Consider the following 57,671-nt stretch of genomic DNA (forward strand, 5'->3'; position numbering starts at 1 on the left):
GTGTTGTTGATGATCATCGGCGAAGCCACTCAACAGGCGCTGTTGGGGGATGATTTTTCGATGACCAACGCGCTGATGGTCATCGTGACGCTGATTGCCATCGATGTCGGCTTCTCATTGCTCAAGCTGCGCTCCCAATGGGTGTCGCGACTGATCGACGGTGGCCCGACCATCATCGTCGAGGACGGACGAATACTGCGCGGGCGGATGCGTCATGCGCGGCTGGTGGAGGCAGACATCATGGAAGCGGCACGTTCCAGCCAGGGCATCGAGACCCTCGAGCAGATCAAGTTTGCGATCATCGAGCGCAACGGGAAGATCTCGGTGATTGCCAAGGAGCCGTCCTGAGCACTGTCGCCGGTACCTTGTGTCAAGGGCACTGCTGTTACCGATCGACTGGCTGGGCACAGTCCACTGTGGGAGCGAGCTTGCTCGCGATAGGGCCAGCCCAGGCAACATCAATGGTGACTGGTTCACCGCTATCGCGAGCAAGCTCGCTCCCGCAGGTAAAACACTGCGCCGATGCTTAAAGCATCGGCTTGCCCCCGGTAATCCCATAACGGGCTCCGGAGATGTAGCTGCCTTCGTCCGAGGCCAGCAGCACATAGATCGGCGCCACTTCAACCGGCTGGCCAGGGCGGCCAAGAGGTGTCTGGGAACCGAAATTCTGCACTTCTTCCTCGGGCATGGTCGCTACGATCAGCGGCGTCCAGATCGGTCCCGGCGCCACGCTGTTCACACGGATGCCCTTGGGCCCGAGCATCTGCGCCAGGCCACCGGTGAAGTTGGCGATGGCGCCTTTGGTGGTAGCGTAGGCCAGCAGCGTCGGCTTGGGCATGTCGGAGTTGACCGAGCTGGTGTTGATGATCGAGCCACCAGGCTTCATGTGCGGCACGGCGGCCTGGCAGATCCTGAACATCGCCGTGATGTTGATATCGAAGGTGCGCACCCATTCTTCGTCGGGAATGTCCTCCAGGTTTTCGTGGGTCATCTGGAACGCGGCGTTGTTGACCAGGATGTCGATATGGCCGAAGCGGGCGACGGTTTCATCGACGATCTTGCGGCACAGGCCCTTGTCCGCCAGATCACCGGGCAACAACAGGCACTGGCGTCCGGCCTGCTCGACCCAGCGTGCGGTTTCTTTGGCGTCTTCATGCTCGTCCAGGTAGGCAATCGCCACATCCGCACCTTCACGGGCGAAGGCAATGGCGACGGCGCGACCGATGCCGCTGTCGGCGCCGGTGATCAGGGCGATCTTGTTCGCCAAGCGTCCGGAGCCGGTGTAGCTCTGTTCGCCGCAGTCCGGATAAGGGTCCATGTTGCGCTGGGTGCCGGGCACCGGCTGGCTTTGTTTAGGGAAAGGCGGGAAAGGGTAGTCGACCATCGTCGTTCTCCTGGTGGGTTGCGATGGAGGGTGGACTTTGGGTTTTCAGGCAGAGTTCGGTCGGATTGTCCGGCCAGTCGATGAGCGTGATAAGGAGCGTTTCGTCGGCGAATAGAGGGGCCTGGCGAACATTGGACGAGCCTGTATTCTTCAATGTCAGTACAGGTGTCGTCTAAGGAGCAGGGCAATGTTCAGCCACATACAGATCGGCGCGCGGGACCTGCCGACAATGGTCGCTTTTTATGATGCAGTCCTCGGCTGCCTGGGGCTGGAGCGCATCGAGGGCGAAAACGATTCGGGCCCGCCGGGAGAAGGCTGGCGTCAGCCCGGCAAGCATTGGCCGCAGGTTTTTGTCCAGTTGCCTTTCAATGGCCTGCCCGCGACCTGGGGCAATGGCATGCAAGTGAGCTTCGCCGCCGATTCCCCGCAAACTGTCCGCGCTGCCTGGGAGCAGGCGATGGCCATGGGCGGTACCGACGAAGGTCCACCGGGTCCGAGGCCGCAGTATTGCGAAGGCTATTTCGGAGCCTATTGCCGCGATCCGGAGGGGAACAAGCTGTGCTTTGTCCATGCACCGGATATGCATGAATAAAACGATCGTGGCAGATGACTATTGTGGCGAGGGGATTTATCCCCTCGCCACAGGGGGCATTGGCAGTTGAATCAGCCCCTGGCTTTCAGGCTGCGCTCCATCCGCGCGATGCCTTCCTCCAGCAACGCCCGCGGGCAGCCGAAGTTCAGGCGCACGAATTGCCCGGCATCGTCAGCAAAATCCAGCCCGGCACTCAGCCCGACCTTCGCTTCATTCAAGAAGAATCCTTGCGGGTTATCCAGCCCCAGCCCGGAGCAATCCAGCCAGGCCAGGTACGTGCCCTGGGGCACGGTCATGGTGATGCCCGGCAGACGGGTGCTCACCGCCTCGACCAGGTAATCGCGGTTGGCTTGCAGATAAGCTTTCAAGGCCTCAAGCCATGGGCCGGCTTCGCTGTAGGCCGCGCGGGTCGCTTCCAGGCCCAGGGCATTGACGCTGTCGACCATGCCGGCCCGCGCGTTGTTGACCCGCTCGCGCAGCTTGGCGTTCTGGATAATGGCGAACGATGTTTTCAGTCCGGCGATGTTGTAGGCCTTGCTGGCGGACATCAGGGTGATGGTGCGCTCGGCAATTTCCGGGCTGAGGGAGGCGGTCGGAATGTGCACCCGGCCGTCGAAGCACAATTGGGCATGGATTTCGTCGGAGATGATCCAGGCGTCCTGCGCCAGGCAAATGTCGGCCACGGCCTTGAGTTCTTCGCGGCCAAACACCTTGCCCAGCGGGTTGTGGGGGTTGCTCAGCAACAGCGCGCCGCCGCCCTGCAATGCTTCGCGCAACGCGGCCAACGGCGTATGGAATTCACCCTTGACCGGGGTGAACGGCAATTCCACTTTGTTCAACTGCCAGTGACCGGGGGCGTGGCGCAGCGGAGGGTAGTTGGGCACCTGCACCACGACATTCTGTCGGGGTTCCACCAGGGCATGCAGCGCCATGTTGAAACCCGGCTCGACGCCAGGCAGGAACACGATCTGCTGAGGCTCGACGCGCCAGGCGTACTTGCTCCACAGGTCCGCCACGATGGCCGCGCGCAGATTGTCCTGGGCGACGCTGTAGCCCAGCATCGGATGTTCGAGGCGCTTGTGCAGCGCGTCGATGACCACCGGTGGGGCGGGGAAATCCATGTCGGCCACCCACATTGGCAACACATCGGCCGGATAGCGGCTCCATTTGGTACTGCCGGTGCCGTGGCGCTCCAATACGGTGTCGAAATCGAAAGTCATGGGGGCTCCATCAGTCAGTCATGAGATGGCGCACATCATAAAGCAAAGGTCGCTGAGAAAAGCCTGGTGGCGTAGTGCCTCTAATTGATGGTAATCAGTTAAAGTTCTCTCTCGAAACGCCGCTAAGCCGTTAATGGCCTTCGGTAACGGACTTCCAAGTCTTTGAAAAGGACGACCCCCATGACATCGCCCGTGCGCTTTAACGATCACCACCGTAAAGCCGACCGCATCATGCTGGGGCTGCTTTGGCTCACGTTGCTGTATTCCCTGGGCCTGGCGTTCCTGCACTCGACGTTCAGCCAGGCGCTGTTGGTGGGGGCGACCACCTGCGTGGCGAGCACCGCGCTTTATCGCATCCTGGCCGGCACCCGGGCCATGCGCTGCGTCATCGCGGTGGCGCTGATGGTCATGGCGGCATTGCACATCAACCAGACCCACGGCGTGATCGAGTTCCACTTCGGAATCTTCGTGCTGCTGGCCGTGCTGACGTTCTACCGTGACTGGCTGCCGATTGTCGTTGCCGCCGCAACCATCGCGGTTCATCACCTTGGTTTTCACTGGCTTCAACATCAGGGTTATCCGGTATTCGTCATGGACACCCACGGTGGCTGGTCGATGATCTTTCTTCATGCGTTCTACGTGGTGGTGGAAAGCGTGATCCTGATTTACCTGGCGAACCAGAGCCTGGTCGACGCCACGGAAAACCAGAAGGTGCTCGACAAGGTACTGGCGGCGGCCGCGCAGTTGAGCAACGACGCTGACAGGCAGGGCAGCGATGGCCTCAAGGTCTCTTCGAGCGAGCGTTTCGATCATTTCCTCCAGCAGGTCACCCAACTGGTGGACGGCGTGGTGCGCGACACCCGCAACCTGGCCGACCTGGGCCAGGACCTGTCCCAGGTCGGCCAGACCCTGGAATCCGGTGCCCGTCACCAACTCGACGAAGTGGCCCAGATGAGTGGTGCGATCAGCCATCTGGTGACGGCCATGGAGAACATCGCCGGCCATGTCGACCAGACCCTGCAGCGCGCCGGCCAGGCCAACGAGCAGGTCAACCGCGGGCGCAGCACGGTTGACCAGACCCGGGAAGAGATTGTCGAGCTGGCAGGGCGCATCAACCTGACCAACGAAACCGTGCAGGTCCTGGCCGACCAGGCACAGCAGATCGGCCAGGTGCTGGATGTGATTAATGGCATTGCCGAGCAGACCAACCTGTTGGCCCTCAACGCCGCCATCGAGGCGGCCCGGGCTGGCGAGCAGGGCCGCGGGTTCGCGGTGGTGGCCGACGAGGTCCGCACCCTGTCACAAAAGACCTCGACGTCCACCACCGAGATCCAACAGATCATCGCCAAGCTGCAGCAAGGCAGCCGCCAGGCCGCCGTCGCGATGCAAGACAGCCGCGATGGGGTGGAGCGCTGCGTGTCCGCCAGCCAACAGGCTTCGCAACTGTTGCACGCCGTCGTCGAAGACATCGCGGTAATCAATCATTTCAACGACCTGATCGCCAGCACCACCCAGGAACAATCCAAGGCGTCGATGGGCATCAACCAGCGCCTGCAAAGCGTGCAGGCCGTGGCTGAGCGCAATGCCGACAACATCGGCATCCTGACCCGCAGCAGCCAATGCTTGCCACCGTTGGCGGAGCGGTTGGCGGTGTTGGGACAGGCGTTTCATGGGAAGCCACTTTAAGCGACTGGCTGCCTCCCCGACCAAACCCGCAGCAAGCGCGTAACACGAATGTAGCTCTGTGTATCCAGGGACATGGCCGATACGAGCCGTTGCATTCAAGCCCGTCGCTGACACATTCGCGATACCTGGCCAACGTCAAATGGGGCCCATCGAGACAGCTCAAGCCGTCTCACTGGCCCACCCCACGTCGTTCGCAAGGAGCTTCACATGGACATAAACCCTACTTCCGCTCCCCGGCATCGCCGCCTGCTCGCGCCAACCCTACTGGCGTTGGCGATGATGCAGCTTGGCGCCTTGGGATTGACCTCGTCCCAGGCAAGCGCGGCCGATGTGCCGGCGAGCACTGTCGGCGCGATTACCCCCGGCAGCCACACGTCGTTCGGCCCGCTCAAGCACGTCAAGGCCGGGCTGCTGGACGTTGCCTATGCCGAGGTCGGTCCCGCCGATGGGCCGGTGGTGATCCTGTTGCACGGTTGGCCCTACGACATCCATAGCTATGCAGATGTGGCGCCAGCGCTGGCGGAGAAGGGCTATCGCGTGTTGATTCCCTATGCCCGCGGTTATGGCGATACGCGCTTTCTGTCTGCCAAGACCCTGCGCAACGGCCAACCTTCCGCGCTGGCAAGCGATCTCATCGATTTCATGGACGCGCTGAGCATCAGGCAGGCCGTGCTGGGCGGTTATGACTGGGGCGCACGCACCGCTGACATTGTCGCGGCCCTTTGGCCTGAGCGGGTGAAGGCGCTGGTGGCGGTCAGTGGCTACCTGATCGGCAGCCAGGAGGCCGGCAAGGCGCCGTTGCCGCCGGCCGCGGAGTTGCAGTGGTGGTATCAGTTCTACTTTGCGACAGAGCGTGGCCGCCTCGGTTACGAGAACAACACCCACGACTTCGCCAAGCTGATCTGGAAGCTGGCGTCGCCGCAGTGGAACTTCGATGACGCGACGTACGACCGAAGCGCCGCCGCCTTGCAGAACCCCGATCATGTCGCGGTTTCAATCTTCAACTATCGCTGGCGCCTGGGCCTGGTCAAGGGCGAAGCCAAGTACGATGGGTTGGAAAAGAAACTGGCAACGTTCCCCTCGATCGGCGTACCGACCATCACCTTGGAAGGCGACGCCAACGGCGCTCCCCATCCGCCCGCCGAAGCCTATGCCAAGCGCTTCACCGGCAAATATGAGCATCGCCTGATCGACGGCGGCATCGGTCACAACCTGCCGCAAGAAGCGCCGCAGGCGTTCGCCCAGGCAGTGATTGACGCCGATCATCTTCAATGATGCCGCGTTCCCGGCATCTGCAGTGAAGGGTTGCCTGAAGCAACGGTTTTCCCTGCCAAGGGCCGCCCCCTGAAAACACCTTGGATCAGGCAACTATGTCGGCGGATCCGGCAAGCGGATTGGCGTTTCGCTCCACATACTCTCGCGGCCCGGAGGCCCTGCCACAGCTGTATCGCAGTGGCGGAGCTTGCCGAAGGCGGTCGAAAACATGTGTGCGAGTGCTTGATATGGAAAACAACACGGTCCGTTTTGCCTGCAATGGCTGTGGGATTTGCTGCAAAGGTCGGCTGATTCCACTGACATTGGACGAGACGAGGCAATGGTTGCAACGCGGACATGAGGTGGCGGTCGTGCTGGAGGCGTTCGATGAGTCGACCTGGCCTTCGGAGCCCCGACAATTCGCCCACAGCGCCCAAAGAGCCGTGGAAGTCACCAGTGGCGATGCCCGGATCCGAGTCGTTGCGGTGTTGGCCGGCAATGCCCTGACCCAGTGCCACAATCTCGGCGACGACGGTCGTTGCGGCATCTATGAAGAGCGGCCGTTGGTCTGTCGAATCTACCCGATGGAAATCAATCCGCTCATTACCTTGCGTCCAGCCGACAAGGTCTGTCCTCCCGAGGTCTGGGAGACGGGGGATGTCTTGTTTACCGACCGCGTCGTCGATCCGATCCTGGCCGATCAAATCGAACGTTCCCGCCAGACGGACAGGGACGATGCCCAGGCCAAGATTGCGCTGTGTGAAGCGCTGGGTATGACCGTCGCCGCCTGGAAGGGCAATGCGTTGGCCGTTTACTTGCCTGATCGTGCGCAGTTGGCTGAAGCAATCGTTCGCTACGACCGCGCCCCGGAGGCACCGACTGGCCTGAACTGGAAAGTGCGGGTCGAAACGCCGGCCCTGGCCCAACGACTGCTCCAAGCAGGTGTCGCGTTGGATGATCAACGGTCAACCGGCTATATCTTCCAGGGACTTTAGTTTCGAGCCCAGCCGTCACTTTGTGCATTTTCAGTCAACGAAACATCTTGCAATACATAGGCTTGGATGACCTGCGCCGGTTTCGGCTCGTTGAATCGTGCAAGAATTTGCGCCAATCAGGCAAGCGATCCGAACCGCCGACCCAGCATACTGCGTCCATATTGATCAACGATTTGCGGTGATGCCGAGCAGTGTTCGGCATCACCGCAAGTCGTGGGCCCGATCTTTCAAGGAGTGAAGTGTGCACACCGATTTCAAAAGCGACACGGCCGCCCGAGACCTCAGTCGCCTGGCCGGCTCGGTCAGCCAGCTTGTGCCCGGCGAGGGTGACCAGATGACCGCCATCGCCGGTTTGAGCCTGCATCGGCGCAAGGCAATCACAGCGCCCATGCACTGCATCTACGGCCTGGGCATTGGCGTGACCTTGCAAGGCCGCAAGCAGGCCATGATCGGGGACGAGATACTGACCTATGCTCCCGGCCAGTCCATGGTGACTTGCGTGGACCTGCCGGTCATTTCCCACGTATCCCAGGCCAGCGTCGCCAAACCGTTCCTGGGCCTGATGTTGAGATTCGACAGCACGATGGTGATGCAAGTGGCCGAGCGCATGCAGCTGTCACAACGCATGAAAGATGACGCGTTTCGACCGATTACCGTACAGGCGCTGGATGCCGGGGTGCTGGATGCCTTGAGGCGTTTGATAGACCTGCTGGACGAGCCGCAGTTGCTTGAGACCGTGGCCCCGCTGATCAAGGAAGAGGTTGTCGCTCGCCTGTTGAACGGTGCCCATGCGCCGCAGTTGCTGCATGTCATCGCCGCCGGTTCACCCAGCCAACACATTGCCAAGACGGTCGCCTGGCTGAAACTGAATTTTCGCCAGGCGTTGCGCATGGACGACCTGGCGGCGCAAGCGCACATGAGTCCTTCCACTTTCCGCCAGCATTTTCGGACCGTGACCGGGATGAGCCCGTTGCAATACCAGAAGCAACTGCGGCTGCAAGCTGCTCGGCAATTGATGTTGAGCCAGAAGGTCGACGCGAGCAGTGCAGGGGGGCTGGTTGGCTACGAAAGTGCCTCGCAATTCAGCCGTGAATACAGCCGCCTGTTTGGAGAGCCCCCGCAGCGGGATATCAAGCGGATTCGTTTGTGATCGTGAGGCTGGCCTGGCATTGCGGCCAGGCAGCCTCACGCGCCGGTCACGCCAACTTGAACGGCAACTCACGCAACGGTTTGCCTGTCAGGCTCGCCACGGCATTGGCAAACGCCGGGGCCAACGCTGGCAGGCCGGGTTCGCCCATACCCGTGGGAGGCTCGGCGCTGGGCACGATGTGGACGGCGAACTCCGGCATGTCGGTAATGCGCGGCACGCTGAAGTCAGCGAAATTGCTCTGCTGCACGACACCGTCTTTCAGGGTGATGGCGCCCCCGGGCAGGCACATCGACAAGCCCATCAGCGCCGCGCCCTGGACCTGGGCTTCGACACTGCGCGGGTTGACGGCCAGGTTGCAGTGCACGCCAGCGGTCACGTTGTGCAGCACCGGACGGCCATCCTGCACCGAGGCCTCGACCACATAAGCCACCACCGAACTGAACGACTCGTGGACCGCCACGCCCCAGGCATGGCCCGCCGGTAGCTGGCGCTTGCCGTACTCGCTCTTGTCCACGGCCAATTGCAGCGCCGCGCTATGGCGTGGGCTCTGGTCGCCAAACAACTTCATCCGGTACGCCACCGGATCCTGTTTGGTGGTGCGGGCGATCTCGTCGATCAGTGTTTCCATTACAAAAGCCGTATGGGTGGAACCGACGCTGCGCCACCACAGTACGGGGACGTTGAGTTTCGGGTGATGCACCGTCAGCCGCATGGGCAGCGGATACGGGTTGCGCAGGCCCTCGGTAGCGGTCGGGTCGATGCCATTTTTCACCCGCCCGCCAAACACGGTGCCGGTGATGATCGATTGGCCAACCAAGGCGTGGTCCCAGGCGAGAACCTTGCCACTGTCATCAAAACCGATGCGCGCACGGTGCAGATGCATGGGGCGGTAGTAGCCGCCCTTGATGTCGTCTTCCCGGCTCCAGAGTGTGCGGATAGGCGCATCGACGCCGGCGGTGCGGGCGGCCTTGGCCACTTCGCAAGCCAGCACCACGAAATCGTTAGTGGGTACGCCGCGCCGGCCAAAACCTCCGCCAGCGGTTTGCACGTTCACCTGGATCTGCTCGGGCTTGAGGTCCAGCACCTTGGCGGCGGCCGCCGCATCGCCGCCGGGGAATTGCGTGCCGACCCACAACTGAGCGCCATTGCCGGCAAGCTGCACGGTGCAATTGAGCGGTTCCATGGGGGCATGGGCGAGGTAGGGGAACACAAACTCGGCGTCCAGTTGATGCGGCGCGCTGGCAAGCGGCGTCATGTCGGCATCGAAGTGTAACGGGCCGGGCTGGCTGGCCAGCTCGCGGTATTGAGCCAATTGCTTTTCGCTGTCCACCTTTTCCACGGCGGACGTGTTCCATTGCACCTTCAGCGCATCGCGTGCCAGCTTTGCCTGCCAGTAGCTGTCGGCGACCACCGCGACGCCTTCAGCGCCGCCATCCAGCGGTACGCGCAACACGGCCTTTACGCCTTTGGCGGCCCGCGCCGCGCTGTCGTCCAGGGCAGCGATTCTGGCGCCGAACACCGGTGGTCGGGCGACGACCGCCGTCAGTTGCCCCGGCAGGTGCATGTCGATGCCGAAATCCTGCTGGCCGCTGCTCTTGGCCTTGGCATCGATGCGTGTGGTGGCCTGGCCGATGATGCGGAAATCCTTGGGATCCTTGAGGGTGATCTGCTCGGGTACAGGCATCGCCATCGCGGCTTGCGCCAGTTCGCCGTAGCTCGCTTTACGGCCCTCCGGGCCGAGCACCATGCCGGCCTGGGTGGTCAGGCTCGCCACGTCCACGTTCCAGCGCGCGGCGGCCGCACTCAGCAGCATGGCGCGCGCTCGCGCGCCGAGTTCGCGGTACTGGGTGTAGCTGTTCTTGATCGTGTTGGAACCCCCCGTGAGATGGATGCCGAACGCCGGGTCCATGTAGGCCGCGTCGTTGCTGCCGTTGCGACTGCGCACCAGGCTCCAGTCGGCATCCAGTTCTTCGGCGAGAATCATGGGCAGGCCGGTCTGCACGCCCTGGCCGAACTCCAATCGATTGATGGTTACCGTGACCTCGCCATTGGGCGCGATCTGCACGAAGGCGGAGGGTTGCTGGGTCGGTTTGAGCGGCGCTGCGACGGCGCCATGGGCTTCCTGCGCCAGGGCCAGGTGTGGAAACGCCCCCAAGGCCAGCCCGCCGATGCCGACGATCTTGAGGAAGCTGCGCCGGGGCAGGGCAGCAAGGCCGTCATCCTCGCCGCGTTCAAGCATATGTTGCAAAGCGCGAGGGAGCTCGTTTGGGAAGATTTCGTTCAGCATGGTCAGCTCCGATCAGGCAAGGGCTTTGGCGGCATCTGCCACCGCGGCGCGGATTCGGGCGTAGGTGCCACAGCGGCAGATATTGCCGGCCATGGCCGAGTCTATCTCGGCCGCCGTAGGCTGCTTGCCCTTGGGCTGGGCCTTTAGAAAAGCTGTTGCGCTCATGATCTGGCCACTCTGGCAGTAGCCGCATTGCGCCACGTCGTGTTTGACCCACGCCTCGTGCACGGCGCTGCCCACCGGATCGCTGCCGTTGGTTGCCGCTTCGATGGTGGTGATCTTCTTGCCTTCAGCGGCGGAGATGGGCGTCACGCAGGAACGAATGGCCTGGCCATCCAGGTGCACGGTGCAGGCGCCACACAGCGCCGCGCCGCAGCCGAACTTGGTGCCGGTCATGCCCAGCGTGTCGCGCAGGGTCCAGAGAATAGGGGTGCCAGGGTCGACGTCGACCGTGTACTCACGGCCGTTTATGTTCAGGGCGCTCATAGGGGACCAGCTCCAGATGGTTTGGCTCTGGTTAACTATAGGAAGGAATGGTTGGGGGGGATTGCACGATCCGGGCTGATTATTGCCTGATCATGCGAATCAGCGTGCCCCGTGAAGGTGCACGCTGTTGTTGTCAGTGACTGATGTCTATCGTTGATGGCTATTCATGAACGCATGCATGTTCAGCGCAGGTTTGCTGTAAACCCGTACTGCCTGGCCGACCACACCACCGCCAATGTCAGCAGCAGGAGAACGACCAGGACCGGCGCAAACGCCACGACCCCCAGGTGGTCGAGCAGGATGCCGCCGACGATTCCGCCGCCGGCAATGGCGAGGTTCCAGGCCGTGACCAGCATTGACTGGGCCAGATCCGCCGCGTCTCCGGCAGTCTTGGCGATGGCCGTCTGGAACAGCGTCCCAGCCCCTCCGAAAGCAACCCCCCAAGCGGCCACCGCGATATACACCGCCGCTGGCCTGTCGCTCATTGCCCCGAGCATCATTGCCGAAAGGGCGAACAGCACCGTACCTGCGAGCGTCAGCGCCCGCAGGTGGCGGTCGATCAGCACGCCGACGACCCAGATCCCCAGTAACGACGCGACGCCAAAGACCAGCAGGACCAGATCCGTTCGATCGCCCAGGCCCGCCGCCGTCAAAAACGGAGCGATATAGGTAAAGAGAATGTTGTGCGCCAGGACAAAAGCCAGTACCACGAACAACACCGAACGAACGCCCGGCAGGGTGAAGACCTGGCCCAAGGCAAGACGTTTGTTGGAGGCCTGCCCGGGAAAGTCAGGCACCTTGAGTCGTACCCAGACCATCAAGGCCACGGCGAACAGGCTCATGAGGGCGAAGCTCATTCGCCAACCGACTAGATTGCCGAGCAGCGTGCCAGCCGGTACGCCCAGGGATAACGCCAAGGGCGCGCCCACCATGGCGATTGCAATCGCTCGGCCTTTCTGGCTTTCGGGCACCATGCGGGCGGCATAACCGGCCAACAAGGCCCACAGCAGGCCGGCCGATACGCCACCCAGCAAGCGCGCGACAAGGGTCAAACCATAATGGGTAGAAAACGTCGTGACGGTATTGGCAACGGCGAAACCGGCGATGGCCGTTAGCAACAGCGATCTGCGTCGCATGCTTTGGGTCGCGGCGGTCAATGGAATGGCCGCCAGCAAGGAACCGACCGCGTAGACCGTGACCAACTGGCCGGCGAGGGCTTCGGAGATCGCCAGCCCTTCGCTGATCTGTGAGAGAAGACCGGCGGGCAAGGCTTCGGTGAGGATGGTCACGAACGCCGCCAGTGCGAGTGCAAACAGTGATCCGATGGGGAGCGGCGCAGGGTCTTGAACAACCTCGGCATCGGCCTCGATATGGGTGTTGGCAATCGTCATGTGTCACCTGTTTGGAGCGCTCCTGACCCGCCGGGACGACGCGGTCAATCGCAGATTAATAAGTTCGACTACGGTAGGTGCCCCTCTTTGTCGAGACAAGAATGCTAGAGTGCACAACACATCGGAAAAAATATCCGCAATGGGAGCCTGGCGTGGAATCACTGAGCGGTATTGATTTTTTTGTGCGCGCGGCCGAAACCCGCAGCTTTTCAGAGGCGAGCAGGGCGCTGGGCATTTCGTCTTCGGCGGTGGGCAAAAGCGTCGCCCGGCTCGAGGAGCGGCTGGGTGTGCGACTGTTTCACCGCAGCACGCGAAGTATCACGCTGACGGCGGAAGGGACGCTGTTCCTCGAACGTTGCCGGCGCATTCTCTGCGAAGTCGAAGCGGCCGAACAGGAACTGTCGCAAACTCGCCAAGCGCCACGGGGCAAACTGCGCGTGAGCCTGCCCCTCGTTGCGGACCTGGTCATGCCGACGCTGATCGCCTTCATGCGGCGCTACCCCAGTATTGAACTGGACCTGGATTTTTCCGACAGGCTAGTGGACATCATCGAGGAGGGTTTCGATGCGGTCATTCGGACCGGAGAGCCGAACGACTCCCGGCTGATGTCCCGTCCGTTGGGCCCGTTCAAGCTCGTTGTGGTCGGTTCGCCCCGGTACTTCGCCGAACACGGCACACCGCATGTACCGACGGATCTTCTGCGCCATGCCTGCCTGTTATACAAGTTTCCCAGTACTGGCAAGATGCAAGTCTGGCCGGTAAACGGGGACGGGGAGCCGGAACTCAACCTGCCGGCGACCCTGGTCTGCAACACTACCGAGGCGTTGCTGCACGTGGTGCATGATGCGCTGGGGGTTGCCTGCGTGCCGGATTTCACTGTGCGTAAGGCCATCGCGGCCGGTGAGCTGGTCACCGTCCTGGACGACTTCAACAGGCATCAGAGCACCTTCCGCATGCTCTGGCCCTCAAGCAAACACCTGGCGCCGAAATTGCGGGTGTTCATTGATTTCATGAGCAGTGAACTATTTAAATGACTGGCCCAGCCCTCTGTGGGAGCGAGCTTGCTCGCGATCGCGGTGATTCAGTGGCAGGGATGCTGGATTGGCTGCCCTCATCGCGAGCAAGCTCGCTCCCGCAGGGAAAAGGTACTGCCATGGATTCAGGTCAAGGGGCCTTGTTCTCCACCAGGCAGTTGCCGCCATCCACCACGATGACTTCGCCCGTGATGTAGCTCGCCTCTGAAGACGCCAGAAAAGCCACCAGTGCCGCCACCTCTTCGGGACGTCCCGCCCGGCCCATCGGCGTGTAGCCTGCCGCGGTGGCTTCCTCGGCAGTGGTCGACCCTGTGGCGATCCAGCCGGGAGCCACGCTGTTTACAGTGACCCCTTGCTGGGCGACTTCCAGTGCCAGGCTCATGCTCATTCCGACCATCGCGGCCTTTGCGGCGCTGTAAGCCGCTTCACCAGGGTTACTGCAGCGTGTGCCGGTCGTGGAACTGATGTTGACGATGCGCCCGTATCGGCGTGCCCGCATACCGGGCAGAACAGCCCGTGTCAGCAGAAAAGCCGTGGTGAGATTTCGCGCCAATGTCAGGTTCCAAGTGTGCAGGTCCATGACCGCCAACTCGGAAAAGCTTTCTGGACTGTCTTGCATGGCCATGCCCGCATTGTTCACCAGAATGTCGACCTGCCCCCAGACGGACTCGGCCCACACCATAAACTCACGCACCTGGTTTTCATCGGTAAGGTCGATGGCCCGCCCTTCGACTTCGAACCCTTCGGCACGCAACTGCGCGACGCGTTCAAGGATGCGAGCACTGCTCGCGGTGACGAGCAATCGGGCGCCGGCGGCGCCCAGCCTGCGCGCGATCGCCATGCCGATTCCGATCTCACTGCCAACCCCACTGATGAGTGCCACAGGGTTCTGTCCAGTTGCGTTTGGCATGGTGCCTCCAGAGAGGATAAGTGATTGCGCTATATAAACATCTTGATCAACGCCCGAACACCGCTGTCATCCCCAACAACCGCTTTTGCCGCCAAGCCGGTGCGCTGGCAGGGAAAAGCACCTCGTCTGGCCGGAAGCGGGCGAGACCGCAGGCCGCGGCGATGCGCTGGCGTTGCTGACCGCGGACAAGGGCTTGCTGAAAGCTGTGTTCGCTATGGGCCAATCCCAGCATGTAACGAGTCCCCGCCTGAAAGTGTCCGCCGTTGGCTTGCCACCATCGTTCGATTGCCTGCGGGTCGGGCCAGGGCAGGTTTTCATCGGGGTCCATGGCGACATTGGGATCTTCAGGGTTGTCGTTCGGGCCTGCATCGAAATCCGGCAGGGCCTGCAGTTCCAGATCGAGCAACGCCAGGTCAGCGCCGGTGATCAGGCTGAAGGCTTCACCGGCGCCGCGGGCATAGGGCAGGTCGCTCATCTGCTGGATCAACCAAGGCACGCTGACCGGATCGCCCAGCAGCCCAAGGGCCTGGATGCCGATGCGCCGATCTCGGGGATCCTGTACCAACTGCCGTATCCAGGCGATGCTGGGTTCGCGTTCTTGCCAAGCCAGCAGTACGCAGAGCGCGCGGTATTGGAACTCGCCCGGTTGCTCGGCGAATGAGCGCAGAGGCTCCAAGGCCTGCTGATCGCCCATTTGGACAGTGGCCCAATTAGCCCAGAAGCGCGTGGCGGCGTCTGCATGCTGGCGGTGGGCACGAATCGTCGGGAACAGGTCACGCCGGCGCAGTTCGCCCGCCGTGCGGGCGGCACGTGCCAGCACGCTTGGGTCGGCATCGGAAAGGCCGGCCAGCAGGGCGGGGCCGGGGTCGTGGCGATGCATGCCGCAGGCGGCCAGGCCGAGGCGGCGGAACAGGGGCTCGGAGGAGGCGAGCATGCGGTCGATCCAGGGCGACACCCGTTCCCAGTCGAGCCACCCCAGGGCCATCAGATAACCGCGCTCCGTTTCCACGGCGCTTCCCATGGTACTTCGCATGTGCTCGCTGAGTCGCGACAACACCTGCGCGTTACCCGCCTCGAAAGCCAGCACCACACTGGCAAACATCTCGCCGATAGCGTGGGGACCGAGCTGGGCCAGCAGGATTTGCAAGCCCGTGGGGCCGGCGATCCGCAGGCCGTCGAGATGTGCGTCGATGCGCTCGTCGAGTGTGCGGAGATCGTCCAGGTCGTAGTGGGGTGCGCGTAATGCATCATCGCGCAGGACGGCCAGGAAACTCGCTTCCTCGACATGCAGATCAAGGACGATGGGCAGTGTTTTCATCAGCCATCGATCCTGATGTACGAGCAGGCAGGGTCAGTCAATTTGCAGGCACCGTTTCCAGTTCGCACCATCGAACTCCATGACGTCCTTGGGACCGATGGACCACATGATGCCGTCGGCCGCGCTCAGGTGATAACACGTGCGCGGTGCGTCGTCGCCAAAGTCGATGGGGATCAGCTTGCCGTCCTCCAGGCGATAGACGAAATAGGTGGAAGACACGTATAGCTGTCCATCGAAGTACTCCATGCCCCAGAGGTCTTCCCGGGTGCTGTCATGCTCGATCACTTCCCATTGGTCATCGCGGCCCCGCAGCAGGGTTCCGAGCTGGCCGCAGGCATAGGCAAAACCGTCCGGCGCGCAGCGAATCTTGTAGAGCGCCAAGTTGGTCGGGCTGTTCTGCTGGGTGAAGACGGAACCGTCGTACTTCCAGATTTCGCCTTCCCAACCGACTGTGTAGATTTCCTGTTCGCTGAACCCGTCGATCGATTCGAAGCTGGTGTCGGTGATGGGGGTGTCGCCGACCTGTGCGCTCTGATCGATGCAACGCCACTGGTCCTCGTCATCGCGGACGTAGGCCTGGCGGCAGGTGCCTACGGCGTAGGCGCGGCCTTTGGCGATGCCGCGGATTTCGCGCAGAGGGCCGCGTTTTTTGGGATCTACTGCGCAGCTTGCGATGGGGGCCTCTTCTTTAATCACGCCACCGCCACTGGTACGTACTGATCCATCTGCGCCCAGAACCACGTAACGCTCGGCCGGTACATGGCAGACCGTGCCTGAGCAGGCGAGCCATGGAACGGTGCCTGCCCCCCAATTTCCACCGTCCAGCGTTATCAATATCGAATCTATGTAGCCTTCGCTGGTGGCGGCATCGTGTGTCGCAATCAAATAGCTGAGGTCTGAGTAGCGAACGACTCCAGTACTGATGCTAAGTCCATTGAATCGTGAGTCTTGAGTGTCCATCTGATCTCCTAGCGTAAGTTCATTAACGGGAAGACTCGCTTCCGATCATCTCGGCCGCAGCCTTGGCGCGCTGAGCTGGATCACTCGTCATGGACGCTCGGGCATTGATCGGCTTCTCATCGCCTGGGTCCTTTGCTTTGTCGTGGTACTTGTTCAACTGGGCTTCCAGGCACTCCTGGGAGCAGTCGGAATCCGGAAAGGTTTTCTTGGCGGCTTTGGCCCCTGTCGCCGTGGCCTTGGACCTTGGCCATTCGCCTTTTGCATCGGCCTCATGCAAGGCCACCACCCCACGTCGGGTATGCATCTGGCCGTGGGTGGCGGTGGTCTGGTTGGGGCCCTCCACGCACATGACCGGGGCCTTGTCGGTCTGGTATTTGCTCCAGCCGGCTTTCGTCGGGTGCTGGTTTCTGGGCTGACCCGGGAAGGCCGGTCCTTCGGTAAAGGATGCCGAATCGATCAGGTGGTCTCCGGTTTGTCCTGGGCAACACCTGTTGGGCTTGTACGGCGCGAGAAAACAGCGCAGGGCCTTTTGGCAAGGGTCGGCGTTGATGGTTTTGGCCAACGACGAATACTCGCTTTGTACTCCGGTGTGTGCCGCTAGATAAGCCGGATCAGTCTGAAACCCGTCGCCTGCCGTTTTCTTTGCGGCGTTGCGGTCTTTGAGGACGTTTTTCAGCTTGTCTATATCTGGGCAGACCACTTTCTTACTGGTGTCGCAAGCATCGTTCACCCGTTTTTTTTCACCTTCGCATTGGCCCAGGTCCTCGGCGAGGGCCATGCGGTCGGAATAAGGCCAAGGCACGGTATTGCCCGGCTGGGAAGCATGGTTATGGGTGGTCAGGTCCATGTGCCGGACAACATTCTTGCCTTCATACTTCACATCCATCGACCAGGAAGTGAAATACACCTTCCCCTTGTTCCGGGTCGTGACGATCCCCTTTTTCGGCGCATTCCCAGCCTCGTCCCCATAGCTGGTCTTGAAGTGGCTCTTGTCCTTGAGCATCACTTCCTTGCCGCTGATCTTCACCGTCCGACTGCCCTTGGTGGTGTCCTTGGCCATACCGGTATTGGGGTAGGGGATGGGCACGCCGAGCGGGGTGGGCGGGGCCTGGGGTGGGGTGAAACAGACATCCGGGAAGCAGGCGATCGACTTGCCGTCAGCCGCCTTGCAGGACACTTCCATATTATTGGCGAAAACTTCGTTGGCCATCAGGCGGCCCTCACAATCTGGTAGCTGAGCAGCGCGGCGGCACGTTGGCCGGCGTCGTTGCCCAGGTGGCAGAAAATGTTCGGTCCTTCGCCGTAACCCTTGCGACTGGCAGCCAGGGCTACGGCGAGCATCACCGGGCCGATGGCGGCGCCGACTTCGCCGATGCAGTCGGCAGGGTGCCAAAGATGGAAGAACTCCTTGCGCACCCGCAAGCTGCGGCTCAGGGCCAGGGAGGCTTCCTTGAAGTAGTACTGTTCGCCGGAGATATCCGTCAGGCGATAATCCATCTGCTCCAACCCGCAGCCGGCTTCGGCCAGGGCGGCCCGTATGGCCTGGGTCAGGCCTTCGGCGCGCAGGGGCAGGTCTTCGGATTCTACCGTGGCCTGTTCCACACCGAAACCCAGACCGATGCAGATCAATTGCGGCTGTTCATTGGCAACGGGAGCGGCCAGCACCACCGCTGCGGCACCTTCGCCGGGGATAAAGCCATTGGAATTCTCGCTGGTAAGCAGGCGTTCGCGTTGTTCGAAAGCGGTCAGGGTCGCTCCATTAAGGAGGGAGTCGACCCCGGCAATGATCACGTGACGATGGCCATCCTTATGTATCAACGCACGCGCGTTGAGCAGGGCCACGGCGGCACTGACCCGGCCCCGCGCGATGACGTAGGAACCAGGATGAAAACGGATGCCCAGTTCGGCTTCGATGGCCTGCAACAGTCCCTGATCGAGACCGGCGAGGCGACCGGGACGTTCAGCTTCCGCCAGCCCCAGCAACAGCGGGGTCTTTTCCGGGTCAAGCCCCGGGGTAGTCTGCAGTGCTTCGGCAATGGCGCGGGCCGCCATCTTGATCAGCTTGGTGCGACCGCGCCAGGGTTGCTCCAAAGGCACGCTCGCGGCAATCAGCCATTCACCGGCGCGGTCGATAAAGCGGGTTTCCTGGAAGTTGTCGATGGCACAGCGGATCGCCGCGCAGCTCGCCGGCGCGCTGAGGCCGACAGCGCTGATCATTCCCGATCCAATGATGCAAAGCGCGCTCATCAGCCCGTCTCCTCGGGAGATCGCTTGGCTTTCACCAAGGCGCCAAGTGACGGGTAGTAATCCTTGCCCAGCTCACGGGCACGCCACCACGCTGTGGACATCGTGCCGACCAGCACCTGGGCAATCTCGAAAATATTACGCCGTAGCGGGCGAGCGACACGCCACGTTAACTGCACCTGGCGAGCGTCGGTGTCGATCAGCAAGGTGTCGATCACCGCCGACACCGTTTCATGACCACCTTTTTTCAGGAAGAAAGTCACCGGCACGTCCATTTCGGGGATGCGAAAACTCGCGCGCTCCCGGGGCGTGAGGTTGAGCAGCAGAACGTCCTCGCCGCCACGCAGGTAAGGAACCTGCTGGTCGTCAGGGGCCGCCTGGAAGTAGCGACTGTCGAAATCCCCGGGCAGAAACGGAAAACAGTCGGCCAACCAGGCATCGTCGTAAGTACCGGCAAAACGGACGCGTTGCGGCCAGCTTCGGCCAATGGGACCGAGCGCCATGGGGCGAAAGTCGCCGGAGGGGCTGTCGATCGGCTTGCCCAGTTCCTCGGTATTCGGCATGGACTTGCCCGCGATTTCAGCACTGCCGGTGCTGCCTGGAAACCAACCGCAACCACTCGGATTGTCCGGATACTCATGCAGCATGTCCGGCTTGTTGGCCATGGGATGGGACCCTCCGTAGGCCTGGGCATAAGAGATGTCCTGCTCGGTAAAGGGCTGCGGCAAACCGGGAGAAACACCCAGTAGCCCCGGTTGCCATCGCCGGGGCCCGAGGACGGAAAAGGCTTTACTCATCTGACCAACCCGAATGCCTGCGGTCAGCTGTGTCACGGGCCGGCCGCCTGGTGCGTAGGCTTTGCCACACACCAGTACATCGCAAAATGGCTTGACCGGGGCGAAGTCCATTTCCTGCCGAGGAGCGCTGAGGCCCGGTTCGCCAAGAAAAGTGTCGGCCATCAGCAACGGTTGCTGGGTGTCAGCGAGGGTCGCGGCGCGGCCGTCCAACGGAAGATCGAAAGTACCCTTGGCCACCACAACCAGGGACTCGCGGCCGTCGCTTGCCATGCCCAGGGTGTAGGCAGCCACCAATTTGCTGGCGTTGAGCAGTTCCATGGATCGCCTACCTTCTAATTAATCTGCACCGAACCGCCCTTGATACGGTTCACGCCGGATGACCGGTTCGAAAGATAGGTCCCACGGATCAGCACCTTGCCCTCACGGGTGAGGGTAATGCTCGCCTTGCCGCAGCGCAGGACGATTTCCCGCTCTGCCGTGAACTCCAGGCGCTCGCCATCCAGGTGGGCGGCGGTTGGCGTCGTGGTTTGCGGCAGGCGCTGGATGCGACCGATCACCAGCGGCCGGGTCAGGTCGCCGGCCTCGAACATCAGCGCGACCTGGGCGCCGATGTCTTCGCGGGAGAGCGGGGTGGTGGTGCGCGCGGCGAGGCCCGTTTCGCCGGGGCAGCCCGGGAAGGCCACCACCGGGGCGTCCGCCCCGGGCACATCCAGCAGCACGCCAATCACGACGCCATCCACGCGCGCGGGCGTGGCGGTAGAGGAGACGGGGAAATGATATTCAACGGTCATGGCGCCCACTCCGTGGCTAGTTCTGCAGGATTTTCTGGCCTTTGACGACCACGTTCTTGTTCGCCTTGATGTTGATGGCGCCGGAGCCGTCGATGGTGATGTTCTTGCCGCTGATCACAATGGTGCCGTCCTTCTTCATGGTGATGCTGGCCGCGCCCGTGGTCAGGCTGATGGAGTCGCCAGCGTTGAGGGAGAAGTGCTTGCCCACGTCCAGGCTGTCGTTCTGCTTGATGCCCGTGCTGCGGTTCTGGGCGACGTCGCGGGACTCGTTCTGGCCGATCTGGGTACTCTGGTTGCCGTTGATCTCGATGCCTTCATTGCCCTGGACCGTTTCGTTACGGTTGCCGCTGATGCCGATGGTCTCGTTGCCACCCACGTCCTCGGTCCGGTTGCTGGCGATGGAGATTTTTTCGTTCGCACCGACTTTTTCCGTGCGGTCGGCACCGATGGTGATGGTCTCGTTACTGCCCACGCTCTCGGTGCGATTGGCGCCAATGGTAATTTTCTCGTTGCTGCCGACATCCTCGGTGCGGTTCACACCAATGGAAATGGTTTCGTTATTGCCGACCTTTTCCTTGCGATCCACACCAATGGTGATGGTTTCGTTGTTATCGACGGTTTCGGTACGGTCGTGTTTAACGTGCACGGTCTCGTCGTTGTCGATGGTCTTGCGGCGGTCATGGCCAACCCAGTGGGTCTCGTCGTTCTCGACCTCGATGTCCTGGTTTTTCTCGGCGTGGATAAACAGCTGCTCGGCGCCTTTCTTGTCCTCCATGCGGATTTCATTGAAGTTGGCCGGCGAGCCGCCCTTGCTTGAACGGCTTTTCACCCCGCTCTGGGTGGCATTGGCGGGCAACCCGTAGGGCACGGTCTGTTCGGCGTTGTAGACGCGGCCGGTGATGATCGGCCGATCCGGATCGCCCTCGAGGAAACTGACGATCACTTCCTGACCGATCCGCGGGAGCTGCACGGATCCCCAGTTCTTGCCGGCCCAGGCCTGGGAGACGCGAATCCAGCAGGAGCTGTTTTCATTGGACTGGTCATGGCGGTCCCAATGGAAATGCACTTTGACCCGGCCATATTGGTCGGTCCAAATCTCCTCGCCACTGGGGCCCACCACCACGGCAGTCTGCGGTCCGCGGACGATGGGCATCGGCGTGAGGGGCAGAGGGCGGAAGGCCTGGTTGGCATCCATGCAGTCCAGCTCGCTGACGAACTGTTCGGCGACGTCCGACTGCCCGCTTTCATAGGCATCCTGACGAATCTGATAACGGGCGGCCACCACCAGATACTCGCGGTTCTGGTCCGCACGGTCGTATCCCGTGAGCGTGAACACGTGACCGCAACCGATTCCGCGGGCGCGTCCGCGTAACTGCACACGCTCGAACTGACTGTGAATGGCTTCGATACGAGTACGCGCATAGTGATCGCCATCATTGCTCTGGACGTACTCACCGGGGTAGTCGTAGAGCGGGTAGTCGGCGTTGGTGTGGTTGCGCGGTACGCTGGAACGCACCTCAAGGCTGGCGCGCGGGCGCAGGAAGTCGTAGTCGTTCAGCGCCAGCGAGCCAGGTTGGACTTCCCGTGCCAGTTGCCAGTCGTAGAAATGATCGCGCTCGCGCATTTGCCGATCGGGCGGGTAGAAGGGCACCGAGGCATAGTCCGCCGCCGTGGAGTGGGCACCATAGGCATCGGCAAGTACCAGAACATGACGGTTTTTTTCATGGCGAAAGTAGTAATAGATGCCTTCCTGCTCCATCAGTCGACTGACGAAGTCGAAGCTGGTTTCACGGTACTGCACGCAATATTCCCACTCACGGTAGCTGCCGCTCAGGCTGTCTTCGAAATCGGAGAAGCCGAGGTCACGGAACACCTGCTTGATGATGTCCGGCACCGTCTTGTTCTGGAAAATCCGGCAGTCGGAGGTGCGCGTGAGCAGCCAGAACCAGGGTCGCAGGCTGACGCGGTAACCGGCGAACTGGCCGTGTCCGGTCAACTGCCGGCAACTGCAGACGATGCCGTGGAAATAGCGTTTGCCGCCGTCGTACAGCTCCAGGGTCAGGCCCATCGGTTTGCCCAGCAGCTGGTCGAACGTGATCGCCCGGTCTTCGGAGGTCAGGTCCAATTCGTAGTGGAACAACCGCCCCAACTCTTCGCTGCCTTCCATGCTTTGCAGCAACAGGACGTCGCCGCCAAGAGGACTGTCGACCTGCACCAAACGGTTGTTTTGCGTGATTGCCATGAGCGGCTTCCTTGGCTCGGGTTCGGGCGTCAGTTGGCCGTCGTAAGAAAGGTGGCGCCGTAGGCAAGGGCGCCGCCAAAGGGAATGCGAAGGGAAATCGAGTCCAACGTTTGCTGCACATCCACCACAGAGGTGATCTCCTTATCGGTCTGGCGGTCTTTAGCATGTGGCCAGATTGGCAGATGCTGAGGTCAAGATAGGTGACTGAAAGGTCGTTTGCTTAGTTTCATTAGCTATATAGATGATTCTTTAATCGAATAACGAGAAAAGTGAATGCTGACTCGCCCCCCCTGCCCATAGGGGGTGAAACTACGTACCCACTACTGCTCTTCTAGGGTTTCGCCGGGTTCAATAGCTCCGCTTCCATGGCTGGGCGTCTATCGATGCGCGCCACGGTGTAGGCGCACACGCCCAGCACCGCAGGACACAGGGCCAATACCGCGAAGCTCTTTACGACAGGCATGCCGCTGTTGAGCACATGGGCACCGAGCAGCGGCCCGCATATCGAGCCGAACTTACCCATGGAGGCGGCCCATCCGGCGCCGTTGCCGCGAATGGCACTGGGGTAGAAAATTCCGGCGATGCTGGTGATGCCGTAGTGACTGCCCTTGACGAAGATGGCGCCGATCATGCTCAGCGCAATGAAGGCGTTACCTTGCAGGTCGCCAATGCCCAGCGCCAGCAGGAAGGGTAATGAAAGCAGGGGATAGATCATCACCGCATAGGGCCCTCGGGTATCGACGACTCGCATCAGCACAAGCCCTGCCATGGCACCGCTGAAGGACGCGAAGGAGCTTACCCAGGACGCCGTAGCCCGGTCGAAGCCCGCATACTGATACACCAGCGGGCTCCATGACGCGAGGAAGTACATGGCCATGGAGCTTGCGCCAAAGCCGATCCAGATCATGGGCGTGATCCATTTCAGTTTGCCGATGAACAGCTGGCCGACCCGAAATGGCTGGCGGCCGATGTCGATTTCATCGGTCAGAAAATAGCGGTCCCCGGCGCGCACATCGATGCCCGGATCCAGGCGCTTGAGGATTCGCAGCACGGTTTGCGGTTGCTTCTGCTTGCTCACCAGAAACCGCACCGACTCCGGCAGGGTGAAAAACAACAGGACGCTGGAGAGCAGCGTGGCGATACCGCCCAGCACGAACACACTGGCCCAGCCGTACTGTGGTGCGAGCCATACAGTCAGTGGACCGGCTGCCGCGCCCCCCAGGCTGAAGCCGACCATGATGATGGTGATCACGCTGGCACGGTAGCGCTTGGGCACGAATTCGATATTCAGTGCCCAGCACAGCGGCAGCATGGCGCCCAGGGCAAAACCGTTGAGAAAACGCAGCACCAGCAGCGAGGCGTAGCTGTCGGCAAAGGTGAACAGCAGCGTCAGCACACCAAAGGCGCTGGTGGACAGAATGATGGTCGGACGACGCCCGATCCGGTCGCCGAGATAACCGAAAAAGAACCCGCCCAGCATCATCCCGAACAACCCGATGGAGAAAATGTTGCCCAGTTGCAGTTTGTCCAGGCCGATTTCCTCGGCCATGTAGGCGGCGGTATGGGACAGCATCAACAAGTCGAAACCATCGAGGAAGGTGATCAACACCGACACGCAGATGATCAGATAGTTGAAGCCCGATAGTTTGCGCCCCTCGATCAGGGCGGCGACATCAACGGCGCGAGACGACGTCATGGGTGTTCTCCCGTTAAGACGTATGCGAGCGGGTTCCGGTGGGCAGGGCTCACCACAGTTTCCAGGTGTAAGCCACGATCAAGCGGTTTTCATCGAGTTGCTGGGTCAGGCCGTTTCCGGAGCGGAAGGTGAGGTTGCGCCAACGCACGTTCAGGCCTTCCAGGGCACCGCTTTGGAAAACGTAAGCCAGGTCGGTGTCGCGCTCCCACTCACTGCCGTCGCTGACCGTGCGCGTGTGGATATCGCTGCCTTTTACGTAGCGGGTCATGAACGTCAGGCCGGGTATGCCGAGCGCGGCGAAGTCATACTCGTAGCGCAACTGCCAGGACTTCTCGTTGGCTTTGGTGAACGAGTTGTAGGTGACCAGGTTCGCCACATAGGGCGTGCCGGTATCGATGACTGGAAACACACTTTCACCCGACAGCCGCTGGAACGCCGCGGAGAAGCGCTGGGTCCCGACGGTCAGGGTGAACATGCCGTTGAAGTTGCGGTTGTCGATCTTCCCGGCTTTGCCAACACCCATATCGTCGCTGTCGACGTAGCGCAGGTCGGAGCGCAGGCTCACGCCTTCCCCCAGGGGCAGCACATGGATCAGGCCGGCGAACTGCTGACGGTAGATGTCTTGCAGCTCACCGTAGTGGTAGCGCAGGGTCAGTTGCTTGCCGACGGTGTAATCGCCGCCGAGCAGGTCCAGGTGATCGCTGCTTTGGCCGGCATAGCTGATGTCGTCGTTGCTGGATGAGTCGCGGCCATTGGCCTTGGTCAGTCTTGCCGCGGTGACGGTCAAGTTGTCGAGCTCGCCGGACGTCAGGTAGGCGCCGGTGAAAGTGGAGGGCAGCAATCGCGTATCGCTGTAATACGCCAGCGGATGAATCGGCATCAGCGTTCCGACCTTGAGCTGGGTATTGGACAGGCGCATTTTTGCGGTCAGCCCCAGTTCGCTGTAGTCGTCCACCGGTTGATTGCTGTCGGGGCCATAAGGCAACAGCCCACCGCCACGGCGGCCCGCGCCGGAATCGAGTTTGATCCCCAGTTCACCCAGGGCATCGACTCCGAAGCCAACAGTGCCTTCGGTGTAGCCCGATTGAAGCTCGGCAATGAAGCCTTGGGTCCATTCCTCGGCCTTGGCCTGAGGCGCGTCGTTCTGGCGGAAATCGCGATTCAAGTAAAAGTTGCGCGTCGTCAGCGTCGCGCTGCTGTCTTTGATGAAGTCCGCATGGGCGCCGGTGACTGGGCCACAGAGCGTCAGGGCGGTGGCGAAGAGAAGGTTCCTGTTCATTTTTATTGGTCTCAGGATCAGTAGAATTATTCAGGACGAGTTTTGCCTGACCGCGTCGATAGCGACGCGGTACGGGCTGCTTGGGTCAGGCGCTCTAAGTCGGCAGAAAGGTGCTCAGGTTTGTGACGGGGCGGGCAGTGGGTCTGCCCCACGATGGCGGCGTGTCAGGTGGCCAATGACAAAGGCACAGGCCGCCAGCACGGCGGGGCAGACCGCCAGGACCAGGAAACTCTTGACCACCGGCAGGCCACTATTGAGCACATAGGCGCCCAGCAATGGGCCTAGGATCGAGCCGATCTTGGCGATTGAGGTGGCCCAGCCGGCGCCATTGGCGCGAATGGCACTGGGATAGAACACCCCGGCGATGCTGAGGATTCCATAGTGGGAGCCTTTGACGAACACACCGCCGGCCAGGCTCAACATCAGGAACGCGGTGCCTTGCATGCCGGTGATGCCCAGCACCAGCAGGAAAGGCAAGGCCAGCAACGGATAGATCATCACCATGTACGGTCCACGGGTATCGACGAAGCGCATCATCGCCAGGCCCGCCATCGCACCGCTGAACGATGCAATCGAGCTGACCCACGACGCTGTCGCACGATCGAAGCCAGCGTATTGATAGACCAGCGGGCTCCAGGAGGCGAGGAAATACATGGCCATGGAGCTGGCGGAGTAACCCAGCCAGATCATGGGCGTGATCCATTTCAAGCGACCGATGAACAGTTGGCTGACCCGGAATGCCTGGCGACCGATGTCCGGCTCGTCCAGCAGGACGAATTGGTCAGTAGGAAGCACGTCCAGGTTCGGGTCCATGCGCTTGAGAATCGCCGCGATTTTCTCCGGTGCCTGTCGCTTGCTGGCGAGGAAACGCACCGATTCGGGCAGGGTGAAGAACAACAGCACCCAGGCGAACAGCGTGACCACGCCGCCGAACACGAACACGCCCTGCCAACCGATATGCGGCGCCAGCCACACCGTCAGCGGGCCGGCCATCGCGCTGCCGAGGCTGAACCCGACCATGATAATGGTGACCACCGTGGAGCGATAACGCTTGGGGACGAACTCGATATTCAAGGCCCAGCACAACGGCAACATGGCGCCCAGGGCGAAGCCGTTGAAGAAACGCAGGACCATCAGCGACGCGTAGCTGTCGGCCATGACAAACAGCAATGTCAACAGGCCGAACGCGCAGGTGGAAAACAGAATGGTGGGGCGCCGTCCGATGCGATCCCCCAGGTAACCGAAGAAGAACCCACCCAGCATCATGCCCAGCAGGCCGATGGAGAAGATTTCGCCCAGTTGGATCTTGTCCAGGCCGACCTCATCGGCGATGTAGGAGGCGGTGTGGGAGAGCACCAACAAGTCGAAGCCATCGAGAAAGGTGATCAAGACCGAAACCAGAATCACCACGTAGTTGAAACGTGACAGTTTGCGCGCCTCTATAAGCGCCGCGACATCCAGGGTACGGGACTGTGACATGTGCGTTCTCCACTGCATTTTTTATTGTTGTCGGAGTGGCGCCCCCTGTTCACATGGCGGGCGCATCGAACTGCTTGGAAACCTATTCCAGATTGAACGCCAGCCGTTCGCGCAACACCTGCGCGGGTATATCACTCAGGCGCCCGTCCGGGCCAGCCAGATCCAGTGCATGGGCGGCCGCGGCCCCCATGGCGATACACGGCCCCATCACGCGCACACTCGACAGCGCGGCTGCGTCGGCGTCAATGCAGCGGCCCGCGACCACCAGGTTATCGCTGCCTTCGGGAAGCATGCTGCGCAACGGCACACTGTGGACATGATCGTCGCCAAAGGGCTCCCACTGGTAACCGGTGCTGTCGCCATGCAATTCCACCGGCCAGGAGGTGCGCGCCACTGCATCCGGAAACATCGTAGCGGCTCGCACTTCATCGGTGGTCAGGTGATGTTGGCCGACAATCCAGCGGGTCTGGCGAATGCCTGGCAGTGCATACGCCCGCACCTTGGCCTTGCCGTAGGCCTGGGGATACTCCACTTTGAGGAACTGGATCACCTGGTCCACCTGCTGGCGCCCGGCGAGGGCGACGTGAGACGCGGCGACCGGATCCAGGGGCGTTTCGATGTGCGTCATGTTGAACGCCGCCGTGCCGCGTCCGGGGAACTGGAAGAACAGGCCGTCGTCGCGCTCGATGCCGTAGTGCCTGGCTTTTTCCTTGACCCGTTCGGTGAATTGCGCGCGCGTCGGCAGGTGGGCTTCATCGATATGCTCGAGAACGAACATCTGGGTGCCGTAGATGGGCGTGTCCGGTTCGCGACAGGCGAGCCCGGCATTCCAGACCAGTGCCGCATCGCCGCTGGCATCGATAAAACCGTCGGCCGCCACGCGCACGTCGCCATAACGGGTGGCCAACTCCACTTCCTGGACCCGCGTGCCTTCGCGCACCACCTCACGCAATACCGCACCGAGCACCACGGTGATGCCAGCGTCGAGCACCTTTTGACCAATCCAGCGACCGAGGGCCACTTCGTCGTAGTAAACCACGGTGGTCAAGGGGCCGATGGCCTGATGCAAATCGCCCGAAGCACCCAGGTCGCGAAGGATGCCGTCGGCCATGCCATGGGTCAGCAACTGGCGGTTCGGACCATTGGAGAACAAACCGCAAAAAGTCCCGATGATCGAGCCGACCGCCTGGCCGCCGAGCATGGGCAGGGCATCGAACAGCACGACGCGCTTGCCGAGCGCGGCGGCCTCCAGGGCGGCGGAAATACCGGAAATGCCCGCGCCGGCAATGCAAACATCAGCCTGCAGGCGTTGCGGGGTAGGGGCGCTGGTACGGCGTACCGTGCGAATGACATGAGCCATAAAACTTCCTTTGTGGTGTAAAAAAGGCAGCCGACCCCGAACCCGTTGACCGGTGGTCACGGGGAGCGGTTGTTTTCAGCAGGTTTCTTCGGGTTACGACGGCGCTGGCGTTCGCTGCGGACCGTTGGGCTGTTGCGGTAGGGGCGGGCCACTGCGCGATGGGCGTGGGGTCACCTCGACGATCCCGGCGTCGGCATCGACGCGCACCCAGTCCCCGGTCCGGATCCGCTTCAGCGGGTCCTCGGTAAAGCCGGTCATGGCGGGTGTGTGCACGACCACCGCGCCCAGGCCCATTTTCGCGGTCATTTCATTGAACAGCATGGCGCCAGGGGCCGCGCCGGCGAGACGGGCGATATGGAACTGCGAGGACCAGCCGGACGAGCCCTTGGCACCCGGAAACACCAGGACTTTGCCGGCGAAACTGATGCCCTTGAGTTCGTGGCGGGTCTCAATGACGGTGCCGCTGCGCGGGTCGATGCCGCCCCAGCCAGAGATGCGATCATGGGTCACCAGGGCTTCGCCTTCGAAGCAGCCGCCAACGACCTTGCGGCCTCGGAGGGTAAAGGTTGCGCTCATCTCAATACTCCTTTCCAACGGCCGTCGATGGCCGCCTGGATGCATTCGGCGGTGGTGCCGAACCACGCCTGGATGCCCATGATCGCCGGCAGGTAATGGGCCTGTTTGGCCGAGTCCACGGCCACCACTCGCGTGCCCTTGGGCAGCACCTTGCCGATCGCCGAACAGGTATCGGTCATCACATGCCCGCCGGCCTGCTCAATGATGCGGGTGTAACCGGCCACGTCAGCCAGTTGCTTGATCGACGCTGCGGTAAATATCCAGAGCTCGGTGTTCGCACTCAGGCGCTGGCCTTCCAGCAGTTGGCAGACTTCCCAGATTTGTTCGAGGCTGTAATGCGGACAGCCCAGCATGACGAAGTCGACTTGTGCATCGTGCGCCGTGACGTTGACTTGCTCGTAGGCCCAGCGTCGTTCGGCTTCACCAAAGCGCAAGATGGCTGAAGGCCGGGAGGCGCCGAACGCTTGCTCGCGGGTAAGTGCTTCCGGCGTGACCCCGACCAGGTGATACATCTCCACACCACCGCTGGAAGCTGCCGCCGCGCCGAAGTGCTTGAGGCGAGCCAGATTGGGCTGGTGGCTCACGCCCTCGATGACCGGGATGCAATCCTGCACCTGTTCACCGACCCAGTAACCGAGCAGTCCCCAGTCGGCCGTGGTGCTCACGTCGATGTCCAACTGGATCAGGTGGGAGCCGCGACGGTTCTCGTCCAGGTGCAGGCCCCAATAGGGAATCTTGCCGGTCAGCATCGCCGCGCCGGTGCTTTCCCGGCCCTCGGCATTGGTTCGGGCGCCGAGGACCGAGTTGATGTAGATCACGGCGGAAGACTCCATCCAGGCGCAGTGCTCGCCTTTCACCGGTACGTTGCCGACTTGATAGGGCGTGCAGGTGTTCAACGGTTGTACGCCCAGGCCGCTGCTGTAGGCCTGGCCGGTTTCATAAATGCGCACCACGTCCTCGCCAATCCCCTGGCGCTTGGCGTGCCGAGGGTCGATGCCTTGTTGCAGGTGACTGCTGAATACCTTGACCTTGGGGATCTGGACCACCTCGGCGCTGTCGAGGTTGAACTCGCTGAACACCGCGTCCATGCCACCCTCACGTTCGGCGTACTGACGCAGGAAAGGGGTGGTGGCGCCGATGGTTCCGGCCACATTCCGCGTGTCCACCAGGCATTGCGCATCCAGGGCCTCGCCATAACGCACCAGAAGGTCCATGGCTTTCTGCACGGCCGGGCCTTGATCGCCGGCAAGCATGGCTTTCTCGTCGTCGCGCAACCTCATTGCGGTTGTTCTCCAGCGTGGGTGATGTCCCGCGGCTTGATCAGTACCGCACCGCGCTCCATGGAAGACACGTTATGGCGGTAGATATCCAGCCAGCCGCCGCCGAACTGTGGCGCCAGAGGCTGCCAGCGGGCGCGCCGCGCCTGCATGTCGGTTTCGCTGACATGGGCGTCGAGGCTATTGCGGTCCAGGTCGATGGTGATGATGTCGCCGTCTTCGACCAGCGCCAACGGGCCACCGACGGCCGCTTCAGGCGCGACTTCGGCCACCACAAGCCCCTTGCACACCAACCCCGAAAGATGGCCGTCCGTCAGCATGGCCACGTGGTCGCCGAGCCCGGCACCGTCGATGGCGAACACCACTTTCGAAGCGCCACCGCCCATGGCCGGGCCGCCGCGCACACCGGCACCGCGCATGACCACCACGTGGCCAGGCTGTATGCGGCCATCCTGCAAGGCTTGGATGGCATCGGCGGAGCGTTCGAAACAGATTGCAGGGCCTTCGAAGCGGCGCATCTTGTTCGGGTCGATGCCGTATTTGACGATGCCCGCTTGGGGCGCGATGTTGCCACTGAGCATCACGATGGCCGGCTGGGTGGCGAAGGGGTTGTCCAGCGGGCGGATCACCGCGTCATCGCTGACGGTCACCCCTTGCAGGTTTTGCTTCAGGGTTTTCCCAGTGACCGTCAGTACGTCGCCATGCAGCAGCGGTTCCAGGCGCTTGAGCAGCCCACGCCCGCCGCCCGCAGCCTCCATTTGCTCGATGCTGTGTTCTCCTACCGGCCGCACACCGACCAGCACCGGCACCTTGTTCCCCAGGTCCCTGAAGAGTTGATAGACGTCGACCTCGACGCCGCCTTCGGCGGCCACCGCCTGCATATGTTTGATGGTGTTGACGGAGCCGCCCGCGGCAAGAATGGTCGCGACGGCGTTGGCGAAGGCGTTGGGGGTCAGGATATCCCGAGGCTTGAGGTCTTCCTCGACCATTTCCACAATGCGCTGGCCGGCCTGGCGCACGAAATCGAACATCTGCGGGCTGTTGGCGGCAATCGGCGCGCTGCCAGGCAGGGCCATCCCCAGGGCTTCGCACACCAGGTGCATGGAGTTCGCGGTGCCCATCCCCGAACAAACCCCGGGGCCCTTGATGGCATTGCGGGCCATGCCGGCCAGCTCCTCGACCGGCAGCGTGCCGGTCACCACGTGCATGGAACTGATAAACACGTCTTCGATATCGACATGCTTGCCGTTGTACTCGCCACTCGGCTGGTAGCCGCAGACCACCACCAGAGTCGGGATATTCAGGCGGGCGGCAGCCATCAGTTGGCCGGGTACCGTTTTATCGCAAGAGGCCAGGCAAATCATGCCGTCGAGCTGAGCCCCTTCGACCGCGACTTCGATGTCGTTGGTGATGAGGTCACGGGCGGCGAGCATGTAGGCGCCGCCGGCACCGGCACCGGTGATGAAGTCGCTGGGGGCGGCAGTGCGAATCTCGAAGGGCAGGGCGCCGGCATCGCGTATCGACTGCTTGAGGACATCCGCGATGCCATCCAGGTGACTGAAGCAGATCGCCAGGTTGGACGATGAGTTCACGATGGCGATCTTGGGTTTCTCCAACTCGCTTTCGTCGATGCCCAAGGCACGCCACTGGGCGGCGCGCACAGCCCACAAATAGGAGCCGTAGGGGAAATTGCTGCGCAGCTTCTTGGGCATGGTGTGCTCCGTTATTGTTATGGGAGATGTCAATTCGGTTAATCGAGTTAACGATCTTGTGCCGAGTCTAGGCTTCGACCTAGAATCCGAAAACCTTATTTCACTTATAGATAAAATCCAAAATATGGATATCAAGGACGTCGATCTCAACCTGCTGAAAGTCTTCGATGCGCTGCGCAAAAAGCAAAGCGTGACCCTGGCCGGCGATCTCATGGGGCTCAGCCAACCTGCCATGAGTTTCGCCCTGGGCAAGCTACGCACTCTGTTCGACGATCCTTTGTTCATCCGTACTTCCCGCGGCATGCAGCCTACCGCCAGGGCCCTGCAGATCGCCGAGCCGGTGCAACGGATCCTGGAGATGGTCAGCAGCCAAGTGCTGCCGTCCACGGGCTTCATCCCCGAACACTCCGACCGACAACTGGTGCTGTGCATGTCGGACATTGGCGAAATGGTGTTCCTGCCCCGGCTGATGCGCATGCTCGACAAAGCCGCGCCGAATTTGAGAATTCGTACCCAGGCATTGTCGTCGGAGCAATTGGAGGAGGGCCTGGACGCCGGTGAGGTGGACGCGGCCATCGGCTATTTCCCACGCCTGCTCAACACCTCGATCCGCAATAGGGCGCTGTACAGTCACTCATTCGTGTGCATCGTGCGCAACGATCACCCCACCATCGGCGACAGCATAAGCGCCGAACAGTACCAGCAGGCCGTGCACGTCGCAGTCCAGGCCGAAGAGCGTGGCATGAGCGTGCTGGACCGTGAACTGGCCGCCCATGGCGTCACGCGCCGGGTGCGTTTCAGCCTGCCACGGTTCATGGGCGTGCCGTTTCTGGTGGCCGAGTCCGACATGATCGCCACCGTGCCCCTGGCGGTCGGCCGACGTTTCGCCGAAATCACCAATGTGCGTCTGGTGCCGCTGCCTTGGGCCATCTGCGGCTACGACATTCATCTTTACTGGCATACGCGGTTCCACCATGACCCGGCGAATCGTTGGTTGCGTCAATCCTTCATCGAATTGCTCGCCGATTTCTCTCCTGCGGAAACGGTATCCATCTGAGCCGTGGTTATTGTGCGTCGACGTTGCCCAATGAGCCCTTTCTGACAAGAATGTCAGGAAGCGGTCAGCCTCCAGACACCTTCGCTGTCTAGACTCATTGGGTTGCCCCCGCTGCTGCAGAGGAATCAGCTGATGCGTTTGCTCATTGTCGAGGACGAAGAAAAAACCTCCTCCTACGTCCATCGTGGCTTGACCGAGCTTGGCTATATTGTCGACGTCGCGACCAATGGCATCGACGGGCTGCATTACGCGCTGGAATGGGACTACGACGTGGTGATCCTGGATGTGATGCTGCCGGGCAAGGACGGCTATGACGTGCTGCAAGGCCTGCGCCTGCAAAAGAAAACCCCGGTCATCATGTTGTCGGCCAGGGGGACGGTGGATGATCGCATTCGCGGGCTGCGCGAGGGTGCCGATGACTACTTGGGCAAACCTTTTTCATTTGCCGAGCTCGTCGCGCGTGTCCAGGCCTTGATCCGTCGTCACGCGGGTGACTCCGCCGACCTGACGCATTTGCGCATCGACGATTTGGAGGTCGATCTGCAAGCGCGCAAAGTGACCCGGGGCGGGCTGCGGCTGGACCTGACGGCCAAGGAGTTCTGTCTGTTGAGCCTGTTGGCGCGGCACCAGGGCGAGATCCTTTCCAAGTTGATGATTGCCGAGCAGGTCTGGGACATGAACTTCGACAGTGACGCCAACGTGGTCGAGGTCGCGATCAAGCGCGTCCGCGCCAAGGTGGATGCCCCGTATCCGCGCAAGCTGCTGCATACCGTTCGCGGCATGGGGTATGTACTGGAAAGCCGCGAGGAAAATGGGAGACAACACGGTACGCCTTGATGAAACGATCGATCGCCAAGCGGCTCGCCCTGATGTTCGCCCTCGCTGTCCTGCTGATCATGTCGATCAGCGCGACGCTGTTGCGTTGTTCCTTGAAACAATCGCTCGATGAGCAGATGCAGAACGAGTTGATCCTGCGCCATTCCGTGCTCGACCCCGTGCTGGCGAAGTACGATTCGCCAGCGTTCTGGGTCGGCTTGCGCCAGAAGCTCGACGACCTCACGCCCGCGGATGAACGGGTCCGCTATTGGATCCTGGTTGATAACCCGGCCTTCAGTTATGGCGGGGCGATGCCGGACGGCCAGGATTGGTCGACGCGCTCCGATGGGCTATTTACCCTCAATCTCCCTGAGCGCGAACGTCCTATGATGGTGTTGCTCAAGACCATTGCGGCCATGGGCGACCGTCCGGAACTGCGCTTTATCGTAGGGCTGGATTCAACGCCTTTCAGGAAGACCTTGGACCACTTCACCAAAATACTGATCCTGACCTCGGCGTTGGGCATCGGGCTGGTTGCGCTGCTCGGTTATTGGATCGCGCGTTTCGGCCTGGGGCCGGTGAGGCGCTTGAGCCATCAAGCCAATAGCCTGCCGCCGGGGGATTCGAAACAACGACTGGACACCGAGGCGCTGCCGGGCGAATTGCAGGAACTGGCGGTGTCGTTCAACGGCGCCCTGGCTCGCCAGGAGGCGGCCTGGTGCCAGCTCGAAGGGTTCAATGCCAATGTGGCCCATGAGCTGCGAACGCCCTTGACCAACCTGATCGGACAGACCCAGGTGGCATTGGCCCACGGGCGCGAGGTGAGTGAGCTTCAGGACTTGCTGCAGTCGAACCTCGAAGAGCTGGAGCGGATGGGCACTATCGTCAACGACATGCTGTTCCTGGCTGGGGCCGAGAGCGGCCAACGAGCAACCGAGCTCAGCGATGTCTCGCTGTATGAAGAGGCGGCGAAGACGGTGGAGTATCTGGAGCCGGTGTTGCACGACAAACAGCTGAGCGTGGTGATCCAGGGCGACATGCGCGTGTGCATCGACCGACGTCTTTTTCACCGTTCCCTGGCCAATCTGCTACAGAACGCGGCGCGGTACGCGGTGCCGACCAGCACTATCACGGTAAGCCTGGTCAACCACGGCATGCAGGTCGAGGTGAGCGTTTCCAATGCCGGCGAGCCTATCGACACCGTGCACCTGGAGCGTTTGTTCGAGCGCTTCTACCGCGCCGACGCCGCCCGGACGCGAAGCGATGCGCACCACGGCCTGGGCCTTTCCATCGTGCGTGCGGTGGCGTCCATGCACGGCGGGCGCGTGTTCGCCCACAGCGAGAATGGGCTCAACACCTTCGGATTTTCCTTGATGAACCAGGCGACGTCTTGGTCGTCGCCCCGGGGGTAAAACCCGCCCGCGTTTGACATCTTCCCGTCAGCCAGCAGTCACTTTGACGTCAGTCGCCCCCGCCTAGAGTGCTACGACCGTCCCCCGAGGACACAGTGTCGTGGAGTCCACTATGAACACTCAAAATCTGTCGATTGCCGGCCTGCTGGTCGTCATCGCCCTGAGCGGCTCGCCGCTGCTCGCCAAAGAACAAACGCAGGTCCCGGCCTACGAATATGGCATGCCGCTGGACATCGCCAAGGTCATCCGTATCGAGACACCGACATCGCCGATGTGCGAGGTCGTGCAAGCGAAGATGACCTACTTGAATACCCAAGGGATAAAGAAACACCTCAGCTTTCTGCAATTGGCCGAGGCGTGCTCGAAGCAGTGACCGTCCGGCGATGCCGGTTCATTTTTCAGACAGGGACCATCACCATGTGGAATAGCACAACAACACCCGCCCGTGGCCGCATGAGCCGGCTTGGAAGACTGGCGAAAACCCTTGCCGCTGGCGTCGCGCTGCTCAGTGCGGTGAGTATCGAAGCGGCCACTCGCATTGCACCGAAACCAGACTGGTCGACCGCCGACATGCCGTCCCAGAAAGGTCGGATTGTCCTGATCACCGGGGGCACCAGTGGCATGGGCTACGAGGATGCACTGGCCTTGGCCCGCGCCGGCGCCGAGGTGATCATCGCCGCGCGCAACCCGGAACGCGGCGCGCAGGCCATTGCGCGTATTCGCCAGTCCGTGCCCGACGCCAAGGTACAGTTCGAGGCCGTGGACCTGGCCGATCTATCATCGGTGCGCGGCCTGGCCCAGCGGCTCAATCAGCGACTGCCGCGCCTCGATGTGTTGATCAACAACGCCGCCGTCATGGCGCCTCCCGAGCGGGGTACATCCGCCGATGGCTTTGAACTTCAGTTGGCCACCAACTACCTGGGACACTTCGCGCTGACCGGCCTGCTGGTGCCGCTCTTGCGTCAAAGCGAGGATGCCCGCGTGGTGAGCCTGTCAAGCATTGCCGCGGCGCGTGGCGCGATGAACCTCGACGATCTGCAGAGCGAGCAGAAGTACGACCCCTACGCGGCCTACGCACAATCGAAACTGGCCGTGCTGCACTGGGCCTTTGCCTTGCAGCGGCGCAGTGACGCCGAAAACTGGGGCATTCGCAGCATCGCGGCGCACCCCGGCGTTGCCGTGACCGAGTTGGTCGAACGGGGTCCAGGCCTCGACAGCGAGTTCGGTCGGCGCTGGGCAAAGGACCGCGACGCGTACCACTCAGCGGCACAAGGGGCGCTGCCCACGCTATATGCCGCCACGGCTACCCAAGCCGTAGGCGGGGCTTATTACGGCCCGACCGGCGACGGAGAGAGACGCGGTCCGTTGGGGTTCGCCAAGACGCCGCCCGCCGCCAGCACGGAGGCGGATGCCGAGCGGCTCTGGGCGGTCTCCGAGCGCCTGACCGGCGTGACCTATCGCTGATGCAACCCTGGGCGCGGGCGTCCGTCCGCGCTTGACCTTTGCCTTGTTGCCGTCTTCCCGGAGTTCCTATGAGTACGCCTTCCTATTTGCACCGGCTGAGTCTCGCCCTGAACGCCCGCGATGGTGAGTTGCGTCCGGCGCTGTGCGGGTTCCTGCTGTTTCTTTGCCTCTTCACCGGTTACTTCATGCTGCGTCCGATCCGTGAGTCGATGGGCATCGCAGCGGGGGTGGAGAATTTGCAATGGCTGTTTACCGCGACCTTTCTGGTCATGCTGGCGGCCGTGCCGTTGTTCGCCTGGTTCAGCGCCCGAGTGCCGCGCCTGCGGCTGATCGACTGGGTGTACGGCTTCTTTGGCTTCAACCTGCTGATGTTCGTCGAGCTGTTCCAGTTCCAGCCGGACAGTATCTGGCTGGCCCGAGTCTTTTACGTCTGGATCTCGGTCTATAACCTGTTCGTCGTCTCCGTGGCCTGGAGCCTGATGGCGGATGTATTCGACAGCGAGCAGGCCAAGCGCCTGTTTGCCTTCATCGCCGCGGGCGCCAGCGTTGGTGGCCTGCTGGGGCCGGCCCTGAGCGCGCTGCTCATCGGTCCTCTGGGTGCCTCGGGGTTGATGTTGCTGGCGGCCTTGCTGCTGGGGGCCACGCTGGTGTTGAAACGAGCGTTGATGGGGTGGCGCGAAAAGGGTGGGGCGGGCCGTCCCGGCGCCGCGCCGACGCAAAGCCCTCGGCAGCCTTTGCAGGGCAATCCGTTCAGTGGTTTGACAGCGGTGCTCAGGTCACCTTACCTGTTGGGAATCGCCGGGTTCGTTGTGCTGTTGGCGACGGTCAGCACCTTTCTCTACTTCGAGCAGGCGCGTCTGGTGGCCGAGCTCTATCCGGATCGCGCGGCGCAAGTGCGCATCTTCGGCACCATCGACATCATCGTGCAGGCCGGTGCGTTGCTGTCCCAGCTGTTCATCACCGGTCGTATCGCGCCGAGACTGGGAGTGCGTGCCCTGCTGGCCATCGTGCCGCTGCTCATGTGCATTGGTTTCCTCGGCCTGGCGTTGGCGCCGGGGTTCGCGCTGCTGGCAGCGCTGATGATCGTGCGACGGATCGGCGAGTACGCGTTCGTCCGACCGGGCCGGGAAATGCTGTTCGCACCCTTGGATGCCGAGAGTAAATACAAGGCCAAGAACTTCATCGACACCGTGGTGTACCGCGCGGGTGACGCCATGAGCGGCTGGGCCAAGAGCCTGCTCGACCTGCTAGGGCAGGGCGCCGGTCCGGCCGCGATGATTGGCGCCTGTTGCGCGCTGCTGTGGGGTTACTTGGGCTGGCATCTGGGACGGCGGGCGGACAACGCCGCTTCCCGGGAGCTGCGCTTGGCGGCCATCGCCGCCAGGGCATGAAGCCCCTGCCAACCAAGATCAAACCTACTTTATTGTCCGTCGCATCGTTGCGGCGAGTGAAAGGTGATGCTGATGAGTCTGAAAAACAAGGTATTGACCGTCGGTGCGGTGATTGCCTTCTCGGCATTCTCCAGCGTGTTCGCGAGCAAAGAAAACGCCTTGGTCGGGACATGGCGCATGGTCAGCGCAACCGTTGAGAGCCAGGGCAGCCGATCGGAGGCTTATGGCCCCAATCCCCATGGTTGGCTCGTCTTCACGTCAGAGCTGACGTTTATCGAAGTACTCACTGATCCGCGCGTGCCGGTGTTTCGATCCAATGTGCGTGGCGAAGGCACCGATGAGGAAAACCGGGCAGCGATGGCGGGGAGCATCGGTTTTTTCGGGCGATACACCGTCAACCAGAACGGTGAGTTCACGGGCAATACTGTCCAAGGTTCGACGTTCCCGAACTGGGTGGGTGCCGTGCGTACCCGGGACGACCTGCAGTTGAAGGTCGACGGAGACCAGATGGTGGAAGATTTTCGCCGTCCCGATGGGGCGAAGGTTCACATCGTCTGGGAGCGTGTGAAGTGATGTGCCCGAGGGCACATCTGCCATCGAAGTATGGACAGCTGGCACCGAAGCTCTAGGTACGGGAAGAACCTTCAGGCGATTCGCCAAACCCAACGATCGCCTTGGTTTCCAGGTATTCCTCGAGGCCGAAGACACCGTACTCACGGCCATTGCCCGAGCGCTTGTAGCCCCCGAATGGCGCCATGGGGTTCCAGGCCGGGTAATTCAGGAGCACTTGCCCCGCACGGATACGAGCCGCCACTGCACGCGCCAGTTCAATATCCTGTGACTGAACATGGGCGCCAAGCCCATAGATCGTGTCGTTGGCGATAGCGACCGCCTCGTCGATGCTTTCGTAGGCAATGATGCACAGCACCGGCCCGAAGATTTCTTCCTGGGCGATCCGCATGGCGTTATCCACCTCGGAGAAAACAGTCGGGCGGGTGTAGAAGCCCTTTTCAAACCCCGACACGCGTCCGAGCCCGCCGCACAGCAGCTTTGCTCCCTCTTGCAGGCCGGCCTCGATCATGGCTTGTACGCGATTGAACTGGGCTTCATTGGCAATGGGACCCAGTACCGTCTCCGGTGATTGTGGATCACCCACGATGATCCCGTTGGCGGTGGCGGCCGCCAGCGCTTCGACCGCCGCCAGCCGGTCCTTGGGCACGATCATCCGGGTAGGGGCGCTGCAGGATTGCCCGACGTTGCGCATCGCCGCCATCACCCCCAGTGGGACGGCTTTGGCAAAGTCGGCGTCGGGCAGCAGGATGTTCGGGGATTTGCCGCCCAGTTCCTGCCCGACCCGTTTCGCCGTCGGGGCAGCCGCCTGGGCCACCAGCGCGCCCGCACGGTTTGAGCCGGTAATCGAGATCATGTCGATGTCGGGATGGGCGGCCATCGCAGCGCCGACGACATGGCCGCTGCCGTTCACCAGGTTGAAGACACCCGCTGGAACGCCCGCGTCATGGACCACTTGCGCAAACAGAAGGGCGCTCAGCGGCGACAGTTCACTGGGCTTGAGGACCACCGTGCAGCCGGCCGCCAGCGCTGCGGCGACTTTTGCGGTGATTTGATAAAGCGGCCAGTTCCATGGGGTGATGAGGCCGCAGACGCCGATGGGTTCGCGTCGGATCGCGGTCCCGTTCTCGACGGTCTGGAAACGATAGGTGGACAGCAGGTCGCGGGCGACCCGGACGTGCTCGGCTGCCAGGGGCACTTGCATCGCCCGTGCAGAACCGATGGCTGCGCCCATTTCCAGGGAGATCGCCTGGGCAAAATCTTCTTTGCGCTCAAGGATAAGCTCATGAAGCTTGCCCAACACCTGCGCGCGCGACGCTGTGGAAGTGGCCGACCAACCGGCAAACGCGGCACGCGCCGCCGCGACCGCCCGATCAACATCCTCGGCAGACCCGCTGGCGACCTGGGCAACAACCTCTTCGGTCGCCGGGTTGACCACCGGCAAACTGGCCGGGCTTACCGGTGCAGACCAACCGCCATCGATGTAAAACAGCTGGGCGGTTTGCGGATCAACGCTGTAGCTATTCGAAGATTGAGTCATCATCCAAAGTGTTCCTTTAGAGCGGTATGTCGAGCCTGCTCAATAAGCTAACAAAGCAGCCCAGACGAAAGATGCCGTTGTTCAGGTGCGCAAAGGAGAATCTGCCGTATCTGCCGGGATAACTTGGCATTACGCCGTGGCGAGGGCCATCGCTTCGATTTCGATCAGGTAGCCATGATGCAAGGCCGGAACGGGCACTACCGCTCGTGCGGGCCGATGCTCCCCCAGGTAACGGGCGTAGATTCGATCGAACGCGGGCCAGTGTTCGATACCTGCGACATAGACCGTGACTTTCAGCAGGTCGCGCGTGCTCCGGCCTGCTGCGCCGAGGATTGCCACCAGGTTATCGAGGGCGATGGCGGCCTGGACCTCAAACGGTTGGTCGGCACTGTGGACGCCATCGGCGCGTACGGGCAGTTGTCCGGACACATACAGAACGCCCTGATGCACGACCGCCTGGGCGTAATGTCCACCCGGCGCCGCGGCGTTGGTCGTGCTGATCAAATGGATCGAGCCTGCTTGATTACCAGCCATGCAAGCGACTCCAGGTGTGCACGCCAGCGTCGGCGTCAACCGCGTGATAGTCCGGGAATTGCGCGCCTGTGGCACAGGCATGATTGGGCAGGATGCGCAGGCGGCTACCGATGGGAAAGCACGCGGTGATGTCGACACCCTCGTCCGTTTCAAGCGAGACAATGCCGTGCTCCTGATTGGCTCCCGTGAGTAACGCGCCCTCGATCCAATCGCCGGCTTCGGTGCAAACCTGGCCATAACCAAAGTCCCGCTGTTGGCGCTGCGTGCCGCGGTCACGACTCATGGCCATCCAACCGGCATCGGTGATGATCCAGCCTTTGTCTTTCTGATGACCGATGACAGTGGTCAGCACGCTCAGCGCCAACTCGTCGGCCTGGCAGACACCAATGTTGTGCATCACCAGATCGAAGAACACATAGACCCCGGCGCGCACTTCAGTGACGCCTTCCAGGTTCAGTGCCGACAAGGCTGTAGGCGTCGAGCCGATGCTGACCTCCGGGCAGGTGAACCCGGCTTCGCGGATTCGTTGGGCCGCATTGACGCATAGAGCGCGCTCCTGTTCGGCCAGGGCTTGCAGCGCTCCAGGGGTGTCGAGTTCATAGCTTGACCCGGCGTGGGTCATCACCCCGCGAAGCGGCATACCTCCCTCGCTGAGTATCCGTGCGACTGCAACGAGTGAATCGTCTTCGACGTGCAGGCCGGATCGATGACCGTCGCAGTCGATCTCGATCCAGACGTCGAAACGTTCGTTGTGCTGCTGGCCGAAGGCGACGATGGCCTGGGCTGCGGCAAGGCTGTCCGTGAGGAGGCTCAGCCGGCAGCCTTGGCGCCGCAGCAGCAAGGCCTGGGGCAGTTTGCCTGGGGCGATGGCGACGGCATAGAAAACGTCACGAATGCCTTCAGCGAAACAGTACTTCGCTTCCTTCAAGGTCGAAACCGTGACGCCGCTGGCTCCGGCGGCGAGCTGCGCCTGGATCACGGGGAGGCATTTGCTGGTTTTGATATGCGGGCGCAAACGCACACCCAAGGCATCCATGCGTTGTTGCATGCGCTGGATATTGTGCTGCATGCGCGGCACATCCACGATCGCGGCGGGGGTATCGAGGGTGGCAAAGGAGGCTGACATAAGGAGGACTCGAATGGTTGGGTGCAGGGCCACTCTACAAAGCTGTCGTAAAGATATGGTTCAATGAGATGTCATCAATCATTAAGTAGAATTGAATGATCTCCATCGAGGACCTGCGTCTGGCCGTGACGCTGGCGCGCTGCGAATCGTTGAGCGCCGCCGCCAGAAGCCTGAATGTCTCACCCCCTGCGCTGTCCATGCGTTTGCGCAAATTGGAGACGCTGCTCGGCCTGACACTGGCAAATCGCGATGCCCGACGCCTGAGTCTCACCGCCGATGGCGAGCGTTTCTCCCGTGAAAGCGCGCGTTTGCTGGAGCAGTTGGAAGCGCTCCCGGAATCCTTCAAGCACCGCGACGAGCGGTTGGTTGGCACGCTCAGGCTGGCGGCGCCGTTCGGCTATGGGCGACAACGCATTGCACCGCTGCTGGCGCGTTTCGCCAGGCTGCACCCTCAGTTATGCCTGCACCTGGATTTACGCGAAACGCCATGGCCGGATCGTCACGATAGCGACGCGGTGATTCACATCGGCCACCTCAATGACAGCCTATGGGTCGCCAAACGCCTCACGTCAAATGAACGATGGTTATGCGCAAGCCCTGCCTATCTGGAGCAGCACGGCACGCCGTCGTCGCCTGAGCAACTTGCCGAGCATCGCTGCATCTGCATCCGTGAAAATGATGAAGACGTCACGCTGTGGCATCTGCGTAAGGGGCAGGGGCGCAAAACCCTGCGCATCGAGCCCGCGATGCTCAGCAACGATGGCAGCGTGGCTCGACGCTGGGCCGAGCAAGGCCTGGGGCTGGTGCTGCGTTCGCAATGGGATGTCAGTGACGCCATTGCCGGCAAGCGTCTGGTTCGGGTGCTGGCGGATTGGCAATTCGACAGTGCGCCGATCAACCTGTTGGTGCCTTCACGAAAACTACGTAGCGCGCGTGTGCAGGCCTTGGTGGCGTTTCTGGAGGAGGCATTGAAAGTATGACCAGCGAACTGCTCGCGAAGGTGGTTTCATCGTCAATGAGACGTTGAATGTGCCGGCCTCATCGCGAGCAAGCTCGCTTCCACAGGGTACTAAGCACATATTGTTGTCTGCCAAAAACCAGTGTGGGAGCGAGCTTGCTCGCGATAGCGATGGCCCAGCTAAATGAATGCCGGCATGTGTCCCGCGAAACAGATAATCACCCCCCCATCCGAAGCGCTCCGCAAAGTCTGCTGAACACGTCCGGTAAAACGGTGGTTTGTACCAGGCGACCTATACTTTTAACCGTTTATGCACGGTTTCTTGGTGTTGTAATAACACCATGATTCAGCGTGGCACTGATGCTTCCAGAACGAAGTAGCGGCTTGCCCTGGTCGCCACCCTCAGTGCATGGCCGATGCACCCGCGACCGCCTGAAGACGATGTACCTTCAAATCCCCGGCCTTCATGGACATCCCTAAAATGCCAGCACCGTTAATTTCCGTAGAGACGAATTCTGAGCTTCCGACGCACGCTGACGTTGTCGTGATCGGCGGCGGCATTATCGGAGCCTTCACGGCCTATTACCTGGCCAAGCGCGGCATGAAGGTCGCGCTGGTGGAAAAAGGCCGCGTGGGGGCAGAGCAATCGAGTCGAAACTGGGGTTGGTGCCGTCAGCAGAATCGAGACGCTCGCGAATTGCCGCTGTCGACCAAGAGCCTGGATCTTTGGGAGCAGTTCGCGGCAGAGACCGGTGAGGACACAGGCTTCAGAAGGTGTGGCTTGCTCTATCTGAGCAACAACGAGAAAGAGCTGGCTGGTTGGGCAAAGTGGGGGGAGTTCGCCCGTACCGTCAATGTGAAAACCCACATGCTGACGGCGGAGCAGGCCGCTCAACATGGCCGGGTGACCGGCAAGCCTTGGAAAGGCGGGGTCTTTTCACCTACCGACGGCACGGCAGACCCATCCCGTGCCGCTCCGGCGGTCGCACGGGCCATCATTAAACTGGGTGGCACGGTGCACCAAGGCTGCGCCGCCCGTGGCCTCGAGACCGAGGGCGGCCGGGTGTCTGCCGTCGTCACCGAAAAGGGCACCATTCGCACCAAGATCGCGGTGCTCGCCGGTGGCGCGTGGGCGTCTTCTTTCTGCCGTCAGTACGGCATCCGGTTTCCCCAGGCGTCCATTCGTCAGACGATACTGTCGGTTTCCAAGAGCGCCCAAGAGATACCGGACGCACTCCACACGGATGAAGTGTCCATGACCCGTCGCGCCGATGGCGGTATCACGCTGGCCATCAGTGGCCGAGGGCGTGTTGACCCTACCTTGCAATTGCTGCGTTTCGCCCCCCAGTTCCTGCCGATGTTCCAGCGCCGGTGGCGCAAGCTGGCCCCCGGCGGCCTGGAAGGCTTTCAGTCGGGGCACGAAGGCTTGAGCCGCTGGCGATTGGACCAGCCCACGCCGATGGAGCGCATGCGAATTCTGGATCCGAAGGCAGATGCCTCGACGGTTGAGTTGACTTACAAGCGCGCGGTAGACCTGATCCCCATGCTGAAAACGTCGTCAGTCACCGCAGCCTGGGCAGGTTATGTAGACAGCACGCCTGACGGCGTCCCGGGCATCGGCGAGATGGCGAGCCTGCCTGGCCTGGTGCTGGCGGCGGGGTTCAGCGGTCATGGCTTCGGCATCGGTCCGGGTGCGGGCCATTTGATCGCCGACATTGTCTGTGACATGCCCCCGCTGGTTGATCCGCGTCCCTATCACCCGGACCGTTTTCAATCTTCGGCCTGGGGCAAGGTCGCGGAGTTCTGAGGCACCGGAAACTCATCCGCAAAACAATGAACGGGCGCGTCCTCAGGGGATGCGCCCGTTTTCGTTTGCAGGCGTAGATTCTGCCGCTTGTGGCGTTTCCAGAGGTTTTCCACGCACCATAAACGTCCGCAAATGCCTTGAAAACGGCGCAAATGCCCGTGCATGGCGCATCCCGCACAGTCTGCTGAGCAGGCCCCGAAAAACGGTGGTTTGTGCCAAGGGGCCTATACTTTTAACAGTTTATGCACGGTCTCATGATGCTGTAATAAATCCGTGATGCAGCGTTGCACCCAGGCTTTCGGAACGGCGCAATCGCTTGCCCCTCATGACCTCAACCATCACTCAGGACTTGCACTCATGAGCTTCCTTCGCCCCAAGTTCATTACCTTTGACTGCTACGGCACGTTGACCAACTTTCAGATGGGGACCATGACACGCGAACTGTTCGCCGATCGGGTCCCTGCCGAGCAGATGGACCAGTTCGTCAAGGATTTCTCGGCCTATCGCCTGGACCAGGTGATGGGTGACTGGCGGCCCTATGATGAGATTCTCAAGACTGCTCTGGCACGGGTCTGCAAGCGTTGGGGTGTCGAGTACAAAGGCGAAGGTCAGTTGTACTACGATGCCGTACCGACCTGGGGGCCCCATGCCGACGTACCGGCCGGTCTGTCGAAAATCGCCGACAAGATTCCCCTGGTGATTTTCTCCAACGCGATGGACGAGCAGATCATGTCCAACGTCGACAAGCTCGGCGCACCGTTCCATAAGGTCTTCACGGCTCAACAAGCCCAAGCCTACAAGCCGCGCCTGGCGGCCTTCGAATTCATGCTCGATAACCTCGGCTGCGGGCCGGAAGATGTCCTGCACGTGTCCTCGAGCTTCCGTTATGACCTGATGTCTGCCCACGACATGAAGATCAAGCACAAAGCGTTCGTGGCCCGTGGTCATGAACTACCTGGAAACGCTGGCTACAACTACCACCAGATCCCGGACATCGGCGGATTGGCCGGCCTGGTCGGTCTCTGAGTCGTTGGGCACTCTTCAAGGCATAAGGGGTTAGACATGGGCAGTGAGTCTTATTGGCTCGATACCGCACCGGCATTTACCGGTGCCCAGCTCGGTGCGTTGCCCGGGCAGGTCGATGTGGCCATCGTCGGTGGTGGTTTCACTGGCCTGGCCGCGGCCCGGGCCCTGGCCTTGAAGGGGGCCAATGTGGTGGTGCTGGAAGGCGGGCGGGTCATTGGCGAGGCGTCGGGCCGCAATGGCGGCCAGTGCAATACTGGCGTGGCCCAGGACTACGCGGCCCTGAGTGCCAGCCTCGGCGCCGAGAAAGCGCGCGCCTATTACCAGGCCTATGAAAGCGCCGTGCAGAGCGTCGTCGCGCTGGTGGAGCAGGAGCAGATTGCCTGCAACTTCACGCGCAATGGCAAGCTCAAGCTGGCGGCCAAGCCCACGCATTACGAGGGTTTGGCGCGCACCTGCGAGTTGATTCGGCGGGAGGTCGATGCCGAGGTCGAGTTGCTGTCTGCACAAGAGACCCGCGCTGAGGTCAACTCGGCCCAGTTCCATGGCGGTTTGTTGCAACGCAATGGCGTGCAGATGCACGTCGGGCGCTTCGGGGTCGGGTTGGCCGAGGCCGCCGCCCGTCACGGCGCATTGATTTTCCAGGGCGTGTCCGTCACGGACTGGAAAGCCAGTGCCGGCGGCTATCGGGTCAATACCACCAAGGGGTCGCTACAGGCCACGCAGGTCCTGCTGGCCACCGGCACCTCTCAGCAGGGTGGGTTGGGCTGGTATCGGCGGCGGATCGTGCCAGTGGGCAGTTTCGTGATCGCCACCGAGGTATTGCCTCAGGCGCTGATCGACAGCTTGCTGCCGGCACACCGTTCCTATGTCACCAGCCGCATGATCGGTAACTACTTCCGCCTGACTCCGGATAACCGACTGCTGTTTGGCGGCCGTGCGCGGTTTGCCATGTCTGACAGCGTGTCCGATGCCAAGAGCGGCAAAGTCTTGCACGCGGCGATGGTGCAGATGTTCCCGCAGTTGGCCCAGGTGAAGATCGATTATTGCTGGGGCGGATTAGTGGACATGACCTCCGATCGGCTGCCCCGGGCCGGCCAGCACGGAGGGGTTTATCACTCCATGGGCTACAGCGGCCATGGTGTGCAGATGTCGGTGCACATGGGGCAGGTCATGGCCGACGTCATGGCGGGCAAGGTCGAGGCCAACCCTTGGCGCGAACTCGATTGGCCGGCCATTCCCGGTCATTTTGGCAAACCCTGGTTTTTGCCTCTGGTCGGTGCGTACTACCGCCTTCAAGACTATTTGCACTGAGTTGCGGGGAGACGCTTCACGTTTCAACACATTGCGTTAATCGCGAGCAATCGAGCCTTATCATTTCCGAAAGGTAGAACTGACATGACTGACAAAAAAAACAGTATCGACACCCAGCTGATAACAGGTACGGAAAGTCTGCGCATTTTCGAAGGGCTCAATCGCGGCATGTCACGCCGCAATGCATTGCAAATGCTGGGATTGGCCGGGGTGGCCGTGGCGGGCGCGGGCAGCCTGTTCGGCGCCGCCGGCAAGCTGTTCGCCGATGAGGAGGCCGCCGCCCCTGGCAAAGGCAAGCCTGGCGGGCGCATTCGCGTCGCAGGCTCGACCAGTTCCACCGCCGACACCCTGGATCCGGCCAAAGGTTCATCGTCCACCGACTATGTGCGCCATTACATGTTCTATAACGGGCTGACGCGTTTCGACAGCCACATGGTGCCGCAGCTGGAACTGGCCGAGCGTATCGACACCACCGACGCCACGCTTTGGGTGATCAGCCTGCGCAAGGAAGTGACCTTCCACAACGGCAAGGCCCTGACCGCCGCCGACGTGGTGTTTTCGCTGCTGCGGCACAAGGACCCGATCACCGGTTCCAAGGTCCTGCCGCTGGCGTCGCAGTTCGCCGAAGTCAAAGCCGTTGGCACCCACGAAGTGCAGATACAATTGAGCGGCCCCAACGCTGAGCTGCCGTCGATCCTGGCCGTATCCCACATGTTGATCGTGCCCGAGGGCACCAGCGATTTCAGCCAGGGCATCGGTACCGGCCCGTTCAAGGTCAAGGAGTTCAAGCCTGGGGTGCGCTCCATTGGGGTGCGCAATAGCAACTACTGGAAACCCGGCTTGCCGTACCTGGACGAGATCGAATTCATCGGCATCGCCGACGAATCGTCACGGATCAACGCCCTGTTGTCGGGGGACGTGCACATCGTCAACGAGGTCAACCCACGCTCGACGACCCGCATCAAGGCCAGCGCCAAGCACCGGGTCATCGATTCACCGTCGGGCAACTACACTGACCTGATCATCCGCCAGGACCAGATGCCCGGCAAAAGTCCGGAATTCACCCAGGCCATGAAGTTGCTGCTGGATCGGGAACAGATCAAGTCGGCGATCTTCCGGGGCTACGCCAGGGTCGGCAACGATCACCCGATCGCCCCCGGTGCACGCTTCTACAATGCCGAGTTGCCACAACGGGCCTACGATCCGGAACAGGCCAAGTTCCTGCTCAAGAAAGCCGGCATGGAAGACATCAGCATGCCGCTGATGTGCTCGCCAGCGGCGACCGGCTCGGTGGACGTCGCGGTGTTGCTGCAGCAGTCCGCCAAGGAGGCGGGACTCAAGCTCAACGTCAACCGCCTGCCGAGCGACGGCTACTGGTCCAACCACTGGGCCAAGCACCCGCTGAGCTTTGGCAACATCAACCCGCGGCCCAATGCCGACATGCTGTTCTCGCAGTTCTTCCAGTCGAGCGCACCGTGGAATGAATCGGGTTGGAAAAACGAACAGTTCGACCAGCTGTTGATACAGGCCCGAGGTGAAACCGACGAGGTCAAGCGCGGCAAGATGTACGGCGACATGCAGGTGCTGGTGCATGAGCACAGCGGCATTGGCGTACCGGTGTTCATCAGCAACATCGATGGCGCCGATCAGCGCGTAAAAGGCTACGGCGCCAACCCCCTGGGCGGTTTCATGGGCTACATGTTTGCCGAGCAAGTCTGGCTGGACGCCTGATGACCGTCGGGTTTGGGCCATATCGCATGAGGGTCGGATGATGAATAGCAACACACTCTGGTTGATCGGCCGCCGCCTGGGGGCGGCGGTCGTGACCTTGTTGATTGTCTCCATGGTGGTGTTCGCCATCACGGCAGTGCTGCCAGGGGACGCGGCGCAACAGGCGCTGGGGCAGTTCGCCACGCCGGAACAGGTGGCGGCCCTGCGGATGAAAATGGGGTTGGACCAGCCCGGTGTGTTGCGTTACCTGAATTGGCTGACGAGCCTGCTCAGCGGTGACTTGGGGATGTCGATGTCCAATGCCATGCCGGTCGTCGACTTGATGGCCGGTCGGGTCCCCAACACCTTGATGCTGGCGGCTGCCACAGCGTTGGTGTCGGTGCCTGTGGCCTTGACCCTGGGTATCGGTTCGGCGATGGGGCGAGGCGGCCGTATCGACAGCTTCCTGAGCTTCTTCACCTTGACCATGGTGGCGGTGCCGGAGTTTCTGGTCGCCACCTTGGCGGTGCTGATATTCGCGGTGAACCTGGGCTGGTTGTCGGCACTGTCCTACGCCAGTGACATCACCTCACCCTGGCAATTCATGCGCACCTACGCATTGCCGGTAATGACGCTGTGCTGTGTGATTGTCGCGCAAATGTCGCGCATGACCCGGGCAGCGGTGATCGATCAACTCGACAGCCCTTACGTGGAAATGGCCCGGCTCAAGGGCGTCAGCAATATCCGGATCGTCCTTCGCCATGCCTTGCCCAATGCCATTGGCCCCATCGCCAATGCCATCGCCCTGAGCCTGTCCTATCTGCTGGGCGGGGTGGTGATCGTGGAAACGATCTTCAACTACCCCGGCATCGCCAGCCTGATGGTCGATGCCGTGACCAACCGCGACATGGCCCTGGTCCAGGCCTGCACCATGTTGTTTTGTACGGCGTATCTGGCGTTGGTATTGATTGCCGACCTGTGCGCGATTCTTTCCAACCCGAGGCTGAGAAACCAATGAACAACCTCATTGTGAAGTCCCCGACGGCGGCCGTTGCGCTGGGGTTGGGCAAAGACGCCCACGCAAGGTCCTGGCTTGGCCTGGTCGGTGCCGCGATGTGTGTGATCTGGTTGCTGGTGGCCATCTTCGGCCCGTGGCTGGCGCCGCATCCGGTGGGGGAGGTGGTCTCTGACAACGTCTTCGACAGCCTCAGCGCGACGTACCCGTTCGGCACCGATTACCTGGGCCGCGACATGCTCAGCCGAATCCTTGTCGGCGCACGCTTCACCGTCGGCCTGGCCTTGGTGGCCGCGGTGTTGTCCAGCACCCTGGGAACCAGTCTGGCGCTGCTGTCGGTGGTGTCGCCAAAGTGGCTGGATGAGCTGATCAGTCGCCTGATGGACGCGTTCATCTCGATCCCCAGCAAGATGTTGGCGCTGATCATGGTCTCGGCCTTCGGCTCCTCGGTCACCTTGCTGATCTGCACGGCGGTGTTGAGCTACACCCCCGGCGCTTTTCGCATCGCCCGCAGCATGGCGGTGAATATCGAAGCCCTGGAATACGTTCAAGTGGCCCGTACCCGTGGCGAGCGCCGGCTGTACATCGCTTGCGTGGAAATCCTGCCCAACATACTCAACCCGGTGCTGGCGGACCTGGGCCTGCGTTTTGGTTTCATCGTGCTGCTGCTCAGCGGGATGAGTTTCCTGGGGCTGGGTGTGCAACCGCCGGATGCCGACCTGGGCTCGCTGGTGCGCGAGAACATCGGCGGTCTCAATCAGGGGGCGCCGGCCATTGTGATTCCGGCCCTGGCCATCGGCACCCTGACCATCGGTGTGAATCTGTTCATCGACCGGTTGTCGTCGCGACGTAGCCGACGTTCGGGAGGTCATTGAAATGAGCGAATTGATTCGAGTACAGGACCTGCGCGTGGTCGCCTGTGGCGAGCGCGGCGAAGTGGACATCGTCAAGGGGGTCAGCTTCTCCCTGGAAAAAGGCGAAGTGTTGGCGTTGATCGGTGAGTCCGGTTCCGGCAAGACCACCATCGCCCTGGCGCTGCTCGGTTATGCCCGGCGCGGTTGTCGCCTGGCGGGCGGTGTGGTGCAGATCGGCGAGCATGACATGCTGGCGTCGAGCGAAAGCCAGTTGCAGAAGTTGCGAGGCAACCGGGTGTCCTATATCGCCCAGAGTGCCGCAGCGGCATTCAACCCGGCGAAAAAGCTGATCGACCAAGTGGTGGAGGGCGCTCTGATTCATGGCCTGGGTAGTCGGGCGGTGCTTGAAGCCAAGGCCATCGAGTTGTTCCGCGACCTGGCCCTGCCAGACCCTGAGCGCATTGGCCAGCGCTACCCCCACCAGGTGTCCGGCGGGCAACTGCAACGGGTGATGGCGGCCATGGCGCTGATCAGCGATCCGTTGCTGGTGGTGCTCGACGAGCCGACCACGGCCCTCGATGTGACCACCCAGATCGATGTACTGCGGGCCTTCAAGCGAGTGGTCCGTGAACGTGGGGCCACGGCCGTCTATGTGTCTCACGACCTAGCGGTGGTGGCGCAGATGGCTGACCAGATCGTGGTGCTCAACGGCGGCGAAATCTTCGAACACAGCGCCACGGCACCGTTGCTCAAGGGCCCGGCCCACGAATACACCCGCAGCTTGTTGGCGGCGGCGCGACCAGACACGACGATCCGCCCGCCGAGCGACATTGCCCAAGAGACACCTTTGCTGACCATCCAGGGGCTGACCGCCGGCTACGGCAACAAGAATGCCCAGGGCATGCCAGCCATTCGCGTACTGGAAGACATTGACCTGACGGTTCGCAGAGGCCAAGCCATCGGCGTCATCGGTGAGTCAGGTTCCGGCAAATCGACCCTGGCACGGGTCGTGGCCGGTTTGTTGGTGCCGGCCCTTGGCGGGTTGACCTTCGATGGCCAACCCTTGGGGGGGAGCCTGTCGTCGCGTACTCCCGAGCAGTTCCGACGTATTCAAATGGTCTTCCAGAATGCCGACACCGCGCTCAACCCGATGCACAGCGTCAACACGATCCTGAGCCGTCCGCTGAAGATGTATTTCGGCCTCAAGGGCGCGGCATTGCGCGAGCGTATCGGCGAGTTGCTGGACCTGGTGCGTTTGCCGCGGGCGATGGCGCAGCGGCGTCCGAACGAACTGTCCGGTGGGCAGAAGCAACGGGTCAACCTGGCCCGAGCCTTGGCGGCCAAGCCGGATCTGATTCTCTGCGACGAGGTGACCTCGGCGCTGGATACCGTGGTCGGTGCGGCGATTCTCGAACTGCTGCGCGATCTGCGGCAGCAATTGGGGGTGTCCTATCTGTTCATCAGCCACGACATCTCCACCGTGCGCGCCTTGTGTGACGACATCGTGGTGATGTACAGCGGGCACAAGATCCAGGCCGGCACGCGCCAATCCTATGCCGAGAAACCGTTCCATCCGTATACCGACCTGCTGATCCATTCCGTACCGGAACTGCGCCAGGGCTGGCTGGAAACCTGTGGGGCAACGACCTGCCAGACGCTGCCGCCCGTTGGCCCTAAAGCCAACGTGCCCGGCCTGTGCACCTTCCTCAGTCGCTGCCCGGTTCGGGTCGACGGCTTGTGCAATTGCGTCGCGCCGCAACGGCGGATGATTGTGGGCGGCAGTGAAATCCTCTGCCACCACGACAGTGCGGAGCTGATGAAGACCCAGCAGTCCAACAGCGTGACCGTGGCGGCCTATGCATGAACCGGCGGTTCGTCAGGCTGGTCGACATTAAGCGCTTCTTCTTTTCAGTCGAGCAATGGAGCAAGGCCTCATGAAACCCCGTGTGTTGGACATTCTCAAACGGCTGATGGCCTTCGATACGGTCTCTTCGGAGTCGAACATGGCCTTGATCGAGTATGTGCGCGATCTGCTGCTGACCAAGGGCATCGAGTCACTGATCGTCCAGGATGAAAGCGGCAAGAAAGCCAATCTGTTTGCCAGCACCGGGCCACGAGACGTGCCGGGGATCCTGCTGTCCGGGCATACCGACGTGGTGCCGGCGGCGGGGCAGGCCTGGACCTTTCCGGCGTTTGAGGCGACGGTACAGGGCGGGCGGATTTATGGCCGCGGCAGTTGCGACATGAAGGGTTTTATCGCACTGGCTGTCGACGCCATGCTCGAGGCCACCGAGCAGCCATTGAGCCGGCCATTGCAATTGGCACTGTCCCATGACGAAGAGATCGGTTGCGTGGGGGTGCGTCGTTTGCTCGATGTGCTGCACCTGGCACCGGTCCGGCCGTTTCTGTGTGTGATCGGCGAGCCAACCAATATGCAGTTTGTGCTCGGGCACAAGGGCAAGGGTTCTTACCGTACTTACTGTCGCGGCCTGGAGGCGCATTCCTCACTCGCGCCGCGCTCGGTCAATGCGATTCACGTGGCCTGCGATTTCATTGCCGCGCTGCGCCTGAGCCAGCAGCAGTTGCAAGAGCAGGGGGGCCGGGACACCGATTACGACGTGCCTTACAGCACCGTGCATGTTGGACAGATTGTCGGCGGCAAGGCGCTGAACATCGTGCCCAACTTGTGCACACTGGATTTTGAAGTGCGTAACTTGCCGGCGGACGACCTGGACGGGTTCCTGGAACAGATGCGCGAGCGCGCCGAACTGATCGTCGTCGAAGCCAGGAAGCTCTCCAGCGTAGCCGCTATCGAAATCGAGACCCTGAATGTCTACCCGGGCCTCGATACCCACCCGAGCGTCGAAGCGGTGCGCCTCCTGAAAAACTTTGCTGCCCCAGACACCGGCACGGCCAAAGTCTCATTCGGCACCGAAGGCGGGTTGTTCAAACAACGCCTGGATGTGCCGGTGGTGGTCTGCGGGCCAGGCTCGATAGAACAGGCGCACAAGCCTGACGAGTTCATCGAGATCAGCCAGATGGACGCTGGCGAGCGCTTCCTGCAAGGGTTAGTGGGCTCAATGCACCGCTAGTGTTTTGTTTGCCTGATTGAACATTCCGTCACCACGCCTGCAACCCCAAGGGTTGCATCGCCTGATCGAGGCGCACGGCGATCAATCCCCACCCACGGTAGAGCATGCCGTCGAAGGCTGATTTTCAGCATTCACGGCTGTAGGGCCGGCGTTTTCAGCATCCTCGTCCAGAGCGAAACAATAGACTGAAGACTGTCTCAAAACAGGACCCGATACCATGCTCAAGAATCGCCTGAAAGATCCCAGCCTGCTGGTAGAACGCGCTTACATCGACGGTCAGTGGGTCGGCGCCGACAACGCCGCGACCGTGGACGTTATCAACCCGGCCACCGGCGAAGTGCTCGCCAGGGTGCCCGCGGTACAAGGCAGTGAAACCCGGCGCGCCGTCGAAGCCGCCGATCGTGCCTGGCCGGCCTGGCGTGCACGTCCGGCGGCAGAGCGGGCGGCGCTGCTGGATCGCTGGTATCAGGCCATGATCGACAACCTCGACGACCTGGCGTTGATCTTGACCTGCGAACAGGGCAAGCCGCTGGCAGAAGCCCAGGGCGAAATTCGCTACGGTGCCAGCTTCGTCAAATGGTTCGCCGAAGAAGCCCGACGGGTCTACGGCGAAACCATCCAGGCCCCCAGCGGTGATCGCCGCTTGCTGACCCTCAAGCAACCGGTCGGTGTCTGCGCCGCGATCACCCCGTGGAACTTCCCCAACGCGATGATTACCCGCAAGTGCGCGCCCGCCCTGGCCGCCGGGTGCACGATCGTGGTCAAGCCGTCGGACCTCACCCCGCTGTCGGCCCTGGCCCTGGCTGTGTTGGCCGAGCGGGTCGGCATTCCGGCCGGGGTGTTCAACGTCGTGACCGGCATGCCCGCCGGCATTGGTGAAGAACTGACCGGCAACCCGACCGTGCGCAAGCTGTCTTTCACCGGTTCCACTGCGGTCGGTCGCCTACTGATGCGCCAGAGCGCCGAACACATCAAGCGCTTGAGCCTGGAACTAGGCGGTAACGCGCCGTTCATCGTGTTCGACGACGCTGATCTGGAGCAGGCCGTGACCGGCATCATGCTCAGCAAATTCCGCAACGCCGGACAAACCTGCGTCTGCGCCAACCGGATCCTGGTGCAGGACGGGATCTACGAACGCTTCGCCCAGCGCCTGGTGGAGGAAGTGGGCAAGCTCAAGGTCGGCGATGGGCTGGATAACGGCGTAAACATAGGTCCACTGATCAATACGGCGGCGGTCAGCAAGGTCGCTCGACATATCGACGAGGCATTGAGTCAGGGCGCTCGTCTACTGTGTGGTGAAATCCCCAAGGGCGACAGCCAGTTCGTCCAGCCGACAGTACTCGGTGAGACCCATGCCGGAATGCTGCTGGCCAATGAAGAGACCTTCGGTCCCGTTGCACCGCTGATGCGCTTCAACACTGAAGAAGAGGCACTGGCCTCGGCCAACGCAACGCCTTATGGCTTGGCCGCCTATTTCTTCACCCAGGACTTGCGCCGCTCATGGCGGTTCGGCGAGGCGCTGGAGTTCGGCATGGTCGGTCTCAATACCGGGCTCATTTCCATGGACGTCGCCCCCTTTGGCGGTATCAAGCAATCGGGCCTGGGGCGTGAAGGCAGCAAGTATGGCCTGGACGAGTTCCTTGAAGTCAAAGCCTTCCACATGGGTGGCTTGTGATCCAATCAGCATTTGAAGAGAGGAGGCACGGTTGATGAGCAAACCATTCAGAATCGCCGCGATTGCCGGCGACGGCATTGGTAAGGAAGTCCTGCCGGAAGGGCTGCGGGTATTGGAGCAGGCCGCGAAGAAATGGCAATTGAATTTGAGCATCGAAGTGCTCGACTGGGCTCACTGCGATTATTACCTGGAACACGGGCAGATGATGCCTGCCGACTGGTTCGAACAGCTCAAGGACTTCGACGCGATTTACTTTGGTGCCGTGGGCTGGCCGGACAAGGTGCCGGATCACATTTCCCTGTGGGGGTCGCTGCTGAAGTTTCGCCGGGACTTCGACCAATACGTGAACATCCGGCCGGTGCGGCTGTTTCCCGGTGTACCGTGCCCGCTGGCCGGACGCGAAGCCGGGGACATCGACTTCGTGGTGATCCGCGAAAACACCGAGGGCGAGTATTCCTCGATCGGTGGCAAGATGTTCGAAGGCACCGAGCATGAGTTCGTGCTGCAGGAGTCGGTGTTCACCCGCCGCGGCGTGGACCGGATTCTCAAGTTCGCTTTCGACCTGGCCCAGACCCGGCCGCGCAAACGCCTGACCGCGGCGACCAAGTCCAACGGCATATCCATCAGCATGCCGTATTGGGATGAACGCACCGCGCTCATGGCGCAACAGTACCCGGACGTCACCTGGGACAAGCAACACATCGATATCCTCTGCGCGCGCTTCGTGCTTCAACCCGATCGTTTCGATGTGGTCGTGGCGTCGAATCTGTTCGGCGACATCCTGTCCGACCTGGGCCCTGCCTGCGCCGGCACCATCGGCATCGCCCCTTCGGCCAACCTCGACCCGGAGCGCCGCTTCCCTTCGCTATTCGAACCGGTCCATGGCTCGGCGCCGGATATCTATGGACGGAACATCGCCAACCCGATTGCGATGATCTGGTCCGGCGCCTTGATGCTGGACTTCCTCGGCAATGGCGATGAGCGCTACCGTGCGGCTCATGATGGGATTCTCAGGGCCATCGAGCAGGTGATCGCCGAGGGGCCGATCACGCCTGATCTAGGCGGGCAGGGCTCGACTCAGGAGGTCGGAGCGGCAATCGCCGCCGCGCTCTGATCCGAGGCAGCTTCCGGTAGGCTAGTCATTCTTGTTGTGTCGCTCTTTAGCCCGTCTCACTGCGGGCTTTTTTTATCCCGCGCAATACCGGTCTGCCGAGAACGTCGAGCAAGCGATGTTGCTATTGAGGGATTAGTGGTTTCTCGTGTACGCGGAAATGCTTATTCTTTTCTTGCCGAGTCTTCGAGCATGCGTGCCTGAACGTCAATCGAGTCGCCGGGCGCCTCAGGGCCAGGCTTATCGTCGCCCATGGACGTGCGAAATCCCCTGATCGTGTCTCCGATATCCGCCCCCAGGCCTTTCAGACGCTTGGTGCCGAACAGCAGGACCAGGATTGCCAGGACGATCAGCAGTTTTGCGATACTCAAGCCACCTAATCCCATGTTCTTTACTCCGCAAGTGATGTGATCGGTACTGGGTGAGGCCGGCAGAGGAATGCTCATCTGCCGGGGTGATGCGGTTGGCGTTACTTGCAGACGTAGAACTTGCGCACATAGACACTGCTTTTCCAGGCACAGGGGGCGCCGCGAGGCACGAACACCGTATCGCCCGTGTTGACCGCCAGTTCGGAACCATCGGCGATCTGGAGAATGATGCTGCCCTCGATCAGGTGCATCAGCTCATGCATCGTGTGTGGCCGTGCCTTGCGGGTATAGGGTGTCGAGTCCCAGATGCCGATGCGCAGGTTGGTCGGGGCCTCGACGAACACGTTGTTCGAGCGACATTGAGGTGTCGGGCTCAGGAGGAACTCTTCACTCGGAGGCGTCGAAGGGGAGAGCAGGGGGTATGGGGGAAGGGCAGTCAGTCCGACAGGGCCGGCTTCAATAGGCTGGATATCGGCACAGAATGCCCAGAACGAGCCAGGCAGCACCTCGATCTGAACCGATGTGCCACGGGCAATCACGGCGCTGTCACCCGGATTGAGTTCGAGCGCGCGATCCTTGTCCTGCAAGGTGACACGCCCCGCGTGGACCACGATCGTTTCACTGTAGGGGTATCGATCGATGCTGAATTGTCCGCTCGCCTGGACGACGCCGGCAGCAATGTCATCCGTCCCGACATAAGCAATCTGCCTGTCA

The 57,671-nt window shown here is 61.7% G+C and carries 50 protein-coding genes (2 of these 50 running past the window's edge); 25 read left to right on the forward strand and 25 right to left on the reverse strand.

Annotation, left to right across the window (positions count from 1 at the left end; all coding sequences use genetic code 11):
* A protein-coding gene (locus BT125_RS05525; RefSeq protein ID WP_072405547.1) for a DUF421 domain-containing protein crosses the window boundary here: on the forward strand, positions 1–348 show its 3' portion. It extends 102 nt beyond the left edge of the window; 348 of the gene's 450 nt are visible here — the last part of the coding sequence; the start codon falls outside the window, past its left edge; the stop codon is at positions 346–348.
* 178 nt (positions 349–526) lie between these two features.
* Here the strand turns inward: BT125_RS05525 and BT125_RS05530 are convergent, their stop codons facing one another.
* Positions 527–1,384 (reverse strand): SDR family oxidoreductase, encoded by an 858-nt coding sequence (locus tag BT125_RS05530; protein WP_072405548.1) that lies wholly within the window; start codon positions 1,382–1,384, stop codon positions 527–529.
* Positions 1,385–1,571: 187 nt separating this feature from the next.
* Between BT125_RS05530 and BT125_RS05535 the strand changes: the two genes are divergently transcribed.
* The gene (locus tag BT125_RS05535; RefSeq protein ID WP_072405549.1) at positions 1,572–1,976 is read left to right on the forward strand and encodes a VOC family protein; all 405 of its coding nucleotides are present in this window, start codon (positions 1,572–1,574) and stop codon (positions 1,974–1,976) included.
* Between the two features lie 71 nt (positions 1,977–2,047).
* Here BT125_RS05535 and BT125_RS05540 read toward each other — a convergent pair whose 3' ends face one another.
* Positions 2,048–3,196 carry a MalY/PatB family protein gene (locus tag BT125_RS05540; RefSeq protein ID WP_072405550.1) on the reverse strand — a complete coding sequence of 383 codons (1,149 nt, stop codon included), beginning with the start codon at positions 3,194–3,196 and terminating at the stop codon, positions 2,048–2,050.
* Positions 3,197–3,376: 180 nt separating this feature from the next.
* On the opposite strand from BT125_RS05540, the gene BT125_RS05545 reads away from it, so the two are divergent.
* The 4 genes from BT125_RS05545 to BT125_RS05560 all read left to right on the forward strand — a co-directional run bounded on the left by BT125_RS05545 (position 3,377) and on the right by BT125_RS05560 (position 8,281).
* Positions 3,377–4,882: a methyl-accepting chemotaxis protein gene (locus BT125_RS05545; RefSeq protein ID WP_072405551.1), complete on the forward strand. Its 1,506-nt coding sequence runs from the start codon at positions 3,377–3,379 to the stop codon at positions 4,880–4,882.
* Positions 4,883–5,089: 207 nt separating this feature from the next.
* Positions 5,090–6,157 carry an alpha/beta fold hydrolase gene (locus tag BT125_RS05550; protein WP_072405552.1) on the forward strand — a complete coding sequence of 356 codons (1,068 nt, stop codon included), beginning with the start codon at positions 5,090–5,092 and terminating at the stop codon, positions 6,155–6,157.
* A gap of 227 nt (positions 6,158–6,384) precedes the next feature.
* A complete protein-coding gene (locus BT125_RS05555; protein ID WP_072405553.1) occupies positions 6,385–7,131 on the forward strand; it encodes a YkgJ family cysteine cluster protein in 747 nt (248 codons plus the stop codon).
* A 241-nt stretch (positions 7,132–7,372) separates the two neighbouring features.
* Positions 7,373–8,281 carry an AraC family transcriptional regulator gene (locus BT125_RS05560; protein ID WP_060742388.1) on the forward strand — a complete coding sequence of 303 codons (909 nt, stop codon included), beginning with the start codon at positions 7,373–7,375 and terminating at the stop codon, positions 8,279–8,281.
* 46 nt (positions 8,282–8,327) lie between these two features.
* Here BT125_RS05560 and BT125_RS05565 read toward each other — a convergent pair whose 3' ends face one another.
* From BT125_RS05565 to BT125_RS05575, 3 genes are all read right to left on the reverse strand, one after another.
* Positions 8,328–10,568 (reverse strand): xanthine dehydrogenase family protein molybdopterin-binding subunit, encoded by a 2,241-nt coding sequence (locus BT125_RS05565; RefSeq protein ID WP_072405554.1) that lies wholly within the window; start codon positions 10,566–10,568, stop codon positions 8,328–8,330.
* 12 nt (positions 10,569–10,580) lie between these two features.
* Positions 10,581–11,054: a (2Fe-2S)-binding protein gene (locus BT125_RS05570; RefSeq protein ID WP_072405555.1), complete on the reverse strand. Its 474-nt coding sequence runs from the start codon at positions 11,052–11,054 to the stop codon at positions 10,581–10,583.
* Between the two features lie 182 nt (positions 11,055–11,236).
* A complete protein-coding gene (locus BT125_RS05575) occupies positions 11,237–12,445 on the reverse strand; it encodes an MFS transporter (RefSeq protein WP_072405556.1) in 1,209 nt (402 codons plus the stop codon).
* Positions 12,446–12,597: 152 nt separating this feature from the next.
* Between BT125_RS05575 and BT125_RS05580 the strand changes: the two genes are divergently transcribed.
* Complete coding sequence (locus BT125_RS05580; RefSeq protein ID WP_072405557.1) at positions 12,598–13,479, forward strand: LysR family transcriptional regulator; 882 nt, start codon at positions 12,598–12,600, stop codon at positions 13,477–13,479.
* 130 nt (positions 13,480–13,609) lie between these two features.
* On the opposite strand, the gene BT125_RS05585 is transcribed toward BT125_RS05580, so the two are convergent.
* The 15 genes from BT125_RS05585 to BT125_RS05655 form a co-directional block, all read right to left on the reverse strand.
* Positions 13,610–14,389 carry an SDR family NAD(P)-dependent oxidoreductase gene (locus tag BT125_RS05585; protein ID WP_072405558.1) on the reverse strand — a complete coding sequence of 260 codons (780 nt, stop codon included), beginning with the start codon at positions 14,387–14,389 and terminating at the stop codon, positions 13,610–13,612.
* Between the two features lie 46 nt (positions 14,390–14,435).
* The gene (locus BT125_RS05590) at positions 14,436–15,707 is read right to left on the reverse strand and encodes a TIGR02270 family protein (RefSeq protein WP_072405559.1); all 1,272 of its coding nucleotides are present in this window, start codon (positions 15,705–15,707) and stop codon (positions 14,436–14,438) included.
* Positions 15,708–15,740: 33 nt separating this feature from the next.
* Entirely contained in the window at positions 15,741–16,667 is a 927-nt protein-coding gene (locus BT125_RS05595) for a hypothetical protein (RefSeq protein WP_072405560.1), read from the reverse strand.
* Positions 16,668–16,689: 22 nt separating this feature from the next.
* On the reverse strand, positions 16,690–17,877 hold the full coding sequence (locus BT125_RS05600; RefSeq protein ID WP_072405561.1) for a PAAR-like domain-containing protein: 1,188 nt from the start codon (positions 17,875–17,877) through the stop codon (positions 16,690–16,692).
* Positions 17,877–18,917, reverse strand: a complete 1,041-nt coding sequence (locus tag BT125_RS05605) for a hypothetical protein (RefSeq protein ID WP_139271684.1) — start codon at positions 18,915–18,917, stop codon at positions 17,877–17,879. The genes BT125_RS05600 and BT125_RS05605 overlap by 1 nt, the downstream gene beginning before the upstream one ends.
* The gene (locus tag BT125_RS05610; protein ID WP_072405563.1) at positions 18,914–20,026 is read right to left on the reverse strand and encodes a DUF2169 family type VI secretion system accessory protein; all 1,113 of its coding nucleotides are present in this window, start codon (positions 20,024–20,026) and stop codon (positions 18,914–18,916) included. Before BT125_RS05610 ends, BT125_RS05605 begins: the two co-directional genes overlap by 4 nt.
* Positions 20,027–20,040: 14 nt before the next feature.
* Positions 20,041–20,499 (reverse strand): DUF6484 domain-containing protein, encoded by a 459-nt coding sequence (locus BT125_RS05615; protein WP_072405564.1) that lies wholly within the window; start codon positions 20,497–20,499, stop codon positions 20,041–20,043.
* 16 nt (positions 20,500–20,515) lie between these two features.
* Positions 20,516–22,741: a type VI secretion system Vgr family protein gene (locus BT125_RS05620; protein ID WP_072405565.1), complete on the reverse strand. Its 2,226-nt coding sequence runs from the start codon at positions 22,739–22,741 to the stop codon at positions 20,516–20,518.
* A 331-nt stretch (positions 22,742–23,072) separates the two neighbouring features.
* Complete coding sequence (locus BT125_RS05625; protein WP_072405566.1) at positions 23,073–24,437, reverse strand: MFS transporter; 1,365 nt, start codon at positions 24,435–24,437, stop codon at positions 23,073–23,075.
* A gap of 49 nt (positions 24,438–24,486) precedes the next feature.
* Complete coding sequence (locus BT125_RS05630; protein ID WP_072405567.1) at positions 24,487–25,716, reverse strand: OprD family porin; 1,230 nt, start codon at positions 25,714–25,716, stop codon at positions 24,487–24,489.
* A gap of 114 nt (positions 25,717–25,830) precedes the next feature.
* A complete protein-coding gene (locus tag BT125_RS05635; protein ID WP_072405568.1) occupies positions 25,831–27,195 on the reverse strand; it encodes an MFS transporter in 1,365 nt (454 codons plus the stop codon).
* Positions 27,196–27,277: 82 nt separating this feature from the next.
* Positions 27,278–28,555: an FAD-dependent oxidoreductase gene (locus tag BT125_RS05640; protein ID WP_072405569.1), complete on the reverse strand. Its 1,278-nt coding sequence runs from the start codon at positions 28,553–28,555 to the stop codon at positions 27,278–27,280.
* A 93-nt stretch (positions 28,556–28,648) separates the two neighbouring features.
* On the reverse strand, positions 28,649–29,131 hold the full coding sequence (locus tag BT125_RS05645) for an aconitase X swivel domain-containing protein (protein ID WP_170866806.1): 483 nt from the start codon (positions 29,129–29,131) through the stop codon (positions 28,649–28,651).
* On the reverse strand, positions 29,128–30,411 hold the full coding sequence (locus BT125_RS05650; RefSeq protein WP_072405570.1) for an aconitase X: 1,284 nt from the start codon (positions 30,409–30,411) through the stop codon (positions 29,128–29,130). The genes BT125_RS05645 and BT125_RS05650 overlap by 4 nt, the downstream gene beginning before the upstream one ends.
* Positions 30,408–32,120 carry a dihydroxy-acid dehydratase gene (locus BT125_RS05655; protein ID WP_218190262.1) on the reverse strand — a complete coding sequence of 571 codons (1,713 nt, stop codon included), beginning with the start codon at positions 32,118–32,120 and terminating at the stop codon, positions 30,408–30,410. Before BT125_RS05655 ends, BT125_RS05650 begins: the two co-directional genes overlap by 4 nt.
* Positions 32,121–32,244: 124 nt before the next feature.
* On the opposite strand from BT125_RS05655, the gene BT125_RS05660 reads away from it, so the two are divergent.
* From BT125_RS05660 to BT125_RS05690, 7 genes are all read left to right on the forward strand, one after another.
* Positions 32,245–33,177, forward strand: coding sequence for a LysR family transcriptional regulator (locus BT125_RS05660; RefSeq protein WP_072405571.1), 933 nt, complete (start codon positions 32,245–32,247; stop codon positions 33,175–33,177).
* 132 nt (positions 33,178–33,309) lie between these two features.
* Positions 33,310–34,014, forward strand: coding sequence for a heavy metal response regulator transcription factor (locus tag BT125_RS05665; RefSeq protein ID WP_072405572.1), 705 nt, complete (start codon positions 33,310–33,312; stop codon positions 34,012–34,014).
* Positions 34,014–35,405, forward strand: coding sequence for a heavy metal sensor histidine kinase (locus tag BT125_RS05670; protein WP_072405573.1), 1,392 nt, complete (start codon positions 34,014–34,016; stop codon positions 35,403–35,405). Before BT125_RS05665 ends, BT125_RS05670 begins: the two co-directional genes overlap by 1 nt.
* A gap of 112 nt (positions 35,406–35,517) precedes the next feature.
* A complete protein-coding gene (locus tag BT125_RS05675; RefSeq protein WP_072405574.1) occupies positions 35,518–35,778 on the forward strand; it encodes a DUF2790 domain-containing protein in 261 nt (86 codons plus the stop codon).
* Positions 35,779–35,822: 44 nt separating this feature from the next.
* Positions 35,823–36,869 carry an oxidoreductase gene (locus BT125_RS05680; protein ID WP_072405575.1) on the forward strand — a complete coding sequence of 349 codons (1,047 nt, stop codon included), beginning with the start codon at positions 35,823–35,825 and terminating at the stop codon, positions 36,867–36,869.
* Positions 36,870–36,937: 68 nt separating this feature from the next.
* Positions 36,938–38,260, forward strand: a complete 1,323-nt coding sequence (locus BT125_RS05685) for an NTP/NDP exchange transporter (RefSeq protein WP_072405576.1) — start codon at positions 36,938–36,940, stop codon at positions 38,258–38,260.
* Positions 38,261–38,332: 72 nt separating this feature from the next.
* Complete coding sequence (locus tag BT125_RS05690; RefSeq protein ID WP_072405730.1) at positions 38,333–38,833, forward strand: lipocalin-like domain-containing protein; 501 nt, start codon at positions 38,333–38,335, stop codon at positions 38,831–38,833.
* 52 nt (positions 38,834–38,885) lie between these two features.
* Here BT125_RS05690 and BT125_RS05695 read toward each other — a convergent pair whose 3' ends face one another.
* The 3 genes from BT125_RS05695 to BT125_RS05705 all read right to left on the reverse strand — a co-directional run bounded on the left by BT125_RS05695 (position 38,886) and on the right by BT125_RS05705 (position 42,030).
* Positions 38,886–40,373, reverse strand: coding sequence for an aldehyde dehydrogenase family protein (locus BT125_RS05695; protein ID WP_072405577.1), 1,488 nt, complete (start codon positions 40,371–40,373; stop codon positions 38,886–38,888).
* 126 nt (positions 40,374–40,499) lie between these two features.
* Positions 40,500–40,904: a RidA family protein gene (locus BT125_RS05700; protein ID WP_072405578.1), complete on the reverse strand. Its 405-nt coding sequence runs from the start codon at positions 40,902–40,904 to the stop codon at positions 40,500–40,502.
* Positions 40,894–42,030 (reverse strand): DSD1 family PLP-dependent enzyme, encoded by a 1,137-nt coding sequence (locus BT125_RS05705; RefSeq protein ID WP_072405579.1) that lies wholly within the window; start codon positions 42,028–42,030, stop codon positions 40,894–40,896. The genes BT125_RS05700 and BT125_RS05705 overlap by 11 nt, the downstream gene beginning before the upstream one ends.
* Before the next feature lie 95 nt (positions 42,031–42,125).
* Between BT125_RS05705 and BT125_RS05710 the strand changes: the two genes are divergently transcribed.
* From BT125_RS05710 to BT125_RS05760, 11 genes are all read left to right on the forward strand, one after another.
* Positions 42,126–43,010: a LysR family transcriptional regulator gene (locus BT125_RS05710; protein ID WP_072405580.1), complete on the forward strand. Its 885-nt coding sequence runs from the start codon at positions 42,126–42,128 to the stop codon at positions 43,008–43,010.
* Between the two features lie 459 nt (positions 43,011–43,469).
* The gene (locus BT125_RS05715; RefSeq protein WP_072405581.1) at positions 43,470–44,795 is read left to right on the forward strand and encodes an NAD(P)/FAD-dependent oxidoreductase; all 1,326 of its coding nucleotides are present in this window, start codon (positions 43,470–43,472) and stop codon (positions 44,793–44,795) included.
* A 357-nt stretch (positions 44,796–45,152) separates the two neighbouring features.
* Positions 45,153–45,821 carry a haloacid dehalogenase type II gene (locus tag BT125_RS05720; RefSeq protein WP_072405582.1) on the forward strand — a complete coding sequence of 223 codons (669 nt, stop codon included), beginning with the start codon at positions 45,153–45,155 and terminating at the stop codon, positions 45,819–45,821.
* Between the two features lie 36 nt (positions 45,822–45,857).
* Entirely contained in the window at positions 45,858–47,132 is a 1,275-nt protein-coding gene (locus tag BT125_RS05725; protein ID WP_072405583.1) for an NAD(P)/FAD-dependent oxidoreductase, read from the forward strand.
* Between the two features lie 84 nt (positions 47,133–47,216).
* On the forward strand, positions 47,217–48,863 hold the full coding sequence (locus BT125_RS05730) for an ABC transporter substrate-binding protein (protein WP_072405584.1): 1,647 nt from the start codon (positions 47,217–47,219) through the stop codon (positions 48,861–48,863).
* A gap of 40 nt (positions 48,864–48,903) precedes the next feature.
* Positions 48,904–49,860 (forward strand): ABC transporter permease, encoded by a 957-nt coding sequence (locus tag BT125_RS05735; RefSeq protein ID WP_072405731.1) that lies wholly within the window; start codon positions 48,904–48,906, stop codon positions 49,858–49,860.
* Positions 49,857–50,732 carry an ABC transporter permease gene (locus BT125_RS05740; RefSeq protein WP_072405585.1) on the forward strand — a complete coding sequence of 292 codons (876 nt, stop codon included), beginning with the start codon at positions 49,857–49,859 and terminating at the stop codon, positions 50,730–50,732. Before BT125_RS05735 ends, BT125_RS05740 begins: the two co-directional genes overlap by 4 nt.
* Before the next feature lies 1 nt (position 50,733).
* On the forward strand, positions 50,734–52,575 hold the full coding sequence (locus BT125_RS05745) for an ABC transporter ATP-binding protein (RefSeq protein WP_072405586.1): 1,842 nt from the start codon (positions 50,734–50,736) through the stop codon (positions 52,573–52,575).
* Between the two features lie 70 nt (positions 52,576–52,645).
* Positions 52,646–53,803: an acetylornithine deacetylase gene (argE, locus tag BT125_RS05750; protein ID WP_072405587.1), complete on the forward strand. Its 1,158-nt coding sequence runs from the start codon at positions 52,646–52,648 to the stop codon at positions 53,801–53,803.
* Positions 53,804–54,020: 217 nt separating this feature from the next.
* Positions 54,021–55,478 carry an NAD-dependent succinate-semialdehyde dehydrogenase gene (locus tag BT125_RS05755; RefSeq protein WP_072405588.1) on the forward strand — a complete coding sequence of 486 codons (1,458 nt, stop codon included), beginning with the start codon at positions 54,021–54,023 and terminating at the stop codon, positions 55,476–55,478.
* Positions 55,479–55,512: 34 nt separating this feature from the next.
* Positions 55,513–56,592 carry a tartrate dehydrogenase gene (locus BT125_RS05760; RefSeq protein ID WP_072405589.1) on the forward strand — a complete coding sequence of 360 codons (1,080 nt, stop codon included), beginning with the start codon at positions 55,513–55,515 and terminating at the stop codon, positions 56,590–56,592.
* Between the two features lie 161 nt (positions 56,593–56,753).
* Here BT125_RS05760 and BT125_RS05765 read toward each other — a convergent pair whose 3' ends face one another.
* On the reverse strand, positions 56,754–56,975 hold the full coding sequence (locus tag BT125_RS05765; protein ID WP_072405590.1) for a twin-arginine translocase TatA/TatE family subunit: 222 nt from the start codon (positions 56,973–56,975) through the stop codon (positions 56,754–56,756).
* Between the two features lie 83 nt (positions 56,976–57,058).
* A protein-coding gene (locus BT125_RS05770) for a cupin domain-containing protein (protein WP_072405591.1) crosses the window boundary here: on the reverse strand, positions 57,059–57,671 show its 3' portion. It continues 95 nt past the right edge of the window; only the last 613 of its 708 coding nucleotides appear in the window; the start codon falls outside the window, past its right edge; it ends in the stop codon at positions 57,059–57,061.

Origin of the sequence: Pseudomonas sp. NFACC04-2 (assembly GCF_900119265.1) — a bacterium.
GTDB lineage: Bacteria > Pseudomonadota > Gammaproteobacteria > Pseudomonadales > Pseudomonadaceae > Aquipseudomonas > Aquipseudomonas fluorescens_AA.

Coding starts and splice junctions, on each gene's coding strand:
- BT125_RS05565 (WP_072405554.1), bottom strand. CDS start 10,568: ATGCTGAACGAAATCTTCCCAAACGAGCTCCCTCGCGCTTTGCAACAT.
- BT125_RS05575 (WP_072405556.1), bottom strand. CDS start 12,445: ATGACGATTGCCAACACCCATATCGAGGCCGATGCCGAGGTTGTTCAA.
- BT125_RS05640 (WP_072405569.1), bottom strand. CDS start 28,555: ATGGCTCATGTCATTCGCACGGTACGCCGTACCAGCGCCCCTACCCCG.
- BT125_RS05550 (WP_072405552.1), top strand. CDS start 5,090: ATGGACATAAACCCTACTTCCGCTCCCCGGCATCGCCGCCTGCTCGCG.
- argE (WP_072405587.1), top strand. CDS start 52,646: ATGAAACCCCGTGTGTTGGACATTCTCAAACGGCTGATGGCCTTCGAT.
- BT125_RS05720 (WP_072405582.1), top strand. CDS start 45,153: ATGAGCTTCCTTCGCCCCAAGTTCATTACCTTTGACTGCTACGGCACG.
- BT125_RS05680 (WP_072405575.1), top strand. CDS start 35,823: ATGTGGAATAGCACAACAACACCCGCCCGTGGCCGCATGAGCCGGCTT.
- BT125_RS05745 (WP_072405586.1), top strand. CDS start 50,734: ATGAGCGAATTGATTCGAGTACAGGACCTGCGCGTGGTCGCCTGTGGC.
- BT125_RS05545 (WP_072405551.1), top strand. CDS start 3,377: ATGACATCGCCCGTGCGCTTTAACGATCACCACCGTAAAGCCGACCGC.
- BT125_RS05715 (WP_072405581.1), top strand. CDS start 43,470: ATGCCAGCACCGTTAATTTCCGTAGAGACGAATTCTGAGCTTCCGACG.
- BT125_RS05635 (WP_072405568.1), bottom strand. CDS start 27,195: ATGTCACAGTCCCGTACCCTGGATGTCGCGGCGCTTATAGAGGCGCGC.
- BT125_RS05675 (WP_072405574.1), top strand. CDS start 35,518: ATGAACACTCAAAATCTGTCGATTGCCGGCCTGCTGGTCGTCATCGCC.
- BT125_RS05755 (WP_072405588.1), top strand. CDS start 54,021: ATGCTCAAGAATCGCCTGAAAGATCCCAGCCTGCTGGTAGAACGCGCT.
- BT125_RS05590 (WP_072405559.1), bottom strand. CDS start 15,707: ATGAAAACACTGCCCATCGTCCTTGATCTGCATGTCGAGGAAGCGAGT.
- BT125_RS05620 (WP_072405565.1), bottom strand. CDS start 22,741: ATGGCAATCACGCAAAACAACCGTTTGGTGCAGGTCGACAGTCCTCTT.
- BT125_RS05630 (WP_072405567.1), bottom strand. CDS start 25,716: ATGAACAGGAACCTTCTCTTCGCCACCGCCCTGACGCTCTGTGGCCCA.
- BT125_RS05650 (WP_072405570.1), bottom strand. CDS start 30,411: ATGAGGTTGCGCGACGACGAGAAAGCCATGCTTGCCGGCGATCAAGGC.
- BT125_RS05735 (WP_072405731.1), top strand. CDS start 48,904: ATGAATAGCAACACACTCTGGTTGATCGGCCGCCGCCTGGGGGCGGCG.
- BT125_RS05710 (WP_072405580.1), top strand. CDS start 42,126: ATGATCTCCATCGAGGACCTGCGTCTGGCCGTGACGCTGGCGCGCTGC.
- BT125_RS05540 (WP_072405550.1), bottom strand. CDS start 3,196: ATGACTTTCGATTTCGACACCGTATTGGAGCGCCACGGCACCGGCAGT.
- BT125_RS05625 (WP_072405566.1), bottom strand. CDS start 24,437: ATGACGTCGTCTCGCGCCGTTGATGTCGCCGCCCTGATCGAGGGGCGC.
- BT125_RS05555 (WP_072405553.1), top strand. CDS start 6,385: ATGGAAAACAACACGGTCCGTTTTGCCTGCAATGGCTGTGGGATTTGC.
- BT125_RS05610 (WP_072405563.1), bottom strand. CDS start 20,026: ATGGAACTGCTCAACGCCAGCAAATTGGTGGCTGCCTACACCCTGGGC.
- BT125_RS05685 (WP_072405576.1), top strand. CDS start 36,938: ATGAGTACGCCTTCCTATTTGCACCGGCTGAGTCTCGCCCTGAACGCC.
- BT125_RS05595 (WP_072405560.1), bottom strand. CDS start 16,667: ATGGACACTCAAGACTCACGATTCAATGGACTTAGCATCAGTACTGGA.
- BT125_RS05535 (WP_072405549.1), top strand. CDS start 1,572: ATGTTCAGCCACATACAGATCGGCGCGCGGGACCTGCCGACAATGGTC.
- BT125_RS05570 (WP_072405555.1), bottom strand. CDS start 11,054: ATGAGCGCCCTGAACATAAACGGCCGTGAGTACACGGTCGACGTCGAC.
- BT125_RS05760 (WP_072405589.1), top strand. CDS start 55,513: ATGAGCAAACCATTCAGAATCGCCGCGATTGCCGGCGACGGCATTGGT.
- BT125_RS05655 (WP_218190262.1), bottom strand. CDS start 32,120: ATGCCCAAGAAGCTGCGCAGCAATTTCCCCTACGGCTCCTATTTGTGG.
- BT125_RS05665 (WP_072405572.1), top strand. CDS start 33,310: ATGCGTTTGCTCATTGTCGAGGACGAAGAAAAAACCTCCTCCTACGTC.
- BT125_RS05700 (WP_072405578.1), bottom strand. CDS start 40,904: ATGGCTGGTAATCAAGCAGGCTCGATCCATTTGATCAGCACGACCAAC.
- BT125_RS05645 (WP_170866806.1), bottom strand. CDS start 29,131: ATGAGCGCAACCTTTACCCTCCGAGGCCGCAAGGTCGTTGGCGGCTGC.
- BT125_RS05585 (WP_072405558.1), bottom strand. CDS start 14,389: ATGCCAAACGCAACTGGACAGAACCCTGTGGCACTCATCAGTGGGGTT.
- BT125_RS05695 (WP_072405577.1), bottom strand. CDS start 40,373: ATGATGACTCAATCTTCGAATAGCTACAGCGTTGATCCGCAAACCGCC.
- BT125_RS05530 (WP_072405548.1), bottom strand. CDS start 1,384: ATGGTCGACTACCCTTTCCCGCCTTTCCCTAAACAAAGCCAGCCGGTG.
- BT125_RS05740 (WP_072405585.1), top strand. CDS start 49,857: ATGAACAACCTCATTGTGAAGTCCCCGACGGCGGCCGTTGCGCTGGGG.
- BT125_RS05730 (WP_072405584.1), top strand. CDS start 47,217: ATGACTGACAAAAAAAACAGTATCGACACCCAGCTGATAACAGGTACG.
- BT125_RS05725 (WP_072405583.1), top strand. CDS start 45,858: ATGGGCAGTGAGTCTTATTGGCTCGATACCGCACCGGCATTTACCGGT.
- BT125_RS05765 (WP_072405590.1), bottom strand. CDS start 56,975: ATGGGATTAGGTGGCTTGAGTATCGCAAAACTGCTGATCGTCCTGGCA.
- BT125_RS05690 (WP_072405730.1), top strand. CDS start 38,333: ATGAGTCTGAAAAACAAGGTATTGACCGTCGGTGCGGTGATTGCCTTC.
- BT125_RS05600 (WP_072405561.1), bottom strand. CDS start 17,877: ATGGCCAACGAAGTTTTCGCCAATAATATGGAAGTGTCCTGCAAGGCG.
- BT125_RS05660 (WP_072405571.1), top strand. CDS start 32,245: ATGGATATCAAGGACGTCGATCTCAACCTGCTGAAAGTCTTCGATGCG.
- BT125_RS05615 (WP_072405564.1), bottom strand. CDS start 20,499: ATGACCGTTGAATATCATTTCCCCGTCTCCTCTACCGCCACGCCCGCG.
- BT125_RS05670 (WP_072405573.1), top strand. CDS start 34,014: ATGAAACGATCGATCGCCAAGCGGCTCGCCCTGATGTTCGCCCTCGCT.
- BT125_RS05705 (WP_072405579.1), bottom strand. CDS start 42,030: ATGTCAGCCTCCTTTGCCACCCTCGATACCCCCGCCGCGATCGTGGAT.